Source organism: Streptomyces alfalfae (assembly GCF_004127445.1).
Lineage (GTDB): Bacteria > Actinomycetota > Actinomycetes > Streptomycetales > Streptomycetaceae > Streptomyces > Streptomyces alfalfae.
Genome location: NZ_QEXM01000048.1, coordinates 55,263 through 110,424, shown reverse-complemented (window position 1 = coordinate 110,424; position 55,162 = coordinate 55,263). Strand labels below are relative to the sequence as shown.

Genomic DNA, 55,162 nt, shown 5'->3' with positions numbered 1-55,162 from the left:
GAGGAGTTGCCGTCGGCCGCGACGACCAGCGGGGCGTGGAAGGTGACCGCGGTCTTCTCCTCGCCGAGCTTGGCGTGCACGCCGGTGATGCGGCCGGTGCGGTCGTCGATGACGGGGGCGCCGACGTTGCAGCGTTCGTAGAGCCTGGCGCCCGCCTTCTGCGCCTGCCGGGCGAGCTGCTCGTCGAAGTCGTCGCGCTTCCGTACGAGGCCGTAGTCGGGGTAGGACGCCAGCTCGGGCCAGTCGAGCTGGAGCCGCACGCCGCCGCCGATGATGCGGAGGCCCTTGTTCCGCAGCCAGCCGGCCTCTTCGGAGATGTCGATCCCCATGGAGACGAGCTGCTTGGTGGCGCGGGGGGTGAGGCCGTCACCGCAGACCTTCTCCCGCGGGAACGCGGTCTTCTCCAGGAGGAGGACGTCGAGCCCTGCCTTCGCCAGGTAGTAGGCCGTCGTCGAACCGGCGGGCCCGGCTCCGACGACGATGACGTCCGCGGTGTGTTCGGAGAGGGGCTCGGTCACGGCGGGTTCTCCCCAAGGATCGAAAACTGTGTGCCGGCCGGCACGGGATATGGGCAGTCTATGAGGCGGTACCGACCTACCAGCCGAAGGGCCACACGTGACCGAGCAGACCGAGACCCTGCCCGCAGCACCCCTCCCCGACGTGCGGCTCCGCGTCCCCACCCACGAGGACGCCTTCACCTGGCACCGCCTCTTCGACGACCCCGAGGTCATGGAGTTCCACGGCGGCGCGCCCGCGGAGCTCTCCGTGTACGAGGAGCTGACGGCCAGGCAGCGCAGACACGACGCCGAACGGGGCTACTGCCTCTGGACCTTGCTGGACGACGCGGGCGCACCCGTCGGCTTCACCGGCGCCCAGCCCTGGAGCCGCCCCTGGGGGCCCGCCGGTGAGATCGAGATCGGCTGGCGGCTCGGCCGCGCCTCCTGGGGCAAGGGGTATGCGACGGCCGCCGCGAGCGCCACGATCGAACGCCTGCGGGCGGCGGGCGTGCCGAGCGTGGTGGCGATGGTCGACGCCGGCAACGAACGCTCCATCGCGGTGACCCGGCGGCTCGGCATGGTGCTCGGCGAGACGTTCACCACGCCGGAACCGCCGGGCGGCGACGGCTCCCGGCGGGTGGCGTACTGCTTCCGGCTCACCCTGTAGCCGCTGCCAGGCGCCTGGCGGCGTCAGCCGGTGAGCCGCCAGGTGTCCAGCGCCGTCCGGTGCGTCCGCTCGCCCTTGGCCGTGGACCAGGCGCTCTCCCGCCAGGAGAGCTGGATCGCGTACTCCGTGCCGTCGTCGGCGATGTAGCTCTGGTTCAGGGCGTGGATTCCCCGGCCCGACTTGTCCGTGAAGGTGTACTCCCAGAGCGCCCCTTCCCGCCCCTCGAAGGTGTTCGCCTCCATCCGGACACGCCGGTAGTCGGACTTGTCCGGCGCCTTCTTCGTGTGCTCCTCGATGTTGAGGAAGTTCTCGTACGAGGTGTAGGGCGCGGCGGTGACCACGCCGACCAGGAACTCCTCGCGCCCCGGGCCCGCGTACGTGATCTGCCCCGGCCGCTCGGGGTCCACCGCCTGCCGGGTCCAGCCCTCGGGGACCGCGAAGGAGAACCCCTCGGCGTCCGTCACCCGCTCCGTCCCCGCGGGGACGCCGTCCTCGGCGGCCGCTCCCGGCCCTTCGCTCCCGTCCGCTTCCGGGGTCTCGGTCGCGGGCCGCTCCGATACCTGGCGGTCCGGCTCCTCGCCCGGCTCCTCGGAGGACTTCGCGGCGGGCTTGTCGTCCTTGGCCGTCAGCGCCGGCTTGTCGTCGTCGCCGTTCTGCCAGACCAGGATTGCGGCCGTCGCGCCGCCCCCGACGAGGAACGCCCCGGCGATCGTCGCCACCCAGATCCGGGCCCGGCCACGCGGCTTCGCCGTGGGCTGCCGCCCGATCCGTACGGCGTGCGGATCGTGCGCGGTGACGGTCTGCTCGTACGGGAACGGGGACTGGGACGGCGACGGGGGCGGCCCCTGGCCGAAGGCGGGCGCGGGAGCGCCGGGCGCCGGGGGCGTGCCGGGTCCGTACGCGGGCGCGGCCGGGCCTCCGCCCTGTCCCGTCATCCGCAGCAGGTAGGGCGCGATGAGCACGGCGGCGAAGATCCAGAGCAGGCCGAAGAGCAGCATCTCGGGGACGCTGAGCCCGACGTCCACGCTGCCGTCGCGCTCTGCCCCGCGGAGTCCGGCGCCGCCGGTGGCGGCGCCGGACGCCTCGACGCGGAGGCCGCCGACACCGGCGAGCAGCAGGACGAGGCCGAAGAAGACGCCGCCCGCGAGCAGTTGCTCGCCCCTGCCCACGCAGCGCCGCGCGGCCAGGAGACCGATGGTCAGCGCGCAGACCAGGCCGAGGGCGAGCGCGCCCACGACGGCCCAGTCGTTGGTGACGTCGCCCAGCTCGGAGAGACCGAAGGTCTCGCTCTTGGTGCCGCCGCCGTACAGCGAGTTGCCGCCGCGCACGGCGACCTCCGACGCGGCGCCCCAGCCGAGGCCGAGCGCGGCGATCGCGAGGTTCGGCAGGATGAGCAGGGCGATCAGGAGCGGCGAGACGTCGGTGTCGTCCAGGTCGGTGGCCCGGTCCAGGTCGTCGAGCTGCGCCAGGCTGATGAAGGCGACCACCGAGCAGAGCGCGACGACCACGGCGAGGGCGCGCACGGCGGTCCCGGTGGCACGCAGGAAGGCCTGCACGCCGGGGCGCGGGGCGGTGCCCGCGCCCCAGTTCACGCCGTCACGGCGCAGCACCGCGCAGGCGACGAGGAGCGCGAGGACCAGTGAGCCGAGCAGGGAGAACACCGGGGAGGAGGACAGCTCGATGCCCTCGATCTCCGGCTGCGCGAAGAGCGCGAGGCCGAGCGTGCTGACGGCGACCAGGAGCGCGACGCGGACAGCGGCCTCCCCACCGGCCGTGCCGCCGGCCTGACCGTACTGCCGCGCGACGAGGCGGCCGCGCAGAACGCGTACGCCGATGAAGAGCGCCACCAGCCACAGCACGGTCACCGTGAGCGGGACGAAGTGCAGGGAGGCGGCTCCCTCCATGGCGGTCACCGAGTCGGAGCCCGAGCCGAAGCCGCCGGAATCCCCGAAGCCGCCCGAGTCGCCGAAGCCGCCCGAGTCCCCGAAGCCGCCCGAGTCCCCGAAGCCGTCCGAGTCGCCGAAGCCGCCGTCGCCGTCGGTGCCGGGCCGCGTCTCACGTCCCGACAGCTCGAAGCCGCCGCCCACCGACTGGAGCAGCAGCGCGAGGCCGACCCGCAGCCGGTCCGTGAAGCCGACCACCGTGTCGTCGCCCTGGCCGTACGACGGGATGGCGAGCCCGAGGCCGGCGAGGAGCAGCAGCGCGAAGGGCCAGAGCGCGGCCTGGGCGGACCCGGCCCAGTCCCCGCGGAACGTCCGCCCGAGGAAGGCGCCGACCGGTGAAGGGGCCGCGGGGGCCATGGGTGCCGCGGGGGCAGCCGGGGCCGCCGGGGTGAAGGCGGGCGGGGGCGGCGCGCCCGGCGTGGGCGGGGCCGCAGGGACCGGGGTCGGCGGGGCGGCGGGGGCCGGCGGGGGCGAGGCCGCCGGGGCCGGGGGCACGCCCGGCGCGGGCGGCGGCGCGGCGGCCCCGGGGTCCGGAAGGCGTTCCTTGCCGCACTTCATGCAGAAGCGGGCCTCATCGGGGGCAGCGGCCCCGCAGTGTGGGCAGTACGACGCCATCAGAACGCTCCGTCACAGTCCAGGCGATCTCCCGCGAGCGGGAAAGGACCGACCCCATAAGAGCCGCATAAGTTTTGGCGGGGTCGTATCAACGGACACATCTTGCCCGCTGACCGGTTCCCCGCCGGTCCCAGATCCCTGTTCTCAACTCAAGTGTTATGCGGCGGGGTTCGGCATGCCCCGCCCGAAGCGGCGCCGGGTCAGCCCTGCTTGAAGCCGCGGTGCAGCGCCACGACGCCGCCCGTGAGGTTCCGCCAGGCCACCTTCGACCAGCCCGCGTCCTTCAGCAGCCCGGCGAGCGCGGGCTGGTCGGGCCAGGAGCGGATGGACTCGGCGAGGTAGACGTAGGCGTCGGGGTTGGAGGACACGGCACGCGCGACCGGCGGCAGCGCGCGCATCAGGTACTCCTCGTAGACCGTGCGGAACGGCGCCCAGGTCGCGTGCGAGAACTCGCAGATCACGACGCGGCCGCCGGGCCTCGTCACGCGGTACAGCTCGCGCAGGGCCGCGCCGGTGTCCTGGATGTTGCGCAGCCCGAAGGAGATCGTGACGGCGTCGAAGGTGTCGTCCTTGAAGGGCAGCTTCGTGCCGTCGCCCGCGGTGAACGGCATCCACGGGTGGCGTCCCTTGCCGACCCGCAGCATGCCGAGCGAGAAGTCGCAGGGCACGACGTACGCGCCGGCCCGCGCGAAGGGCTGCGAGGACGTGGCGGTGCCGGCGGCCAGGTCGAGGACCTTCTGCGCCGGGCGCGCGTCCACCGCCTTCGCGACCTCCTTGCGCCAGAGGCGGGCCTGGCCGAGGGAGAGCACGTCGTTGGTGAGGTCGTATCGTTCCGCGACGTCGTCGAACATCGTGGCGACTTCGTGGGGCTGCTTGTCCAAGGAGGCTCTGGTCACCCGGCCCATTGTGTCAGCCGGGGCTTCTCTCTCTGCTGGGGGTTGCTTGCGCGGGCGGGTTCTTTCTCCTGCGCGGGCTCCCTCGCCGGAGCGTCTGCCGTGCTCCGTTCCTGGGCGGGTGCGGGTTCTTTGTGGTCGTTCGCGCAGTTCCCCGCGCCCCTTCAGGGCACCTCCCGGCACCCCCTGGCATTGCCCGCGCTCCGCGGTCGTGTGTCAGCGGGCCCTGTAGACCAGCTTTCCGTTGATCACTGTCGCCACGCACGTTCCCGCGCCTCTGGTGACCAGGGCTCCCCGGTCCGTCACGTCGAAGATCGCGAAGCGGGCCGGGGCGCCCGGGGCCAGGGGTGGGAGCAGGATCAGGGGAGTCGGGGAGAGGGACGGCGGGCCCGGGAGGGTCGGGGGGCGGTGGCCCACCGCCAGGCCCGCGCGGCGCACCGCGTCCACCACCGGGCGGGCCCGCAGCTCCCCCGCCACCGCCACCGTGCCGTGGGCCAGGAGCCGCTGCACGCCGCGCCGGGCGCTCGCGCCGAGCCGGGAGGGGTCGGCGCGGAAGAGCGCGCGGGCCCGTTCGCCGCCGATGGGCGCGGTGCCGAGCCGGTCGGCCTCACGGGGGTCGGGGTGGTAGGTGGCCTCGAGGAGTTCGGGGCCGTAGGGGTTGAGCAGGCCGGGCGTGAGGATGCCGGGCCAGCGCCGGACGCGGGCGGCGGGATGCGCCGCGGCCAGCTCCTCGTACGGGCCGACGGCGGCGATCGACGCGCCGTCGGCCAGCACCGCCGTCCCGGGCGAGCGCTCGGCGACGTGAAGGGTCAGCAACGCGGGCTCAGTTGGCGCTGAGGAGCTTCAGCTCCGGGTGCGCCGTGCCGCCCTCGATCGCGACGGACGAGATGTGCGAGGCGACGCGGTCGTCGACCGGGTCGTTCGCCGGGTCGTCGTGCACGACCAGGTGCTCGTACGTCGTGGCGCGCTGGGCCGGGACGCGCTCGGCCGTGCGGATCATGTCGATCATCTCGCGGAGGTTCGAGCGGTGCTTGGCGCCGGCGGAGGAGACGACGTTCTCCTCCAGCATCACCGAGCCGAGGTCGTCCGCGCCGTAGTGCAGGGTGAGCTGGCCGGCCTCCTTGCCGGTGGTCAGCCAGGAACCCTGGATGTGCGCCACGTTGTCGAGGAAGATCCGCGCGATGGCGATCATGCGGATGTACTCGAAGATCGTCGCCTGGGTGCGGCCCTTGAGGTGGTTGTTCTCGGGCTGGTACGTGTACGGGATGAAGGCCCGGAAGCCGCCGGTCCTGTCCTGCACGTCGCGGATCATCCGCAGGTGCTCGATGCGCTCGGCGTTGGTCTCGCCGGTGCCCATGAGCATGGTGGACGTGGACTCGACGCCGAGGTTGTGGGAGATCTCCATGATCTCCAGCCAGCGCTCGCCGGACTCCTTCAGGGGCGCGATGGCCTTGCGCGGGCGGGCGGGGAGCAGTTCGGCGCCCGCCCCGGCGAACGAGTCGAGCCCGGCCGCGTTGATGCGCTGGATCGCCTCCTCCACCGACACCTTCGAGATGCGGGCCATGTGCTCGACCTCGGAGGCGCCGAGGGAGTGGATGACCAGCTGCGGGAACTCCCGCTTGATCGCGGAGAAGTGCTTCTCGTAGTACTCGACGCCGAAGTCCGGGTGGTGTCCGCCCTGGAACATGATCTGCGTCCCGCCGAGCTCGACCGTCTCCGCGCAGCGGCGCAGGATGTCGTCGAGGTCCCGCGTCCAGCCCTTCTTGGTGTCCTTCGGGGCGGCGTAGAAGGCGCAGAACTTGCACGCCGTCACACAGACGTTCGTGTAGTTGATGTTCCGCTCGATGATGTACGTCGCGATGTGCTCCGTGCCGGCGTAGCGACGGCGGCGCACCGCGTCGGCGGCGGCGCCGAGCGCGTGCAGCGGGGCGTCGCGGTAGAGGACGAGCGCCTCCTCCGGAGTGATCCGCCCACCTGCGGCGGCGCGGTCGAGGACGGACTGAAGCGCGGCCTTCTCGGTCACCGGGGCGTCCCTTTCGTAAGGGTTGGGGGCGGACCCAGCCAGCGTACGCCAGAGCCACCCGCGGCCTTCCGGTAGCCCGGCGTCAGGCGGAGAACGCCCCGAGCAGGACGCCCACGAAAGCGCCGCTGATCAGGAAGGGCCCGAAGGGGATCGCCGTCCTGCGGCCCGCGCGGCGGGCGACGACGAGCGCCACCCCGTACAGCGAGGCCAGCAGGAACCCGGCGAAGGCCCCGAGCAGCAGCACGCCCCAGCCGTACCAGCCGAGCACCGCCCCCAGGCAGAGCGCGAGCTTGACGTCGCCGAAGCCCATGCCGTCGGGGCTGATGAGGAACAGCACGAAGTACGCCCCGGCCAGCGCGAACGCCCCGTACAGCGCCCCGGTCCACGAGCCGCCGTGCTCGGGCAGCAGCGCGGCGACGGCGAGCAGGACGAGCGCGGCCCCGCCGAGCGGCAGCGTCAGCACGTCGGGCAGCCGGTGCACGGTGAAGTCGACGACGGCGAGCAGCACCCCGAAGGGCGCGAGGACCAGCCAGACGGCTAGCTCGGGCCGGGGCCCGGTGGTGGCGGCGAGGGCCGCGCAGACGAGCGCGGCGGCGGGCGCGACCACCCAGGTGCGGGGCCCGAACCAGGCCCCGCCGGCCCGCGCGAGCCCCACCCAGCTCCGCAGGGGCGCCCCCTCCGGGCTCTCGGTGCGCCAGCTCTCCTCGGGCGGCACGGAGAGCCGGTAGGCGGCGCGGGGCACGAGGAGCCCGGCGAGAGCCCCCCAGAGGGCTCCGGTGAGGGCGAGGAGGGGAGTCATGAGGGCACCTGCCTGCGGGGTGAACGGGTGGGTGGAAGACATCCGCCGCGCAGCGGCGGTACGGTCCGGTCACCCCGCGGCGGAGAGCCCCTCCCGCCACGCGGGCAGCAACTCGTCCAGCAGGGCCTCGGTCCGCGGCGGCAGCCCCCTGGCCCCGCTCCGGGCCAGCAGGTCCGCGGCGACCCGCTGGAGCCGCGCGGAGTCGTCCAGCGCGTGCGTCGCCCTCAGCAGCTCGTTCCAGAGCCGCTCGTCGCGCGGCGCGGAGCCGAGCGCCGCGTTGAGCGCCTCGATCGCCTTCTCGGCCCGCCCCTTCTCCAGGTGGAACTCCGACAGGGCGAGCCCGATGTCGGCGACGAGGAGCGGCAGCTGCGCGTCGATGATCTCGTGCGTGAGCCACGCGTAGCGGCCCCGCGGCCGGTCGGCGAGCAGCGGCCCCCGTACGAGGACCAGCGCGTCGGTGAGCATCCGGCCGCGCACGGCGCGGTTGCCGGCGCCGCGGCCCTGCGTCGCCTCGTGGTAGAGCGAGCGCAGCACGTCCAGGTCGGAGACGACGGACGTGGCGAGGGTGAGCCGCCCGTTCTGGTCGGCCCGCAGCCGCGGCGACCCGTCGGGGTCGGTGCCGAGCCACTCGCGCAACCGGTCGACGAGCGCGTCCCGTACGTCCTCGGTGACGCCGCGCGGCCAGAGCGCCGAGGCCAGCACCCGGGGGTGCACGCCCTCGCGGTGCAGGAGCAGCAGGGCGAGCGCCTCGTGCATCAGCGGACTGCGCTCGCCGTCGGGCGTGTCGAGGCCGATGATCTCGTAGGCGCCGACGAGGCGGGCGTAGACCGCGGGCCGGCCCTGCTCGGTGACGTCCACGAGGAACGGGGGCGCCGCGCCCGCGGGGCCGTCGTCGGGGCCGGGGCCGCCCTCGTCCTCCGGGTCGGCGTCGGTGAAGAGGCGGACCACGGCACGCCGCTGCGCTTCGGGCAGCGTCTGGGCCGTCAGTTCGAGGCCGAGCAGCGGGGCGAGCAGCTTGCCCTCGGGGGTGATCTCCATCTCCCAGGCGGCGCCGGGCAGCTCCCCGGAGTCCGTGCCGACGAGGTAGCCGATGCCGAGGCGTCCGGCGTCGGAGGCCAGCTCGGCGAGCTTGACGGCGTCGTCGCCGGTCGGCTGCTCGGCGAGCAGCACCAGGTGCGGGGCCCAGCGGGTGTGCTGGGCCGGTCCGGTGCGGCCGGTGAGCACGGAGTCGTGCCCCGCGGCGCCGAGCGCGCCGCGCCGCTGCCGGGTCTCGGCCTCCATGGTCTCCAGGAGGGCGTCCACGTCCTCCAGGTGCCGCAGCCGGTTGGGCGCGAGCGGGGTGAGGTCCTCGCCGAAGCCGACGAGGGTGATGGTCATGCGGTCCGACCAGCCGTTGGTGGCCAGTTCGGCGGCGACCGACGCGAAGACGGCGGCGCGGTCGGCCGCGCCGCCGCTCAGCGACACGATGCCCGGCACCGACTCCAGGTTGAGCAGGAGCCGCGAGTCGTCCAGGGTGCCGAGGCTGACGAGGCCCGGGTAGGGCGCGGCGCTGTCCACGTCCTCGTACCGCTCGGCGTCGGCGCGGGCGATGACCCAGAACGTCTCGTCCTGTCCGGGCTGCCAGGGCGCGGGCGGCCGTCCGGCGGGCGTGGCGAGCTGGAGGTGCAGGTCGCCGTTGCTCAGCCAGGCCGCGTACACGGTCGGCAGCGGGCGGCTCTCCTCGGCCAGCGAGGCGGCGAGGCCGCGCAGCGCGAGGCCGAGCAGGCGTACGCCCTCGGGGTCGGCGCCCACGAGGAGCGCGTCGTGCACGTCGGCGGCGTCGCCGGTCGGCGTCGGGAGCTGCATGCCGCCGCGCCCGGTGACCGCGCCCATGGCCGACTGCCACAGGGCCTGCCTGCGGCGCCGGCCCAGCGCGCCGAGCAGGCCGGCGGCCAGCAGGGGCGCGCCGATGAGCGCTTCGGGCAGCCCGAAGCCGGAGCCGTCGGCGGCATCGCCCGCGGTGGCCGCGGGCGCCTCGGGGGCGGCGGGCGCGGCGGGGCGCTGTTCGGGCAGGGCGATGTGGGCGGTGTCGCGGTCGACGGATCCGCCGCCGCCCTGCTCGCCGCCGCCCTGCCGGTGGTCGCCGGTCTCGGCGTAGTCGGAGATCTGCTCCTTGACGTCCTTCGAGACCTCGGGCGCCTCGTCGGGCATCTCGACCAGCTCGCCGCCGTGCGCGTCGCCCGGCATCTCCATGATCCAGCCGGGCCTGATGAGGCTCGCCTCGGAGAGCTTGGAGCCGTCGGGCTGCTCGCGGTCCTTGTTGAGCCGGTAGATCTCCTTGTACCTGCGCCCGTCGCCCAGGTGCCGCTCGGCGATCTCCCACAGCGAGTCGTGGTGGCGCCCCTCCGGGGGCTGGATGCGGTAGTACTTCGTGTCCCCCTCCTCGCCGCTGCCCGCGTGCGCGGCGGCCCGGTCGGCCTGCGCGGCGAGGGCGTCGGCGGCAGCGGCCGCCTGCCGGCCCTCCTGCCCGAACAGGCCGGGCGCCTGCTGCGCGCTCGCGGCGGACGCGGGCTTCTGGTTGCCTTCGAGGGACTGCCCGAACTGCGACAGGCCCGGCGCGAAGCTCGCCGCGGTGGCGCCCACCAGGAGCAGCGCGGCGACGAGCTGACGGGCGAGCAGCTGGCTGCCGCCCGCGCCGGGCACACGGCCCGGGATGCCGACGCCGGACAGCGCGGCCTTCATCTCGACGAGCACACAGGCGGTGAACTGGGCCCAGGCGAACCAGACGACGACGGTCAGCACGTTGATGAACGTGCCGACGGTGATCTCCTGCTGCAGCCAGCTCAGCGACGGCGCGCCCCCCGGCAGCGGCCACCCCACCAAGACGACGAGCGCGGCGGGCACGCCGACCAGGAGCACGGCCAGCGCGACGAAGGCGAGGAAGGCCTTGACGAAGTCTCCGAAGGTACGCCGGCGGCCCGGCAGCGCCTGCGGCGTACGGTTCCGCGGCGGCTGCGGGTTCGGCGGGCTCGTCGAGCGTGAGGTGGTGCGCGCCATGGCGGGTGTCCTGGTGTCCTGTGGGAAGGAGTGGGTGGGCGGGGTCGTCGCGGCTCCGGCGAGGTGCTCCCGAGCCTACTGAGCTGATGGTACGGATGGTGCCGATGGGCAGACAGGGGCCGCGTCCCGGCGGCCCGCCGCGGCCCTCAGCCGACCTGGTTCTCCGCGACGGCGCTGCCCTTCACCGTGACGTCGCCGCCGTAGAACATGCCGGTGAAGACGGGGCTGTAGGTCATCTGGACCTCCACCTCCACCTGTTGGGCGTTCGCCGTCACGCAGCGCGTCGCCGCGGCGTCCGCGCCGGTCAAACCCGCCTCGCGGACGAAGGCCCGGGCCCGGGCCCCGCAGTTCTCGTAGTTGATGGGCGCGCCCTCGACGCCTTCGTAGATGCCCTCGGTGTCGAGGTCCTGCGCCGCGTACCGCGCGGCCTGTTCCGCGATGTCGGCGGCGCGCTCCCGCTTGGAGATGGAGAGCCCGCCGTCGATGACGAACGCCGAGAGCGCGAGGAAGACGAGGGCGAAGATGATGACCGCGCCGGCGCCCGAGCCCCGGTCGTCCAGGTGCGCGCGGCGGGACGCGAGCCACGCGCGGACCGTCGGGTGACGCCTCACGCCGACCTCCGGTACGGGTCGAGCGGCGAGCTGAAGCTGGCCTTCAGCGTCGTCGGGACGTCCAGGCCGAGCATCGCCAACCCCTTCACCTGACAGCTGACTTCGACGGTGAAGAACGGGTCGACGTCCTCGTCGAAGCCGGTGCTCTTCTGGACCACGGACACCGGGCCCGAGCAGACGTCGGCGAGGTCGGCCCTCGCCGCCTTCTCCGCCTCGGCGAGCGCCGTGCCGTGCTCCTTCTGGATCGACCCGGCGCGGGCCGCGTCCCGCGCCGCCCCGTCGATGGCCCCGCGGCCGTCGACGAGCTGGCCGAAGGCCACCAGGACCAGGATGAACAGGATCATCACCGGGGCGAGGATCACGACCTCGACGGTCGAGAGCCCGCGGTCGCCGCACCGGGCGCGGAAGGCGCGTGTGCGACGCCACGCGCCGGCCACCGCGTCACGCATCACTCGTTCTCCTCGACGAACCGCTCGACGGGCCCCGACGACTGCGCGTGCACGGTGAAGTTCAGCCCGGGGAAGACCATCGGCACCTTGGCGGTGATCTCCACGCCGACGGTGGTCGCCTCGGGCTGGATGGTGCGCACGTCCGGGTCGATCACGAGCTGGGGGCCGAGCTGGCGGATGTAGGCGTCGGCCACGTCACGTGCCTCTCCGCGCCAGCCGCCCGCGTTCTCGTCGGCCGTGGCGCGGGCCTTGCGCGCGCCCGCCTGGGCCGCCGCCTGGGCCACGTGGTCCGCGAAGAAGTACAGGGCGAACTGCACCGTCGCGAAGATCATGAAGAACAGCACCGGCGTGAGCAGCACGAACTCGATGGCGGTCATGCCGGATTCGCCGCGGGTGGAGGCGGCCTCCACCCGGCGGCGCACGAATCCCCGCATCCCGCGCGTCCCCCCTCGCACCCGGCCCCCGTCCCCCTTCACACCGCTCGCACGGTTCACACCGCTCACGCCGCCGAAACCCCGCGGGTCAGCAGGTCTTGCCCGCGTCGGCGCCCTCGATGCACTTGCCGACCTTGTCCGCGCCGCCCTTCAGCGCGGCGTTGATGATCGCGGCTACGACGCCCACGATCGCCACGACGACCGCCGAGATGATGACCCACTCGACCGCCGAGGCGCCGCGGTCCAGTTCTCCGGAGCGAGCGCGCTGGACGCGGCCCTGAAGGAAGGTGATGACGAAGTCCAGGCCCGGGTTCCCGGTGCTGAAGTCCCGCCCGTTCAGGCTGTTGAGGCCGTTCGGTCCGTTCATGATGGTTGTCCTCTCAGGAGTGGTGGGGGGATGCCGGGTCCCGTATGTCCGGCACCGTCGTCGCTGTCGTCTCTGCCGGCTCGCCGTCTCTGCCGTCTCTGCCGTCCGGGGACGCGGCCGCTAGACCTGGAACACGCGCATCGCCGCCGGGAAGATGAGGAAGACCAGGAAACCCGCGCAGAGCAGGAGCTGCGCGACCAGCATCGACTGCGATTTCTCGCCCGCACTGCCCTCGATCTCGGCGAGCTCGCGGTGCCGCATCGTCTCGGCGCGGGAGGCGAGGGACTCGCGCACCTTCGCGCCGTCGTCCGCCACCAGCGCCAGGGACGCCGACAAATCCTTCAGCTCCTCGACGCCCAGCTCCTCGCCGAGCGCGCCGAGCGCCTGCCACTGGCTGACACCGGTGATACGGGCGTCCGCGAGCGCGCTGCGGATGCGCTGCGTCGCCCAGCCGTCGGAGACCTCCGCCGCCGCCATGAGCGCCTCGGGAAGGCCGCGCCCGCCCGCGAGGCTCATCGACACCAGGTCCAGATAGGCGCCGATGACGCGGCGCAGATCGCGCCGCTTCTCCGCGGCGTCCCTGCGCACCTCCACGTCCGGCAGGAAGAAGAAGAGCACACCGAACATCAGCGCGAGCCAGACCGGGATGATCGGGCTGCGGCCGACGCCGAGCGTCCAGATGATCGCGAAGAGGAACGGGCCGAAGAACACACCCGCCCCGGCCAGCAGCACCTTCGTCGCCAGGAACTTCTCCCAGCTCCGGTCGAGCACCGCCAGGTCCGCGCGGAGCGAGCGCAGCTCCCAGCCCTGCTGGAGGTAGAAGTCGGCGACGCGCATGCCCACGCGGGTCCGCAGGTCACCGATGCGGCCGGGCTTCTCGGTGTCGGCGGACGCCCGCTGCGACGCGTACGCCGCGCCGCGTGCGCGCATCGCGTCGATCCGCGCGACCGTGGCGATGGCGCTGCGTTTGGACGGCATCAGGGCGCGTACGAGGGCGAAGACGCCGAGGCCCAGGATCGCGCCGATCACTATCGGCATCGTCAGGTTCATCGGCGTGCCCCCTCGGTCGGGCCCGCGTACCCGGGCAGGCCCTGCTGGGCCTGGTGCGGCGCCTGGTGCGGTGTCTGGGCGGGGGCCGCCGGGCCGCGCGGGCGCACGAACTGCACGCCCGGGTCGTCCTTGACCAGGAAGCGGTCCGGCGTCTCCACCGTCGACAGCTTCCGCAGCCACCAGAAGCCCAGCGCGAACAGGGCGCAGACCATGGCGAGCACCAGCTGGCCGACCGGCGTGCCATACGGCTCGACGAACTCGCGGTTGAAGAGGGACAGCCCGAGCACGAAGGCGATCGAGACGGCCACCACGATCTGCACCGAGCGGCGGGTGGAGGCACGCTGCGACATGACGCGCTGGCGCATGTCGACCTCCTCGCGCGCGGACTTCGCGAGCGCCCCGAGCACCTGCCGCAGGCCGGGGCCGCGCAGCCTGGCGTTGAGGATGAGCGCGGCGACGATGATGTCCGCCGAGGCGTCGTCGATCTCGTCGGCCAGGATCTGCAGGGCCTCCGGGAGCGGGGTGCGGGCGCGCAGCCGGTCCACCAGGGCGTCCAGGTGCGGGCGCAGGACCGGGGCGGCGGCCCGCGCCGAGGCGGGGATGGCCTGTTCGAGGCCGACGGCGCCCGCGATGGTGTCGCGCAGCGACTCCGTCCAGGCGGCCAGGGCCTCGACGCGCTTCATCTGCGCGCGCTCCTCGGCGGCCCCGCCGAAGAGCTTGTCCCAGAAGAAGACCAGGACGCCGGCGGCGATACCCGCCACCGCCCAGCGGGTCAGGAGCAGGACGACGAGCCCGACGCCCGCGGCGAGCGAACCGCGCTGCCCGGCGAACCGGAGCAGTTCGGCGGCCCGCTCGCTCGCCCGGTGCTTCTCGTGCGCGGGCTTGGCGGGCAGTCCGCGGAGCGCGATGACGAGGAGCGCGAGACCGCCGCCCGCGGCGATGCCGCAGGCGAGCGCGTACAGGACGGGCATCGAGAACAGCCCGCCCATCGTGCCGAGGGAGCCCGCGGCGAGCGAGGCCGTGTCGGACGAGGCGATGTCGTACGAGGCCACGGGGGCCGCCATCGCGGGTGTGTTCATGTCGTGCTCACCCCCACTGCCCGGCGGGGCGGTAGCCGAACGCGGCCAGGTCGTCCATGCAGGCGATCGGCGCGTGCGCGACGACCCGCCCGTCGGGGGCCTCCGCGAAGACCTCGCTGGACAGGACGCGGCCGTCGACGCCGTTGACCTCGCGGACCGAGGTCACCATGCGCTGGAGCTTGCCGCCGGACTGGTAGTTGTTGCGCCGCTGGATGAAGACGACGAAGTTGACCGCGCCCGCGACCAGCATCTGGCTCGCCTCGATGGGGAGCCGCTCGGACGCCTGCAACGCGTACGTGGAGATACGGTTGAACACCTCGCTGGAGCTGTTGGCGTGGATCGTGGAGAGCGAGCCGTCGTTGCCCTGCGACATCGCGTTCAGCATCGTCACGATCTCGTCGCCGAGCACCTCGCCGACGATGACGCGGGAGGGGTTCATGCGCAGCGAGCGGCGGACCAGCTCGGCCATCGAGATCTCGCCCTGGCCCTCGGAGTTGGGCAGGCGCTCCTCGAAGGCGACGACGTTCGGGTGCAGGTCGGCGAACTGGTCGAGGCCGAGTTCGAGGGCCCGCTCGACGGTCACCAGGCGCTCGTGCGGCGGGATCTCGTTGGCGAGGGCGCGCAGGAGCGTGGTCTTTCCCGCGTTGGTCGCGCCCGCGATCATGATGTTCTTGCGGGCCCGGACCGCGCAGGCCAGGAAGTGGCCGATCTCCGGCGTCAGCGTGCCGTTGCCCACGAGGTCCGACATGAAGACCTTGCCCATGCGGGCGCGGCGGATGGAGAGCGCGGGGCGGCGTGTGACGTCCATGACCGCCGACAGGCGCGAGCCGTCGGGCAGCCGCAGGTCGAGCTGCGGATTGGCGGAGTCGAAGGGACGCGACGACAGACCGGAGTAGGCGCCGAGCACCTGGATGAGTTCGACGAGCTCCTCGTCGGTCTCGGCGACCGGGTCGGCCTTGGTCTCGCGGCCGTCGGCGTATCCGACGAAGACCTGGTCGCAACCGTTGATGTCGATGTTCTCGACCTCGGGATCGTCGAGCAGCGGCTGGAGCCGTCCGACGCCGAAGAGCGCGGCGTGCACGGCGGCGGCGTACTGCTCCTCGGTCTCCGCGTCGAGGGGGGTGCGCCCGGCGTTGATCTCCGCGCGCGCGTACTCCTCCAGGATCTGGGCGATGACGGCGCGGGCGTAGTGCCGCTCGTCCTCGCCCGACATCGGGGTGACGCCGGAGAGCTGGTCGAGGCGGCGCTGCTCGGCGATGCGGTCGCCGGCGTCCTGCCGGAACCGCTTCACCAGCTGGTGGTCGACGGGAGAGCTCATCGGCCCGCCCCGGGGTGCTGTGCGACGGGGCCGGCCCAGGCGGCGCCGTACTGCTGGTACAGGTCGACGGTCACCTTGCGCGCGGACCGGATGAGCAGCGACTTGTCGAGCCGTCCGCGCCTGCGGCCGGCCAACTGCTCGGCGCCCGCGGGGTCGTCGGCGAGGGTGCCCACGACGCGGGCGCCGGTCTGCGCGGCCACCAGCATGTCGTTGACCTGGTGGACAAGTTTGGCCGACGTCGAGGGGTCGGTGATGAGCAGGACGCCGATGAGCGGCGTCGCGAGCGAGGCGGCGCCCCGCGAGCCGCCGTGCAGCTTGGCGGCGAGGGCGGCGGCGCGGTCGCGCACGCGGGCGAGGGACTCCGGCTCAGTGCGCGAGACGAGCAGGACGAGGGCGGCCTGCGGGAACAGCTCGACGGCCGGGGTGTCGCCGCTGACCCGGCCGCAGTCCGCTATGACGTCGGCGGGCGCGTGCGGTGAGTCGGCGAGCCGGGAGAAGGCGCGGCCGAGGGTCGGCCAGAGCCCGGCGAGCCCGGCGGCCTGCTCGGCGACACCTAGTCCGACGAGCACTTCGAGGCCGCCGCTCAACGGCTGGGTGTGGTCCCAGAGTTGGTCGGGCACGAGGCCTCGCCGCGCGGTGGCGGCGATGGAGAGCATGCCGGTGTTGGGGTTGAGCGGGCCGCCGTGCGCGGCGGCGCTGCGGTAGACCAGGTCGCCGCCCGCGGGGTCGGTCTCCGCGACGAGGACGCGGCGCGGCCAGACGGCGGCCAGCGCGACGGCGGCGGTGGTGACGCCGGGCGACCCTTTGTCGGCGGCGAGAGCGATGAGCGCCATGTCTGGTGTTCTCGCCTCTAGTTGCCGTCGGACGGGACGCGGACGATGACGACCTTGCCCTCGGATGCGGCGCTGGCCAGGGCCGCGACCTCGTCCTGCGGGACGAGGAGGGTGACGTTCTGGTTGCCGGTGCTGACGGTGGCGTCGCTGGTGTCGGCGACGCTGCTCACCTTGGCCGTGGCGACGAGCGGCGTACCGCTGGTGGAGCCGGAACCGCTGCCGTTGGTGCCCTTGCCGGAGGAGGCGCCCGAGACGACGGGGTAGGCGGCGACGGTGTCGCCGGACTTCACGTCGGAGGGGTACTGGCCCTCCTTGAGGGAGAGCCCGACCGAGGCCTTGCCCGCGGGGAGCGACGCCTTGGCGCCGAACATCTCGCCGACGACGACCGTGCCCGGGTAGATGGTGCTCTTGGCCTTGAGGGTCTTGAGCTGGCCGAGCTGGTCCTTCTCGATGAAGTGGGCGGAGCTGTCGTCGTTGACCATCACCGTCGTGTAGTTGCCTTCGGCCACGGCCTCCCCGGCGGGGATCTCCTTCGTCACCTTGACGACCTCGATGCGGTCGCCCGCGCGCAGCACGAGCACGGTGGCGCCGAGGGCGCCCACCAGGATCAGCAGGACGGCCAGAGCGGCCAGTGCCGGTTTGCGCTCGCGAGGCGGCGAGGGAAGGCGCTCACCGACGCCTGGCTGAGCCGGCGCGGCGGAACGGCTGCCGCCCGCCCCCATACGCTCCTGGATCTTCACGCAACTGCTCCCCGCACACCCAAGAAGATTCGGTCAGTTCTCATCGTTCGCGACACTCGCGACACTCGTGGCTCTCTCGCCCCGCCCGTTTCCGGCTCATCGCCGACAGCGCTCCGGCTCATCAGCCAGGGGCCCGGTGTCAAGCCATCGCACCGTATCAGCAGCACATAAGCCCCTCAAGGCGCGTTATGGAGAGCGAAGCGCAGCCGTCCCATGGGCGCTCACGCGCACCCCCATCCCCCAATTCATCGGCGGTTCCGGCCTTTTCCCGGTGGCGAGATCCGACATTCGTGTGCGTAAGCGAACACATTGCCCGCCTACGCGAACACGCCGGCGTCCCGCGGCAGGCGATGCGTGGACCGACGACGGGAACTCACGCTACTCCCCGCCTCAGCCGTGCCGTGATCCGTCGGCGCCAAGGACGACGCGGCGGGAGGGGTGGCCGGTTCCCGCCCGCCGCGCCTCCCTCACGCGCCGGCCGGCAGCGGCGCCGGCAGGGTTACGTGACCCACCACCGGCTCCCCCACCGAACGCCCCCGCTCCTCTCCACGATCCACGCGACTCCGGCCCTCGGCCCCGGCCGACGCGTCCTCGTGCGGTCACTCCTCGTGCGATCACTCCTCGTGCGATCACTCCCCCGTGGCGCCGTCGATCCGCTCCCTGAGCAGGTCGGCGTGGCCGTTGTGGCGGGCGTACTCCTCGATCATGTGCGTGAGGACGTACCGGAGCGAGTACGCGTCGCCGCGGAAGTCCACGGTGTGGTCGAGGGAGTCCAGGCCGTCCACGACGGCCCGGGAGCGGGCGCACTCGGCGTGCCAGACGGCGAACGCCTCGTCGGGATCGGCGTCGGCCACGTCGAAGTCGGCGCGTTCACCCGGCACGCGTCCCGTCCGGTCGGCTCGGGCGGCCTCCTGGTTCAGCACGTTCCCGAACCAGCTCCGCTCGACCTCGGCGAGGTGCCGCACCAGCCCGAGCAACGACATGTCGGAGGGCGGCACGGCCCGCTCCTTGAGCTGCCCGGCGGTCAGCCCGGCGCACTTCATCGCGAGGGTCTCGCGCTGGTACTGCAGAAACGCGGTGAGCGAGGCACGCTCGCCGGCGCCGGCGTGCGGGGGTTCCGTCCTGGCGGGCGGGGGCTCCGACCTGGCGGGCAAGGGTTCCATCCCGGCGGGCGGGGGCGACTTGGGGGTGTGGGTGGGCTGTGGCTGGGGGGTTTCGGGCATGGGGGCATCATGCCGAGGGGGGTGCGGGTGGCGCTCGGATTTCTCACCCACTCCCCCGCCGCTTCGCCGCTCGCCGGTGACGACCCTGGCGAACGCAACACGCACTTCAGTACCTTCAGATGGCTTGAGGAACTGTCGTCCCACCGGGAGTCACACGTGAACCGCAGGTACATCCGGCCCGTAGCCGTCGCGCTCACGGCCGCCGCCGCCCTCTTGCTCACGGCGTGCGGAGGTGACGAGGGCGGCTCGGACAAGGACAAGATCGCGGGCGCCGACGAGGCGGGCGCGAAGGAGAGCGCGTCGCCGGCGGCCGGGAAGAGCAAGGCCCCAGACGGCGTCGACCGCCCCCAGATGACGTTCCCCTCGGACGTCGACCTCGTCTTCGCCGACACCCATGTGTCCGACCCGGAGCAGGCCGCGGCCCTGGGGGACGCGCAGAACTTCGTACGGGCCATCCGGTACGGGATCGTCGAGCAGGACGTGAACGACGCGGCGTACAAGTTCTACTCGGAGTTCGAGAGCCAGGCCCAGGTGTACGCGAAGGACCAGATCCGGCAGCGTGTCGACAAGGGCCTGACGATCAGCGGAAAGATGCGGTTCTCGCGGACCAAGGTGACACCCGCGGAGAACAAGGAGTCGGCCGTCGTCTCCTTCTGTGCCGACAGCACGAAGCTCTACAGCAAGGAAGTGAAGACCAAGAAGGTCCATCACACGGAACCGAGCCTGAGCGACTTCTACTCCTGGCAAGTACTGATGAAGCCCTCCAAGAACGCCGAGGGGCTCTGGCGGGCCCAGAAGGTCCAGGTGAAGGAGAAAGCGCGGGAATGCCGGTGACCACACGCACAACGGGGAAGGCCCGCAGGACGTACGTCATGCTGGGCGTCGGCACGGCTCTGCTGTTCGCCTCCACGGGCCCTGCCTCGGCCGGTGAGGACCCCGGGATCAGCGACAGCAGCACATCGGCCACGAAGAAGGCCGACACCATCGGCGCAGTGGCGCGCATCAGCTACACGTCGACGGGAAAGGGCGGCGCGGGTACCGGCACCGTCACGTCGGTCGACCCCAACTGGAAGCCGCCGCCGTGCTGGTATGCGCCGGAGTGGAAGGCCAAGGAGTTCCGCGACTTCCGCAATCGGCTCTATTTCACGGCCCGGCACGACCCCGACGCCCCGGGCGACGCCCTGAAGGACATGTCGGACGAGAACCGGGGTTATGCCGAAGACGACTACAACATAGACAAGGAGAAGGACGGGATGTGGTGGGGCGCGCAATTCAGCCCCGACGCCACGCTCGAGGAACAGCAGGAGTGCAACAAGCCCCCCTTCTGGGTCGAGAACGGCGAAACCCCCGACGTCCCGAACGTCATCAGCCCCGAGATCCTCGCGGGCCTCGCCTACAAGCAGATCACCGTCCCCGGCACCAAGGTCAGCCTCGCCCCCGGCGGCGCCTCCAAGGTGAACCTCCCCACCTGGGCCTGGCTCGACAAGGGGGAGTTCAAGCCCGTGTCCGTCACGGCCGAGCTGGACGCCGGGCCGCTTCACATCGAGGCGACCACGACGGCGAAGCCCGTATCGCTCACGATCAAGCCGGGCACCGACGACGCCGAACTGCTGCCCGCTTCCGGCACCTGCGAGATCAACGACGACGGCTCGATCGGCGAACCGTACGCGAAGGGCAAGGCGGATCGGACACCGCCGTGCGGCGTCGTCTACGAGCGCTCGTCGGGCCGGGGGACGTACGACCTCCAGGCCACCGCGACCTGGGAGATCACCTGGGAGGGCACGGGCGGCGCGCAGGGCACGCTGCCGAACGGCGAGTACGGCAACGACCAGCCGGTGAAGGTGGAGGAGATCCAGTCCGTCAACCGGTGAGCGCGAGGCCACCTGGCGCGCCGCACGACGCGGTGCCATACGGTTGCTGCGGCGCTGCCTCTGCCGGTCCCGCGGCCGAGCAGGGCGGTGCCGCCGCGCGGCGCCGAAAGGGGACCGCCGCCGCGCCGCCGGCGGAGGTCCGGCGGCCCGTCGCCACGAAAGACTGAGGTAGTCACCTTCCATGCCTTCCTACGACAGCTCACGGGCACGGTTCCGGCTGGCCGATCGCCACATCGCGGTGTTCGCCCATCTCCTGGACGGCGAGAACCCGCCCGACGAGCTCTGGCCTTCGCTGGGCGAGCTCATGCAGATCGGCCTGGTCGGTGAGGAGGGCGAGCTCGCGCCGATCCTCAAGGACCTCCTCGGCGCTCTGGCGTCCCCGCTGCTCCTCGTGACCGTGGAGGTCACCGGTGAGCACGGCGCGCTCCACCACGGGGTCATCGTCGGCCGGGACGCCGTGATCGCGCATTCGGCCTGGCCGGGCGAGGAGGAGTCGGAGTACACCCCGATCGCCCCGCACAGCCTGGTCTGGGAGCTGGCACGGACCGTCAACCTCCAGGCCGACGACCAGGCCCATTCGGAGGTCACCCGGATCGGGACGACGATGGGCGCGCTCGACGCGGCTTTCGCCGCACTCGAACAGGGCGAGGGCGACGAGACCGCGACCAGGGGCCTCATCCGCGCGGCTCTGACCGCGGCGGGCACGCCCGCGGAGCCGGAGCAGACCGAACTGACCGAGCTCGTCTTGGCCATGAACGCGATGTGGCGCATCACCACCGCCTGGGACGGCACACACGAGGGCGAGCGGGCCGCCATGGTCCGGGCCCTTGCCGTCTGGGACTGCGGGCCGCGTGGCTACTGGGTCAGGGAGAAGCCCGAAGAGCCCATCGTAAAGGGCCAGGTCGGGCCCGAGAGCGAACTCGTCCTGGTCCGCACGAGGAACGGGAAGATCTGGGAGCGGATCACGGATCTGATCCCGGACAAGGAAGACGTGGTCGATTACTGAGGCTCCCGACCGGCGTCCCCGGGCGCCGGCGGAACGACCGGACTCGTGAGGCCATGCGCGAGCCGATGGGGGAAACACGCATGCGCAACGTCAACCCGGACGACCTCGACCGGCTCGCCGACCTCATGGACGGCAGGGGCGGCGTCCTTGACAAGCTCACCGAGGCATTCACCCGCGCGTCGGCCCTGGGTGTGACCGGCAAGCTGGCCGCTCTGAAGCCGATGCGGACCTGGGTCGCGGAGACCCCCAAGGACATGCGCGCACGCGCGACGCTGGTGCGCGGTGAACAACTCCTCGTCCGTGGCGACCGGGAGACCTACAGCGACTGGCTGGCCCGGATCGAGGCCCACTACCTGGCCAAGGTCCCCGGCTTCAAGGAAATCGGCGAGAAGGAGATCGAGAAGTTCCTGAACGATCTCAGCGATGTCACCACCGCCGTCAAGATCGGCGGCATCACCTCGGCGGCGGCTTACGGCCTGGGGAACGTCACCTACAAGAACTCCTGGTACAACGGCGCGCTGCGCAACGCCGTCGACGCGAACTGGTGGGACCGCGGCGGTGTCGCCCGGTCCCGGGCGGGCACGGCACTGCGCCGCGTGCCCGCGGGTGAGCTGCGGTCCCTTGCCGCCCCGGGCAGCTGGCTCCCCGGCCAGTTGGGCAGGGCGTTCGCCAACAACGCGCTGTACCGGCGTGCCAGCAGGGTCCCTTTCACCACGAGCCTGCGGGCGACCTGGCTGGGGCACGGCTGGGACGGGCTGCGCGCGTTGCCGGGGATGCGCTCCCCGTTCGTGACGCGGGGCATCAACGCCGCGGTCGGTTCCGACGCGCTGGCCATGCGCTACGGCGGCACGACCAGCTCCGGGGCGCTGGTCAACCGTGCCGGGCAGGCGAGCCTCATCAAGGTCGCACGCTCGGCCTCGTACTTCCAGAAGCTGAACAACGCCCGTCCCGCCGTCATCGCGGCGGGCAAGACCGCTTCCCCCTTCATGAAGGGGTTGGGAGTGGCGGCCAAGACGGGCGGATTCTTCCGCGTCGCCGGTGTCGGCGCGAGCGCGCTGGCCACGGGCGTCAGCACCGCCAATGTCTGGGCGCAGGGCAATCCTGTCGAGGCCTTCAAGAAGAAGGGCGCCGGATACGTCGCGGATGTGGCGGAGGTCGGGTTCAACGCCTCCCTGACGGCCGCTATGGTCGCGCCGACCCCGGTGACGATCGGACTGACCGTCGGCACCGGCCTGGTCTACGGCGGAGCGAAGGTCGTCGAGCACTGGCCGGAGATCAAGAAGGGCGGCCGCGCGGCCGCCCACTGGGTCGGGAACAAGGCCAGGGACGCCGGAAAGGGCCTCGCGAACGGCGCGAAAAGCCTCGCCAGGAAAGCCAACCCCACCAACTGGTTCTGACGAACCGCACTGCCCCGCAGAGAGAGTCATGACGGAATTCGAGTTCGAGCTCACCCCCTTCTTCCACAAGGCGCGGCGTGGACGCCAGGGGGTCGTGGGCGCCTTCGGTGACGTCACCGTCGAGGCCGAGTACAGGAAGCGGTCCATCAAGACGGCGAGCCGGCAGCTGGACGTGCGGATGCAGGGCGAGCGGTTGCCGGGGGCCATCTACCGGACCATTGGGCCGGGCCGCCCCACCCTGCGGAACGCCACCCTCGCCGTTGACGGCCAAGCGGTACGACTCGACTTCAACGCCCGAGGAATCCGCAACGCCGCGCGGGCCCTGCGGCTCACGTATCAGGACCGGTCCTACGAGTACGCCGTGACGGGGTTCGACAAGGGCGCCGTCCTCCGCGGCCCCGGCACCGTCGTCTCCCTCACCCGCAGGAAGAGCGGCACCGGACCGGGCATGAGCACGGTCGGTGCCGTCACGGGGGAGGCGGACCCCATCGGCATCGCGCTGGCCATCCTGTTCGAGGAAGTGGACACGATCGAGCTGACGACGTCCGGGGCGGCGTCCCACGCCTTGAACAGGATCCTCAACCCCCGTGCGAACGAGACCCCCTCGGAGTGACCCGTGGGCGGGTGGGCCTGGAACGGGGTGACCCGGGGTGGGGCTTGTGACGCGACTGACGTCCCTCAGTACGCTCATGTCTCCAGCAGTGGACTGCGCCCCCACGAGGCGGATCCGGGCCGCAGGCGCCCCGTTCGCACCTCCGGGGTGTCGCGCAGTACCGACGAGACGGAGGGAATCGGACGTGGCCGACCCCGAGCTGCAAGAGCTCAGCAAGAGGGCTACCCAACTGCGGAGCCTCGCGGACCACATCGACGGCCTCGCGGACTCCCCCCACAAGTACGCCACCACCACGATGAAGAAGTGGGCGGGCCCGCACGCGGACCACACGCGCGGCGAGCTGAAGAAGTGGCAGACGAAATGCCACGACGTGGCGGAGGAACTCCGCAAAGAAGCTCGTGAATGCGACAAGACGGTCAAGGAAGCCAAGAAGCCCTGACCGCACAGGTTTCCCGCTTCCTGGCACTCCGGCGCTCCCGGCAAAGGCGACACCGCGTCGCACCTCCGTCCCGGTTCGTCGATCTATCCGAGCAAATGCCCAGTTCGAAGGGCCACTTCGCACTGGCGAACCAAGAGCCCCGTCGATAGCGTCAGTCCTCTGTAGTAACCCTCGCCCCTCGGGAGCCGACCGTGATGCGCCACACCCGGCAGCCGCCGCCATGTCACCCATGGGCGCGGCGCGTCACGCCGTAACCGCCTGGGCACAGCAATACATCAAGCGTCTACAACGGGGGAATTGCATGGCAGACGAATTTCGAGGAATGAAAAAGGAGGAGGCGCGCAAACTCGCTGCCGCGCTGGACGTCGCGGGTGGCGCGCTCTCCATCCAGGGCCCTCTCATTTCCGGCCTCCTCGCCAAGTGGGACGGCGACCAGGGAGACCTCGGCAAATTCCCGGCGGAGTCCACCTGGTCCCAGGACCAGGCGAAGGACATCCGGCGGCGCATCGGCATCCTGGACTCCGACCCCAAGGCCGAGCTCATGCTCATCGGGCTCACCGGCGTCCTGGACACCTGGCAGAAGGTGAAGGACCGCAAGGGCGAGATCGGCGGGTACGTCGAAGAGTTCCAGGAGCTGAAGAAGAACGTCACCGCCCCTCTCCGCCTCACCAAGATCGCCTCCGGCATCGAGGCCTCGCTCCAGCTGTACCAGCGCTGGAAGCAGGGCGGGAACGTCAAGGCAGCCAAGGCGGTTCTGGACCTGAACAAGTACTTCGGGGTCACCGGCGACCGCCTCAAGGCGAAGAACATCGCGTACATCCAGGAGATTCTCAAGCTCAAGAGAATCGAGATGCTCTATGAGCAGCCGTGGAAGTGGCAGCAGGTAGCCCGTACGTTCATCACGACGAAGCTCAGGATTCCCCTCCCGGCGAAGCTCCTCAACCAGGCGCCCGGACTCAGCATCCTGGACCGCATCTCACTCCCGCTGGCCGCGGTGCACGGCCTCAAGCAGATCGTCCTACCCGATCACAAGGGTGTTCTCGGCGGGTTCGACCGGGGCATGGGCGCCGTTGAGCTGGGCGGAGCCGCGGCCGTCATGGGAGGCGCCTCCGCGGCCACCTTCCTCGGCGCCAGCGCGGGCGTCGCCGCAGCGGTGCCCGTTGTCGGCTGGGTGGCGCTCGGTGTCGCGGGAGCGTATTTCCTCGGCACCTGGGCCTACGACAACAGAGAAGCGATCGCGAGATACACCAAAAAGGCTTGGAAAGCAACAACGAAATGGGCCGGAGACACTGTGGACAAGGGCAAGGAGATCGTGAACGGAGCCAAAAGCGCTGTCACGAATCTCGTGCCTGACACGGTGAAGAAATACGGGTTCTGGTAACCGGAAGCAAGGAGAGTCACATGCCGCACCCAGAACTGGGTATCGAGCTGGACAAGTTTCGCGAATTCATCGGGGAAGCCCTGGCGGAGGGGGGCACTCAGCCGCTCATCCAGCTCACGGACGAGGAGCTGGCCGTCCTCGACCCCACCGCTCTGGAAGAAGTCATAGCGCCTACGCCTCACTTGGCGACCCTGACGTCCGAGCAACGTGAATGGGTGCTCGCCACCGCCATCCGTTCACTCGTCTCCCGGGGTGCGATCGAGATCGCCAACATTCCCGATCTCGACGCCCTGATGCGTTCCGAGGGGAAGTTCGAGCACGGGGGCACGACGGATGTCGACATGAAGATGACCCCCGACGTCGACCTCGCGCTGATCCTCCGGCGTACCGCCGCCCGCGCGCTCGCGGTCGAGCAGCAGACGTCGCGGGGCAGCGTCCACGGGTTCGTCTACGTCCACTCCCCGGAACTCATGCTCGTCGAGCAGGTCACCGGTGGCGGGATGCACATCTTCACCCTGGCCAGTTCCGCGGCCGACGCGGCCAAGATGATGCAGGTCCTGGTGGACCCCTTCGGCGTCGCGGACGAGGACGGCAGGACACAGCGACTCGACGTCACGGCCCTGACGAGCGACCAGGTCGAGGGTCCGCTGGCCGAAGCGGTCAACAACGCGCTCGTGGTCACGCAGTTGATCGTCCTCGCGGACGAGCCCGGCCCCCTGGTGACCGCGTACGCGACGGAGGACGCCGTGTGGACCGTCAGCGTCGACAAGCCGCAGGCGCCCACCGGCATCCAGGCCCGGAAGGTCGGCGAGCGCTCACTCACGTCGGAGATCATCCGCCTGATCACGACGCCGGTCCCGTAGCGAACAGTCGAGGAGTGACAGATGAGTGAACGTGTCGAGGAATGCAGAAGAGACCTCGCGAATCTCAAGCGCTTCGCCGATGAGATAGACCGGACGCTGGACGCGGTCGACGCGACTTCCGGGCACAACGTGTGGAAGGGGCCGGCCGCCGACAACTTCCGGGAGGAGTGGGGGCGCAAGCGCAAGAAGCTGCACGACACTCTGGAGGCCGCGCGCGGGCAGCGCGCGAAAATCCTGCGACGGGTTCAGGAGGAAGAGGAAAAGAAGAAGGGAGAGCCCAAGTAGTCGCTCGGCAGGCTTTCACACCACCACTTTCGCAGCGGAGACCCGATGAACACCGACCATGACCACGCCGTCTACGAAGCACACTTCATGCGCACTCCACTGCAACTTCTCGTGGGCGCGGGATGGAAGCGGCTGGTGGCGTTCCGGGTGGACAGTGCCGGCGTGCTGCTCGGAGGCTCCCTGGCCCAGTACGAGAAGCAAACGGCCTTCGTGCCCTGGGAGGACATCACCTCCCTGGTCGTCTGGCAGCAGCGTACGGCCGGGCAGGGGCTCAACCACATCGGTGTGCACCGTCGGCCCGGCTCACCCCGCCTCGCCGGGCCCAACAGCAGGATGACACCGGAGCAGGCCGCGCGGACCGCTCCGCACGTGGAGTACGAACTCCTCCTGGCGAGCCGCCCCATCAGCTGGTGGCGCCTCGCACCCGAGCGGCTCAAGGTGGCGACGGACACGTTCGCGCCCGGTATTCCCGTCCTCGCCTATGACCGGCTCTCCCCGTGAGCCGGCACAGCGAACGGCGCCCAAAGACTCACCATTGCCCCTGTGCGGGTCGGAAGGAAGACATCGATGCGAGTCCTGGTGACAGTCGTGCGGGAGGGCATAGCCCCGCAGGACGTCATGGTCACCCTGGAGGATGAGGCGACGGTCGGTGATGTGGCCGCCTGCCTGGGCGGCGCGGACCTGGCCTCGTCGCCTCACCTCGCGGTCGGGCGTCTCCCTTCCGCGATCCGGGCCGCCGCAGCCGGAGCGGGATTCGCCGCTTCGAAGTCCCCCTTCCATCAGTCCGCCACCGCTCCCTCCCTCTGGGTCGACGGCCGACACTGCGACCCCTCGGACGCCGCCTCCTCCGTCCTGCGTGACGGCGTCCGCGTCACCACCGACGAGGCCATCGGACCGTTCATGCGTGCCGGGGAACCCACGGGCCGGTTCGAGCTGCGGGTCTGTGGCGGGCCCGACGCCGGGCGGATCGCTCGTGTGCAGGTCGGCGTGGCGACCCTCGGGTCCGGTCCGGCCTGTTCCCTCTCCGTCGCCGACACCACCCTCGCCCCGCTCGCCGCCAAGCTCTCCGTCAACGTCGACGGCGGCGTGACGATCCACCCGCAGCCCGGGGCGTCCCTGACGCTGGACGACGAGCCGGTCGAAGCGGACCGGGCCTGGCCCCTCGATTCCCTCGTCAAGGCCGGCGACTCCCTCATCGTCCTTCGCGAAGCGGAAGAACCCGACGCCCACCTCGCGGCCACGGACGATGGTGGCTACGCGTACAACCGGCCGCCGCGGCTGTCACCGCTGCGGCAGCGGCCCCGCGTGGTCCTGCCCGCCGAGCCGGTCAAGGGGGAAGGCCCTCGCCTCCAGCTCTTCGCCTCCTTCATTCCGGCCGTGTTCGGCCTGGTCATGTACTTCATGACCAAGCAGATCTACACCCTGCTCTTCTGCGCCATGAGCCCACTGATGATGATCGGCTACTGGGTGGGCGAGGCACGGCACGAGCGCAAGCGGCACAAGAAGGCCGTCAAGGAGTACAAGAAGGCGCTCGTCGAGTACGACGTGAAGCTGGGCGAGCTGGCCGAGGCCGACCAGCGGGCCCGGCGCGAGTCGCATCCCGACCCCGCGCAGGTGCTCCTCTTCGCCACCGGGCCGCGCCGCCGCCTGTGGGAGCGCAGGCTCGTGGATCCGGATGTGCTCCAGCTGCGGGTCGGCATGGCCGACCTGCCCGTCGACGTCGAGATGCGTGCCGTCAAGACCGGCGCCTTCGACGATCCGCCGGAGCCCCCCGTGGTTACCCATGTCCCGGCCGTGGTCCCGCTGGCGGAGCTGGGCGTCATCGGTGTGGCCGGCGACCGCCGGCTGAGCCTGACCATGGCCCGCTGGCTGGTCGCCCAGGCCACGGTGCTGCACAGTCCGCGGGACCTCTCGCTGGTCGTCCTGTCATCCGCCGGTGACGCCCGGGCAGCCTGGGAGTGGGCCCACTGGCTCCCGCACACGGTCCCGCAGCTCGGCCAGGACTGCATCTCGTTGATCGGCTCCGAACCGGAGGTCGTGGGCCGCCGCGTCCACGAACTCCTCGCCGAGCTGGAACGCAGGAAGGCCGGCGCCCGTGACTTCGGGGCGTCCAAGTCGCTGCGCCCCGACCCGTTCACCTTGGTCGTCCTGGACGGCGCCCGGCTGCTGCGCCGGATGCCCGGCGTCCCGCAACTGCTCCAGGAGGGCCCCGGCCACGGCATCTTCGCCCTCTGCGTCGACGAGGACGAGCGGCTCCTGCCCGAGGAGTGCAAGGCGGCGATCAGCGGGCTGCCCGACCGGCCGAACCACGTCGGCATCGGTGGCGGCGGGCTCGAATCGGTCGGAGACGTCCTCGCCGATCAGGTGTCGCCCGCCTGGTGCGAACTGGTGGCCCGTTCCCTGGCTCCCGTACGCGACGTGAGCCTGGACGACGCCGACGCCGCGCTGCCCACGTCCGCGCGGCTGCTGTCCCTCCTCGGCCTGCCGGACCCCACGGGTGCGGATGTCGCCGGCATCTGGCAGCGGGGCGGCTCCACCACAGAGGTGCCGATCGGCATCGCCGGTGACGGGCCCTTCCTGCTGGACATCCGCAGGGACGGCCCGCACGCGCTGGTCGCCGGTACGACCGGCGCCGGTAAGTCCGAGCTGCTCCAGACCATCATCACCTCGCTCGCGCTGGCCAACCGACCGGACGCCCTCAACTTCGTCCTCATCGACTACAAGGGCGGCAGCGCGTTCCTGGACTGCGCCCGACTCCCGCACACCGTCGGCATGGTCAGCGACCTCGACGCCCACCTCACGGAGCGCGCGCTCGCCTCGCTCGCCGCCGAGCTCAAGCGGCGGGAGGAGATCCTCTTCGACACGGCCGCGAAGGACATCGAGGACTACAACGACACGAGGAAGGTACGGCCCGAGCTGGAGCCCATGCCCCGCCTCGTGCTGGTCATCGACGAGTTCGCCTCCCTGGTGGCGGAACTCCCGGACTTCATCGCGGGCCTCGTGGACATCGCGCGGCGTGGCCGCTCGCTGGGGGTCCACCTCATCCTCGCCACCCAGCGCCCCGCCGGTGTGGTGAGCGCGGACATCCGGGCCAACACCAACCTGCGTATCGCCCTCCGCGTCACCGACGGCGCCGAGTCCTCGGACGTCATCGACGCGCCGGACGCCGGGTCCATCGCGAAGTCGACCCCCGGGCGCGCCTACGTCCGTTCCGGGGCGCAGTCGCTCGTCGCCGTGCAGTCGGCCCGTATCGGTGGACGCCGGCCGAGCGTCGGTTCCCACCGTCCCCGGGCCGTCGCGGCTCTCGTCTCCTGGGCGTCGTTCGGCCGTCCGGTCCCCCGCGTCGTCGAGGACGGTGACGACGGGACCCTGGTCACCGACCTCAGCGTCCTCGTCGGCGCCATCCGCGACGGGGCGGAACTGATGCGGTTCGGACCGCAGCGAAGCCCTTGGCTCGAACCGCTGACCGATGTGCTGTCGCTCGCCGACCTGCCGGAGGCCGTCCCGCCGACGACCGACGAGGTAGCACCGATCCACATCGGCCTCACGGACCTTCCCGCCCAGCAGAGCCGGGCGCCCCTGGCACTCGACCTGGTGCACGGCGACCACATCATGCTGGCGGGCGGCCCCCGCTCAGGCCGTTCGACCGCCTTGCGGACCCTCGCCGGCGCGCTCGCGAGCACTACGTCGCCCGCCGACGTGCATCTGTACGGCATCGACTGCGGCGCGAACGCCCTGCTGCCGCTGACGAACCTCCCGCACTGCGGAGCCGTGGTCACCCGCGACCAGCCCGGCCGGGTGCGCCGCCTCCTCGACCGGCTGGCGGCCGAGGTCTCGCGCCGCCAGCAACTGCTCGCCATGGAGGGCCTGTCCAGCGCCACGGAGCAGCGCGCCACGGCCGCGCCGGAGGACCGGCTGCCGTGGATGGTGCTTCTTCTCGACGGCTGGGAGGGCTACACATCGGCCCTCGAAGGCATCGACTACGGCCGTCTCGTCGAGATGATCGTCAAGATCTTCAGGGAAGGCGCCGCTGTCGGCCTGAAGGTCGTCATGACGGCTGACCGCAGCGGGTTCAGCGGCCAGGTCTCGCCGTCCTTCGCCGACAAGCTGATCCTGCGCCTGACCGACGCCAACGAGTACTCCCTCGCGGGCCTTTCCGCCCGCGACGTGCCGAAGTCGATGCCTCCCGGGCGTGCTCTGCGCATCACGGACGCGGGCGCCCAGGAGAGCCAGATCGCGCTGCTCGACCCCGACCCCTCCGGCCAGGCCCAGGTGGCCGCGCTGCGCGCGATCGCGGAGGAGGCGCGCCGGCGTCACCCGGTGCTGCCGCGCGACCGCAGGCCGCTCCGGGTGGACGAACTGCCGATGCGGGTCACCGCGAGCCAGGCCCGTGCTCTCGACCCCTCCTTCACCCCGCCGTCCCCGCTGTGGACGCTGCTCTGCGTCGGTGGCGACGAACTCACGCCGATCGGGGTCGACCTGGACGAGTCGGGGCCCGGTTTCGTCATCGCCGGGCCGCCCAAGTCCGGTCGTTCGACGGCCCTGGTGGTCGCGGCGCGGAGCCTGCTGGCCAGCCAGGTGCCGCTGGTCCTCGTCACCCCCCGGCGCTCGCCCCTGCGCGACCTGGAGAACGAGCCCGGTGTCCTCGGCGTGCTCACCGCGGACAGCTCCGAGCGTGAGCTCACCGCCCTGATCGAGGGCGCGGGGGGCGGGAAGTACGCCGTCGTGGCCGACGACGCCGACATGCTCTACGACACGTCGCTGGACCGTGCTCTCGAGGAAGTCGCGCAGAACGGAAGGGACGGCGGCATCGGCATCGTCGTGGCCGGCGCCACGGACACGCTGAACTCCCAGTACCGGGGGTTCGTCGTGGAGGCCAGGCGCTCGCGCCAGGGCATGATCCTGGCCCCGCAGAGCGCCTCGGACGGGGAGCTGTTCAACGTACGCCTGTCGATCGACGGCGGCGGGCCCGTGGGGCGCGGACTCCTCATCCAGAGCGGGCAGATGACGCCGGTCCAGGCGATTCTCGACGACTGACCCGGCACAAAAAAGCAGCCGGTGCGACCGATCAACGGTCGCACCGGCTTACACACACGCACGAATCAGACGTTCGTGGCCTGCTCGATCCTGTCGTGGCTGTTCTTGGCCGACTTGTACGCGTCGTGGAGCGAGTCAGCCAGCTTGTTGACCTGCGGCTTGAAGTCACGCCACTCGTCGCGGAACCGGTTGGCGCCGGGGCCCGCCCAGAAGCCATGGCTGTCGTTGGCCTGACCGTCCAGGAGCGAGATCAGGTCACGGACCTCGGTCTCCTTCTTCTGGAAGGCTTCGTAGAGCTTCTGAAGCTTCTCAAGTTTTGCACCGCGGTCGATGTCCGACATCTGGCTTCCTCCCCGTGTCACTAACGCAAACGAACTCGAGTGTCACACGGGACGCTACCGCACCAGCTCCGGCCGCGAAAAGTGGTCCCTTTGTCGCACCCTTGCAACGAAGCGGGCCGCACGGGGCCCTGCTCACAGGTGACTTGAAAGCTTCCGTCCCGCGGTTCACCCCGCCCGCGAAAGCCGGGCCCGGGGGTTGCCCGCTTTCGGGTCCTTCGATGTGTAGGTGAGGTGCTTGGCCTCGGGGGTCAGGTAGATCGTGTGGGGGGTCTGGGCGCACTGGGCGCCGTTCGTGGGGGCGCCCTCGGCCGTGGCCACGAGACGGGTGGGGGTGGCCGACTTGAGGGTGAGTACGTCGGTGCAGGTCTGGCCGACCAGGTCGTGCTGGACGACCTTGCCGAGGCGGGAGCCCGGCTGCGCCTGATGGAGGGTCACCTCGAAGGTGCCCAGGGGGATCGTGCCGCCGTTCGCTTCCGCCCTGCCGCTCCACTTGCCGAGGTAGGGCTCGGGGACGCCGTCGGCGCCCGCCGCGTCGGAGGGCCGGGGGGCGCTCGTCGCCGCGGGGGGCTGTCCGTCGCTTCCCGCCCTCTCGTCGCCGTTCCCCGGCAGCAGGTCGAGCACGGACACCGAGCCGACCGTCACGGCCGCCAGCGCTCCCGCCACGGCCAGGGCGACCGTGCAGCTCACCCTGCGGCCGCGGCCGTTCGGGCCCTCGGGCGCGGAGGCCGCGGCCACCGAGAGCGAGAGTCTGCCGGGCGGGCGGGTGGTCCGCTCAGGGGTCGCGGGGGCGTTCGCGGGCGGGATGGGGGCGTTCTCCGGCGGGGATGCGCACGACGGGCCCGGCGACGCCGCGTACGACGGGTCCGGTGGGCCGAACGTGCCCGCCGCCGGGTCGAGGGACGGGTGAACGGCACGGGGCCCGACGGCGCGTCGGCGGCTGCCGTGCCCGGCCCCGTGTCGAGGTCCAGGAGCCGTACCGCGCTGCGGCTCACCCGTTCCACCACCGGGCCCGGCAGCCAGCCCGCCGCCACCGGCGCCGCCGCGCCCCCGGGGGCCAGGCGGCGGGCCACCTCCCCCGGGGCCGGCCGCTCCGCCGGGTTCTTCGCGAGGCACGCCGCCGCGAGGTCCCGCAGATCACCGGCGAGCGCCCCCAGTTCGGGCTCCTCGTGGACGACCTTGTAGAGCAGCGCGGCCGATGAGTCGCCGGGGAAGGGTGACTCCCCCGTCGCCGCGTGGACGAGGACCGCCCCCAGCGAGAAGACGTCCGCCGCTCCGGCGACGGCCTTGCCGAGGACCTGTTCCGGCGCCATGTAGCCGGGCGAGCCGATGGAGACGCCCGTGGACGTCAGCGAGGCCGTGCCGTCCGTGGCGCGCGCGATGCCGAAGTCGATGAGGCGCGGCCCGTCCAGGGTGAGCAGGACGTTCGACGGCTTCACGTCGCGGTGGACCAGGCCGAGTCCGTGGACGTGCGCCAGCGCCTCGGCGAGGCCCGCGCCCAGTACGCGTACGGAGTGGGCGGGCAGCGGGCCGCTCTCCCGCACCGCCTCGGTGAGCGAGGGCCCGGCCGCGTACCCCGTGGCGACCCACGGCACGACCGCTTCCGGGTCCGCCGCGAGCACGGGCGCCGTCCAGTCGCCGCCGACCCGCCGCGCGGCGTCCACCTCGCGGCGGAAGCGGGCGCGGAACTCCTCGTCGAGCGCGAAGTGCGGATGCACGACCTTCACCGCGACCGTGCGGCCGCCCTCGCTGCGGCCGAGGTAGACCCGGCCCATGCCGCCCGCGCCGAGCAGGCCGAGCAGGCGGTAGGGGCCGATCGTGGTGGGTTCCTCGGCTTCGAGCGGACGCATGGCCTTGTCCTCCCCCGGACGCGCCGCGGGTCACCCGGCGCGTCGTACCCCTGTGGACCCGCGCGCCGCCCACGCGGACCGCGCTTCCTGTCCGTCCCTGCGGATCAGCGTAGTGCCGGGCGGGTGCGCGGGCGGGGCCCGCGCCGCTCGCCCGGCGCAGGGGGCCTCTCCGTCGTCCGTCGGCTTCCAGGTGGGGGCAATACCGGGCCGATATGCGCTATATCGCCTTGCCCGTCGCCGTACCCATTGCCCAGCCCATGGTCCGGCCCGCGGCCGGGGCGCAATTCCCCTCGGCTGCCCGCCGGGGCGCTCGTCCGGCGGAAGTCGGGTGAGGGGCGCCGTTCACCGGGATGACGTTCGTGCGCAATACGGACGCCGAGAACTATTACGCCCGAAGGGATATCGCGATATCCGCCGGGCCGCCGCCGCAATTCGGCGAGAACCGCGGCCCGGCGTAACGGAACAGTGGGTTCCGGGAGTGGGCCGTGAATGCGTCCCGCTTCCGGAAACGACCGTCCCGCGAGGGCTCAGGAGCCCAGCAGTTCCACGTGCACGTCCGCGGGGAACCCGGTCGTCGGCCCCACCCTGCGGGCGAACTCCGTGACGCCCTCCAGCTGTGCGGCGCCGAAGCGGAAGTCGAGCGTCGTGAAGTACTGCTCCAGGATCGCCGCGTCGAAGGACTCCCAGCGCGCGGCCTGCTCGGCCACCTTCGTGACCTCCTCCAGCGAGAGGTCGCGGGACGCGAGGAACGCGCGGTGCACCTGGCGCACCACCTCCGGCTCACGCGCCGCGTAGTCGCGCCGCGCGGCCCAGACCGCGAAGACGAACGGCAGGCCCGTCCACTCCTTCCACATCTCGCCCAGGTCGTAGACGTCCAGGCCGAGGCGCGGGCCCTCGATGAGGTTCGCGCGCAGCGCCGCGTCGCCGATCAGGACGGCCGCGTCCGCCTCGCGCATCATCAGGCCCAGGTCAGGCGGGCAGGTGTAGTAGTCGGGCCGTACGCCGATCCGCTCCGCGAGCAGGAGCTGGGCGAGCCTGACCGAGGTGCGCGAGGTCGAGCCGAGCGCGACGCGGGCGCCGTCGAGCCGGTCGAGAGGGACCTTCGAGACGATCACGCACGACATGACGGGGCCGTCGCAGCCGACCGCCAGATCGGGGAAGGCGACCAGGTCGTCGGCGGCCTTCAGGAACTCGACCAGGGTGACGGGAGCGATGTCGAGCTCGCCGCGCACCAGCTGTTCGCTGAGCTTCTCCGGGGTGTCCTTCGTCAGCTCGAAGTCGAGGAGGGTTCCGGTCCGTGCGAGGCCCCAGTAGAGGGGCATGCAGTTCAGGAACTGGATGTGGCCGACGCGCGGCCGGGGGGTGCGAGGGGAGTCGGGCAGTTGTTCGGCGCCTGCCCCCGCAAAGGCGTCCAGGGGAGAATTGTCCACATCGGCGAGGCTAGCCCTCCTGCGGTGCGGGGTGGCCGTCGGGTCCCTCGCGGGTCTCGTCAACCCCACTGGGGGCCACGTCAAACATCCGGGTGACGTGATCTTGCCCCCTATTGCATTCCCCGGTCTGCGTGCTAAGCTCGCCGCAAGTTGCAGTTTGGTTTCCCTTGCAGTACAGAGCCTGCGGAGCATGTGACCCGCAGGCTCTCGTCGTTTTCAGACTTATGCAGTTGTTTAAACAATCGCTGGTTCTGGAGCAGGGCAACCCTTTGGCCCAAGGAGGGCTTATGGCTACCGGAACCGTGAAGTGGTTCAACGCTGAAAAGGGCTTTGGCTTCATCGCCCAGGAAGGCGGCGGCCCGGACGTCTTCGTCCACTACTCCGCGATCAACGCGAACGGCTTCCGCTCCCTTGAGGAGAACCAGGCCGTTTCCTTCGACGTGACGCAGGGCCCGAAGGGTCCGCAGGCGGAGAACGTCACCCCGATGTGATCGGACGCCCCACGTGAGTGGGGCGTGTGATTCCCTCCGGTGACTTGATCCGGACATGGATGCAGTACCCAAGGAGCCCTGCTCCCCCGTGTGAACGGGGGAAGCGGGGCTCCTGCCTTTTCTGGCCCCTGGGCCTTGAGCACACTTGGCCTGCGGCCCGCTTTGGCCTGCGGCCCGCATGACTGCCGCGCCTCGCTCGCCGCCCGGCTCAGCCTGCGGCCCGCTTTGGCCTGCGGCCCACCCGATCGCCTGGCCTCGCTCGTCGCCCGGCTCAGCCTGCGGCGCGCCTTCGACTGCGGCCGGTCGGTTCGGCCGGTGGGCCGCCTGACCCCCCGGTGCGGCGCACCGCCCGGCCCGGGCCACGGCCTGCGGCCCACCTGATCGCCTGGCCTGGCCCACCGCCCGGCCCGCGCGGCCCCGGCCTCCGGCCCGTCCAGGCCTGCGGCCCACCTCGGCCTCACACAGCCCCGGGCTGCGGCCCGCATGACTGCCGCGCCTCGCTCGTCGCCCGGCTCGGGCTGCGGCGCGCCTTGGACTGCAGCCTCCCAGCTCGGCCGGTGGGCCGCCTGACCAGCCGGTGCGGTCCGCGGTGTCCCATGGCCTGTGGCCCGCTGACTGCTGGGACCGGCTCACCGCCAGATCCGGCCTGCGGCGCACCCTGGCCTCCGGCCCACCCGATCGCCTGGCCTGGCTCGCCGTCAGGTCCACCCGGCCTACGCCGACCCAGCCCTCGCCGCCCTGACCGCCGGGCCCGGCTCGCCGTCCCGGCCTGCGGGGCATCCCGACCCGCAGGGCGCGGCCCGCCCAGGCCTGCGGCCCACCTGACCGCCCGGCCCGGAGCACCGCCCGACCCACCCAGGCCTACGCCCCCAGGCCTGCGGCCCGCCTGACCGCCCGACTCGGAGCACCGCCCGACTCGGAGCACCGCCCGCCTCAGAGCGCCGCCCGGCTCGCCCAGGCCTACGCCGCCCCGGCCTGCGGGGGCACCCTGACCCGCCGGGACCGGCTCACCGCCCGCCCCCGCCCGCAGCCGACACAAGCCCCCGCCCCCCGGCAGCTCTCACCCCGGCAACGCCGCCCGCGCCCGCACCGCGTCCGACGGGTTCCAGCCTTCCGTGGGGACCGAGGCCAGGAGGAGGCGGGTGTAGGGGTCTTCCGGGGCCGTCAGGACCCTCTGGGTCGGGCCGTGTTCCACCGCTTTGCCTCTGCGCATGACCAGGACCTCGTCCGTCACGTGCTGGACCACCGCCAGGTCGTGGCTGACGAAGACCAGGGCCACCGCCGTGTCCCTGCGGATCTCCTCCAGGAGTCGCAGGATCTGGGCCTGGATCGAGACGTCCAGCGCGGCCACCGCCTCGTCGAGGACGAGGATCTTGGGGTCCACCGCCAGGGAGCGCGCGATCGCCAGGCGCTGGCGCTGGCCGCCGGAGAGCTCCCTCGGGCGGGCCCGCGCCTCCCTCGTGCCGAGGCCCACCCGGTCCAGGAGCGCAGCGGCGGACTCGGCCTTGCCGTGCAGGCGCAGGGCCGTCGCCACGCACTGCTCCGCCGTGAGCCGGGGGTCCAGGGAGATGTAGGGGTCCTGGAAGACCATCTGGATCTGCCGCGCCCTGGCCAGCCGGGCGGCCTTCCCCCGGGAGGGGCGGGAGGGGCGGAGGCCGCCCTCGACGCGGATCTCGCCCTTGTCGGGCCGTACGAGCCCCACCAGCATCCGCGCCACCGTCGTCTTGCCCGAGCCGGACTCCCCGACGATGCCCAGGGCCCCGCCCGGGGGAACGGTGAACGTGATGTCCTCGGCGGCCGTGTGGCGGCCCCCGCCCGGCAGGGCGTACGTCTTGGTGAGGCCCGTCGCCTCCAGCAGGTGGTCGGTCACGTCCGGCTCGCTTCCACGGGGAGTACGCGGCACGACGTCGTGCCGCCGTCCGGCAGGGCTTTCGGCTCCGGCGGCCACGTCTCGCACGCGGTCTCCGCGACCGGGCAGCGGGCCACGAAGGGGCAGCCCGCGAAGGCGTCCGCGAGGGACGGCGGGCGGCCCGGGATCGGGGTCAGGGGGACAGGGGCGCCCACGGTGGACGTGCGCAGCGTCGGGGAACAGGACAGCAGGCCCCGGGTGTAGGGGTGGGCCGGGGTCGCGAAGAGGGCCTTGGCGGTGCGTTCCTCCACCACGCGGCCCGCGTACATCACGTACACCCGGTCGCAGTACGCGGCGGCGAGGTGCAGGTCGTGGGTGATGAGGAGCAGGCCCAGGTCGCGGGTGGCGCGCAGGTCGCGCAGCAGGGCGAGGATCTCGGCCTGGGTGGTGACGTCCAGGGCGCTGGTCGCCTCGTCGGCGAGGAGCAGGCGCGGTTCGGCGGCGAGCGCGCCCGCGATGACGACGCGCTGGAGCATGCCGCCGGAGAGTTCGTGCGGGCGCTGGCGCAGCCGGCGTTCCGGCTCGGACAGGCCGACCGCCGCGAGGAGTTCGGCCGCTCGGGCGCGCGTCGCCCCGCGTTCGGTGAGGAAGTCGCCGATGCGGCGCACCGGGTTGAGGGCGGCGCGGGGGTCCTGGTGGACCATGCCGACGGGGCCCGCGCGGTGGGCGCGGAGCCGTTCGCCGGTGAGGCCGAGGACGTCGGCGCCCGCGAAGCGGACCTGTCCCGTCGCGGTCGCGCCGGGCGGCAGCAGTCCGATGGCGGCCTTGGCCGTCGTCGACTTGCCCGAGCCCGACTCGCCGACCAGGCCGACGACTTCGCCGGGCCGGACGGTGAGGGTGACCGTGTCGAGGACCGGGCGCGCGGCGCCCGGGATGCGGACGGTGAGGTCCGCGATGTCGAGGAGCGTCATGGCTCACCTGCTCCCTAGCCGGTCGGCGGCCCAGACGCCGACCACGTTGAAGGACACGACGACGAGGGCGATGGCGGTGCCGGGCACCATGGCGGGGAGCAGGGCGCCCTGGACGACGGCGGCCTGGCCCTCCTGCACCATCAGGCCCCAGTCGGAGGACGGCGGCTGGGCGCCGAAGCCCAGGTAGGAAAGGGTCGCCAGGGACATCAGGGCCTCGCCGAAGAGGACCACGAGGTAGCCGAGGACGGCGCGGCCGAGGTTCGGCACGACGTGGAGTGCGCAGATGCGGGCACCACCCATGCCGAGCACCCGGTAGGCGTCGACGTACGGCTTGCGGGCCTCGGAGAGGGCGAGGGAGCGCGTGTACTTGGCGATCGTCGGGGTGAAGGCCAGGCCGAGGGCGAGGACGGAGGTGGTCATGCCCGCGCCGAACACCGCGATGATCAGGACGGTGAACAGCAGGCCCGGGAAGGCGTACATGACGTCCGTCAGCCGGGAGACCAGGGCGTCCACCCAGCCGCCGCGCCACGCGGCGAGCACCCCGAGCGAGATGCCGAGCACGGCGGCCACGGCGAGCAGCAGGACGGGGGCGATCAGGCTGGTGCGGGCCCCGTGCAGGGCGCGGGAGAGCAGGTCCTGGCCGGAGGAGTCGGTGCCGAGCAGGTGCTCGCCGCCGGTGCCGACGAGGGACGCGGAGAGGTCGATGGCGTCCGGGGCGTAGGGCGCGAGGAGCGGGGCGAAGACGGCCGCGAGGACGACCAGGGCGAGGAAGGCGCCGGCGACGGCGACGCCGAGGGGGCGTCTGCCGCGCAGGGGCGAGGGGGCCGGGGCGAGAGCGGTGGCCGTCATGTCGTGGCTCCCTTCACGCGGGGGTCGAGCAGGGGGTGGACGAGGTCGACCAGCGTGGTCACCGCGATGTAGCCGGTGACCATGAGCAGCAGGACCGCCTGGGCGACCGGGAAGTCGTGGGTGTTGATGGCGCCGACGAGGAGCGAGCCGATGCCGCTGATGCCGAAGGCCGTCTCGACGACGACGGTGCCCGCGAGCATGCCCGCCATGACGAGGCCGCACATGGTGACGATGGGGCCGAGCGCGTTGCGCAGCACGTGCCGCCGGATGATGTCCCGCTCGGGGACGCCGGAGGCGCGGGCCGCCTCCACGTGGTCGGAGGCGGCGGCGTCCGCCATGGCCTGGCGTGTCACGCGGCTGATGATGGCGAGCGCGCCGAGCGCCAGCGACAGGGCGGGCAGCGTGAGGTGGCGCAGGGTGCCGCCGAACCCCTCGCCGCTGCCGGTGACCGGGAACCAGCCGAGCTGCACGCCGAAGAGCGAGACCAGGGCGATGGCGGCGACGAAGGAGGGCACGGAGGCCGCCAGGGTCGTGCCGCCGACGACGAGGGAGTCGACCCAGGTGGACCGCTTGACCGCCGCGAGGACGCCCGCGCCGACGCCGAGGACGACGAAGAGGAGCGTGGCGTAGGCGACGAGCTGGAGGGTGGTGGGGAAGCGGGCCGCGACGAGGTCGGCGACCTGGTCGCTGTACTTGAAGGACCGCCCCAGGTCGAGGTGGACGCAGTCCCACAGCCACCGTCCGTACTGGACGACCAGCGGTTCGTCGAGGTGGTACTGGGCGCGGACGCTCGCGAGCCGTTCGGGGGTCAGCTTGTCGCGGCCGCCGGCGAGGAACACCGCCGGGTCGCCGGGGGCCGCGTACACGGCGGCGAAGATGACGAACGACGCGGCGAAGAGCGTGGCGAGCAGGCCCGCGAGGCGCCGGGCCGTCCGGGAGAGCAGGGTCATTGCCCGCACCTAGCCCTTCTTGGGGCCGAGCAGGGCGGCCCACGGGTAGTAGAGGTAGGACTGCGAGGCCGGGGGCCCGGTCAGGCGGTCGTCGAGGACGAGCGCGGTCGGCACCTGCCCGAGCGGTATCCACACGGCGGCGTCCACGAAGCGGCGCTGCACGTCGACGGCGAGTTCGGCGCGCCGGGTGTCGTCGAGGGCGCCGAGCGCCCGGTGGACGAGCTTGTCGTACGTGGCGTCCTTGAAGCCGACCCAGTTGTTGGAGGAGTCGGAGAGGCCGTTGTCGTAGAAGCCCATGGGGTCGGCCTTGGAGATGTACCAGTCGCCCACCAGGACGTCGATGTCGGCGCGGGCCCCGGGGTCGCTGTAGAACTCTTCGAACTGGGCGGTGGGCACGGTCTTGATCTGCCCCTTCAGCCCGATCCGCTGGAGCGCGGCGCGCGTGGCGTTGGCGACGACGGTGCGGCCCTGGCTGCTGTCGGTGCCGATGACGATCGGTTCCGTGGGCGCGCCCGCGGCCTTCACCAGGCGCTTGGCCTCGGCGAGCGTCTCGGCGGTGGGCGTGGCGGGGGCCAGCGCGGCCAGCTTCTTCTGGGCGGCGGCGAACCGCGGCTTCTCGTACCCCCACGCCCCCGAGCCGACGGGGGTGGCCCAGGGCTGGACGAGCCCGCCGTAGCCGGACCTGGCGATGCCGTCGCGGTCGATGGCGAGGGAGAGGGCGCGGCGGATCCGCGGGTCCTTCAGGCCGCCGCGGGCGGTCGGGATGAGGACGAGCGAGGCGGTGGAGGGGCCGTAGTGCTGGTCGATGCCCTGGGCGCCGCGCAGGGCGGAGGCGGTGTTCGGGGACTCGGCGTACGTCCCGTCGGCGGCGCCCGTCTTCAGGGCGTTGACCATGGCGCTGTCGGAGGCCCAGCGGAAGGTCACCCGGCGGGTCAGGGGCTGCTCGCCCCAGTAGTCCTCGTACGCCTCGATGGTGAGGGAGTCGCCGGACTTCCAGCCGGTCAGTTCGTACGGGCCCGAGCACGCGTCGCTCTGCCCGGGGGTGCCGAACTCCTTGCCGGAGGCGGTGACCTGCTCCTTGTTCCAGACGATGCCGGCGTCGCCGGCGAGCGCCTTGGTGAAGAGGGCGTCGGGGGCCTTGAAGCGGATGGTGATCTCGCGGTCGCCGGTCTTCCTCATCGAGTGGACGTTGCCGAACTCGTCGGCCTGCTCCATGTCGGGGTCGGCGTGCCGCCGCAGGCTCCACAGCACGTCGTCGGCGGTGAGCGCCGATCCGTCGTGGAAGGTGACGCCGTCCCTGACGGTCAGGACCAGCGTCTTGTCGTCGGGCGTGCGGGCCTTGGCGGCGAGGAACGGCTTGATGCTCATGTCGGGCTGGAGCTGGTAGAGCCGCTCGCACACGTTGGTGAGGACGACGCGTCCGGCGCTCGACCCCTGGGTGTCGAGGTCGAGCGAGTCGGGCTCGTCCTCCAGGAGCCAGTCGACCTGGTCGCGCTGCCCGTGGGCGGCGGGCGTGGTCGCGGTGAGCTTCAGCTCGGCGGCGTCGGCGGGCTCGCCGCCGAGCGCCGCCGTGTCGGCGCCGCTGCACGAGGCGGTGGCGAGCAGGGCGGTGGCGGCGAGTCCCGCCAGGGCCGCGCGTCGGCGCCCCGGCGCGGTCAGGGGGCTCATGAGGACTCTCCGTACGGGCCGTCGTAGAGGTTCCAGGGCATGTGCTGGTAGTCGCGGTCACAGGGGGTGCCCGCGGTCACGTGGTAGTCGCCGGTGGTCAGGTCCACACAGGAGGAGACGAGCGTGGCCCAGTGCTTGACGGCGGGCCTGCGCGGGTCGGGGTGGGTGCAGAGCGACTCGGGCAGGCCGAGGTGGTCGGACATCGCCTGCTTGATCAGCTTGCGGGACTCGTCGGGGCCCGTGGAGGCGCGCAGGGCCCGCAGTCCCTCCTCGGCGCGCGGGACGCGGACGAGCGAGTCGGACGACATGGGCCGGTAGCCGTCGGCGAGGGCGGCAGGGACGCCCGCCTGGTAGTGGTTGCCGTGCACGAGGAGGCCGTCGGCCGGGTACATCCAGCCGTGCCCGGCGGGCGTCGTCTCCAGGTCGATGGCGAAGCCCTCGCGGCAGGTGAGCAGGGCGTTGCTGGCGATGTGGGCGCGGGTGCGGCAGAGCACGTCGAGGGCGTCGGTGATGGTCGCCCGGTCGAGCACGCTGCGGCGCACGACGGTCTGCGGGAGGCCGATCGCGTCGTCGAAGCGTCCGCCGAGGCCGTTGGCGTTGAGCGCGATGCCCGCCGAGTTGGCGCCCTGGCGGCCGATCTGCCCCGCCTCGACCTGCATGATCAGGGTCGGTTTCGGCGGCTGCACGACCCGGATCATGACGACGGTGTCGGCGACGCCCGCGCGCCAGTCCCAGTTCTGCCCCGCGTAGACGTGCCCGTCGCCGCTGGCCGCCCCGTACGCGGCGAACGACGTGCAGCCCTCGGCGGGTTCCTCGTCGGCCGCCCCCGGTGACGCCTCGGCCGCCGCGGGCGATGCCTCGGCCATGTCGGCGAAGGAGCGGTCGTAGATGACCTCGCCGCGGGCGTTGAGCGCGAGCACGTCGAGCAGTGTGACGCCCGCGCCGTCGGCGATGCCCCGCATCTCCTCCACGAGGTGGGGCGCGTAGTCGCTGACCGGGTCGAGCCAGCGGGCGGCCCGCGCGGTGACGCGGTCCCAGGTCAGCCCGGCTGAGTGGCCGAAGGCCTCTTCGTAGTAGCCGATCGCGGCCCGTATCCGCGGACGGACGGATTCGCCGTACTGGCGGCCGCGTTCGGTGGGCGTGCCGGAGATCTCGATCACGGGGAGCGTGCGGGGTGCCATTGTTCTCCTACCGCGGAGAGGGTCCCGCGACGACGTCCTGTAACGTCGGTTACGAGATGCTCTCCTCTTGGAATGCGTTGCCCAGGAGAGTAACCGCCATCACACGAGAGTCAATAGCCGTAATGGGAATTTCAGAGAGTGCGGGGGCGGCGGACGCCGCCGGGGTGGACCGGCTCCGCGCGGCCGTGCGGGACCAGTGGGAGACGCTGTCCGCCTCCGAGCGCGCCGTCGCCCAGTACGTGGTGAGCGCGCCGCCCGAGTCCCTGCTCTTCGCCAGCGCCCAGGAGCTCGGCGCCGCCAGCGGCACCAGCAACGCCACGGTCGTGCGCGCGCTGCAACGCCTGGGGTATGCCGGACTGCCCGCCCTGAAGCGGGAGTTGGCGTCCGACTTCACCTCGGCGGTCGCCCCCGAGGTCCGCCTCAAGCGGCGCATCGCGCATGTCGGCAGGGACCTCGGCGACATCTGGGGCGACGTCTTCGACGAGGCCGCCGAGCGCATCGAGCACGCCCGCAGGCTCACCCCCGACGACGCCCTGCGCACGGCGGTCGAGGCCCTGGCGGAGGCCGCCGAGACCCATTGCTACGGAGTGGCGGCGTCCGAACTGGCCGCCCGCCACCTCGCCCTGGCGCTCGGCCGCATCGGCCACCGCTCGCGCCACGTCGGCGAGACCGGCTTCGCGCTCGCCGACGCGCTGCTCGGCATCCGCACGGGCGACGCCGTGGTGATCTTCCAGCCGGGCCGGGCGCTGCCCGAGCTGACGGTCCTGATCGAGCGGGCCCGCGCGGTCGGGGCGCGGGTCGTCCTCGTCACCGACGAACTCGCCGAGCTGTACGGCACGCGGGTCGACGCCGTCCTCACCGCCCCGCACACCCCGACGGGCATCACCACCGAGGCGCTGACCGCCCTGGTGGTCGCGGACGCGCTGCTGCTCGCGCTGACCGCGCTCGACGAGACGCGAGCGGTCGACACCTCGCACCAACTGACCGCACTGCGCGAGCAGTTGCTGTCCCCGAAACCGCGCAAGCAGTGACCGCCGCCGGAGCGCGGGCCGCTAGACGTGCTGCATGACCATCACGAACGTCGTGCCCGGCTCAAGGGCCTCGTAGGAGTGCGGCACGTCCCCCCGGTACGACATGTAGTCACCGGGGCCCAGCTCCACCGCCTCGCCCCGCGGGCCCGCGAGCAGCCGGCCGGTGCTGATGACCAGGTGTTCCATCGAGCCCGGGATGTGCGGGTCGGACTCGCGCGGGGCGCCCGGCTCCAGCGCCCCGTGGTAGATGTCGCGCCGCACCCCGGCCGGCCCCGCGGAGAGCAGGGTGCCCGCGTACGAGGAATTCTCCGCGTGCATGGTCGGGCCCTCGCCCGCCCTGATCACCGTCACCTCGGGCGCGGGCGACTCCACCAGGACGCTGAACGGCACCCCGAGCGCCACGGCCAGCGCCCAGATCGTCTCGATCCCGGGATTTCCGGTGGCCGCCTCCAGCTGCGACAGGGTGGACTTCGCGATCCCGGCGCGCTTGGCCAGCTCGGAGAGGGAGATCCCGGCCTTCGCACGCTCGCGGCGCAGCGCCGCGGCGACCCACTCGCGGGGCATGCGGGACGGCGGGGCGCCACCGGGGCCGGTGCCGTTGGTCATCGCTTTCGCTCCTGATCGAGGACGCTTCGCCCTCGCACGCCGTTCGCCGCACGAGGCCACTCCGTTCGCTGCACAAGGCCATTTCGTTCGCCTTGACGAACGCACCCCGCACTGCCCATCCTACGACGTATGCGTTCGCCACACCGAACAAACGATTCGCCAGACCGAACGGCCCATGCGCCCGGCCCCTCCCTCGTCCGCCTCTCCGACCTCCCGCCCGGCGTCCTGCGCGACATCGCCCTCGTCTGGCTCGCCGACGCCGTCGTCGGCGTCTCCTTCGGCGCGATCGCCGTCGCGGGCGGACTCCCCCTCTGGGTGCCCGTCCTCATGTCGCTGCTCGTGTACGCGGGCTCCGCCCAGTTCAGCGCGGTCGGACTGCTCACCGCGGGCGGCGGCCCCGTGGCCGCGGCGGCGACCGGGCTGCTCCTCAACTCCCGTACCGCCGCGTTCAGCCTGGCCCTCGCCGACGACCTCGGCCGCTCCTGGGCGGCACGGCTGATCGGCGCGCACCTCATCACCGACGAAACGGCCGCCTTCGTGCTCGCCCAGGACGAGGGCAAGGCGCGCAGGGCCGCGTTCTGGATATCGGGCATCGGCCTGTTCCTGGCGTGGAACGTCAGCGTCCTCACGGGCGCCCTCGCCGGCACGGCGCTCGGCGACACCGACCGGTTCGGGCTCGACGCGGCGTTCCCCGCGGTCCTGCTCGCCCTGGTCCTGCCCGCGCTGCGCGCCGACGGCGCGGCACGGCGGGCGTCGGCCGCCGGCGCGGTCATCGCGGTCGCCGCCGCCCCGCTGCTGCCCGCCGGGATGCCGGTGCTCCTCGCCCTGCTCGGCCTGCTCGCCGCCCGCCGCGGACCCCGCCGCCCCCGCACCACCGCCCCCGGGAGCGCCTCGTGAACGCCACGCTCGCCTGCGTCCTCGTCCTCGCCGCCGGCACGTACGCCTTCCGCCTGGCCGGACCCGTGCTGCACGGGCGCGTGCATCTGCCCGCCCGCGTCCAGGAGCTGCTGACCGTGGGGGCCACCGTGCTCCTCGTCGCCCTGCTCGCCACGGGCGCGCTGACCGAGGGCCAGGGCTTCGCGGGCTGGTCGCGCCCCGCGGGCGTCCTCCTCGGCGGCATCCTCGCCTGGCGCAGGGCCCCGTTCGCGCTGGTCGTCGTCGGCGCGGCCACGGCAACGGCGCTGCTGCGCCTGGCGGGAGTCCCCTAGGCGAGGCTCCCCGCCCTCCGCCAGGCCTGCCCCCCCCCCACGGGCTCCGCGTCGGCGGACTCCCTCTCGGCGGGCCCCGCGCCATCGGCCCGCCCCTCCCCCTCCAGCGTTCCGAGCCGCCGGCACGCCCGCCCGCCCCAGCACGATCAGCATGGTGATGAGGGACTGGGCGTCGCCGAGGTCCCGCAGCACCGTGGCGTACCACCCGGGGTCGCTCCCGCCGTCCAGCAGGTCCAGCACGGCACGGTGGGCGGTCACCGCCTCGGAGTACGCCTCGTCGGCCCCGGGGCCGCCCAGATCCCCGTACGCCAGGCCGAGGTCGTGCGGCGCGGCGGCGCGCGGCTGGGCCCCGCCGTTCCTCGGGACCTCCACGCCGAGCCGCTTCAGCACGTCCCGCGCCTCGCCCGTCTCGCGCAGGGCCACCAGGACGTTCGCCGGCGCCGCCGTGGAGGTGGTGAGGGCGCTCGGGTCGTCGGCCCGCACCTGGCACGCGACGGCCTGCCGGACCAGCTCGGCGTCCGGGCCGAGGTCGTCGGCGCTGCGGTGGGTCCCGGCCTCGTCGTGGACGATGACGCCGTAGACCCCCGGCGGGTCGTCGGGGTCGGTCAGCTCACAGTTCACGAGCCTCACGGAAACAGGCGAGCGCCTGCTCGAACCGAGCAGGACGCGGCCGCTCGGTCCCCTCCGGCATGGTGGTCCCCCGTTCGTCGCCGAGGCCGATGACGAACGTCACGCCGCCGCATCCACCCGAGTACCGGCGAGAACGAGCCGACAAGGCGGAAGGGACCGCCCGGCGGGGCGCCGACACGCACCTCGCACAAAAGAAGTGGGCGGTTCCGCCCCGCCCGCCTAAGATCGCAGGGACGCGGGCCCGGTACGCGAAGTCGCCGCACGGGCCCACCAGTTCGGAGAACCGGGGGGATTCTCACCATGATCGTCGCGCCCACGGCCCTGACCCTGGCCATGCTCGTCCTCTTCGCCCTGGCCCTGAAGGCCAGCGACACGGCACCGCACCCCCGCGCAGGGGACCCGGAACAGCCGAAACCCACCGGCACGGGAGCCGCCCAACGATGACCGCCTCCCTCGTCCCTCCCCCGGAAGACCCCTCCCACGCCGACCCGGCCCCGGGACCCGACTTCATCACGCCGGCCGGCGACCTCTTCGTGCGCGCGCACATGGGCATCCCTCGGCTGTCCGCCGACACCTGGACCCTGACGGTCGAGGGCCTGGTCGAACGCCCCCTGCGCCTCGACCTCCCCGCGGTCCTCGCGCACCCCGCCGGCCAACTCACCGCCGTGCACGAGTGCTTCGGCAGCCCGCTGCGCCCCGACGTCCCCACCCGCGCGGTGGCGAACGTCGAGTGGACCGGCTTCCCCCTCGCCGCCCTCCTGGACCGCGCCGCACCGCTGCCCACGGCCCGGCACGTCGTCCTCGAAGGGGCCGACACGGGCTCCTTCGCGGACGAGGACGGCGTCTCGTACGTGAAGGACCTGCCCCTGACCGTCGCCCGCCGCGACGTGTTCCTGGCCCACCACCTGAACGGCGAGCCCCTGCCGGCCCGCCACGGCCACCCCCTGCGGGCGGTGGTCCCCCGCATGTTCGGCACGAACTCCGTCAAGTGGCTGACCAGGATCGTCCTCACCGACGAGCGCCCCGAGCACATGTTCACCACCCGGTTCTACAACCGCGTGCTCCCGGGTCACGACACCCCGCAGCCGGTGCGCGAGGTCGACGTCAACAGCAGGCTGACCTCGCCCGAGCGGGACGCCGAGCTGCCCTACGGAACCATCACCGTCCGGGGCCGCGCCTGGAGCACCACGGAAGTCGTCCGCGTCGACCTCTCCGTGGACGGCGGCCCCTGGGAGCCCGCCCGCCTCAACACCCTCGGCGCGGACCCGGCCTGGCAGGGCTTCTCCCTGCGGCACTGGTTCACCCCCGGCCCCCACACGGTCCGCTCCCGGGCCACGGACGCCGCGGGCCGCGTGCAGCCGCCGCCGGGCTCCCGCAACTCGGTCCACGAAGTGGCGTTCACCGTCACGTAGCCGGTGGCCGGCCGCCGGTCCGCACCTCGGCCCAGACCGTCTTGCTGACCGCCCGCTCCGCCACGCCCCACCGCGTGGCCAGGGCTTCCACGAGCCGCAGCCCGTGCCCCGACTCCGCCTGGGGGTCCAGGGGCTTCGCCCTCGGCTCGGGCCCGCCGCGCGCGTCCGCCACCTCGACACGGAGCGTGTCCGGCTCCCGCCTGATGAGCCGCAGCTCGAAGTCCCGCCCCGGCACCCGGCCGTGCGTCACGGCGTTCGCCGCCAGCTCGGCGACGATGTGCGCCGCCGCCTCGGACACGTCGCTGCCGTGCGGGTATCCCCAGGCGTCGAGCTGGTACACCGCCAGCCGCCGGGCCAGCCTGGCACCTCGCGGCGTCGCACTGAGCAACTGCCGGAAGACCGTCAACGTCGTGGCAGGGGTGGAGATTTGCTGGTTCATGTGACTGAGCGTGGTCGATTGGCTCTACGCTGACCAGGTACGGCGCCTCGACGCCGGGCCTGTGTATGAGTGTGCCCGTCCGGCTGTATGAGGTGTCTCCCGTGACTCACGCGAGGGCGGTACGGCATGGCCAGCAGCGACCATGAGGAACGGCCCGAGCGGCCTTCCCAGACGGACGGCACGGCGCATCTCTTCAGCGCCCTGGGCAAACAGATCAAGGTGCTCCGCGAACACGCCGGCATGAGCCAGCGAGAGCTGGGCAAGGCGGCGCACTGCGGGGAAGCGCTGATCTCGGCCATAGAGCGCGGGGTGCGCACGCCGCAGCCGGATTTCCTGACTCGGGTCGACGCCCTCCTGGACGCCCGGGGCGTACTGGCCGCTGCCGCGGACGACGTACGGGAGGCCCAGGCCAGGGCTCGGACTCGGCATCCGGATTGGTTCCGGGACTACGCGCGGGCAGAGGCAGAAGCCGTCGCCCTGCACAACTATGGCGCCCAAGCGGTGCACGGGCTTCTCCAGACCGAGGCGTACGCCCGGGCCACTTTCATCCAGCGGCGCCCCTTGCTCGATGAGGCGACGATCGAGAAGCGGCTCGCCGACCGATTGGCTCGCCAGCAGGTCTTCGAGCGATGGCCCGCGCCGACCTTCAGTTATGTGCTGGAGGAGGCGGTGCTCCAACGCCCCACGGGGGGCGTGGCTGTCCAACAGCAACAGCTAAGGCGGTTGCTCACTGCGGGGCGTATGCGCAACGTCGAGATCCAGGTAATGCCGACGGATCGGCCGGAACACCCGGCCCTGGACGGCACGTTCACGTTGATGACGCCCCGGGGGCGGCAGCAGGTGGTCTACACGGAAAGTTATGGTCACCCACGGCTCATTACAGGGCCGGAAGAAGTCCGCATCTTCAGCGAGCGCTATGGGATTATCCGGGCGCAGGCTCTGACACCCCACGAATCGCTGACCCTGATCGAGAAGATGCTGGGAGAACCATGAACAACTCCGAACTCGACTGGTTCAAGAGCAGCTACAGCACCGGCGAGGGCGGCGAATGCCTCGAAGCCGCCTACACCTGGCGGAAGTCCAGCCACAGCGGCGGCGCCGGCGGCGAATGCCTCGAAGCCTCGTACCCCTGGACGAAGTCCAGCCACAGCGACGGCGAGGGGGGCAACTGCGTGGAGGTGGCCCGCGCACCGCACGCCATCCACATCCGCGACAGCAAACGCACCGCCGGGCCGACGCTCACGATCAGCCCCGCCCCCTGGTCCCACTTCCTCGCCCACGCGACGGCCTGACCCCTGGCTCGCGCCCGGGGTTGCACAAAAGTCCCGCCCATAAGCGCCCAAACCGGGTGCTTCGGCGGGACTTTCCTGCACCCACACCACCACCCCCCCCCAGCCCGCTCAATCCCTCGGCAGCAGCCACGCCGCCAGCGCCGTCGTCACGCAGAGCAGGAGGCCGACCGCCACCAGGGCCGCACGCATGCCCGGCAGTGAGAAGCCGGTGGCTGCGCCGCTCGCCAGGAGCGCGCCGAAGAGGGCGACGGACATCGCGCCGCCGGTCTGGCGGCACGCGGCGAGCAGGCCGGAGGCCGTGCCCGCGCGGGCGGCGGGAACCGCGTCCATCAGTTGGGCGGTCAGCGCGGGGACCGCGAACGCGCCGCCGAGGCCGGTCGGGACCAGGAGGAGCAGGACGAGCCAGAGCGGCGTCGTGGCCGTCAGCGGGACGAGGACGAAGAGGGCGAGGGCCAGGACCGCCTGGCCGATGACGATGACCCGGCGGCGGCCGAGGCGTTCGGCGGCGCGGGGGGAGACCAGGTTCGTGGCGGTGATCAGCGCGGCCAGCGGGATGAACATCAGGCCCGCCGTGACGCCCGACATGCCGCGAAGCTGCTGGTAGTAGAGGCCGAGGAGGAAGGTCAGGCCGTAGAAGCCGGCGTTCACGGCGAAGCCGACCGCCAGGGCGATGCCGACGCCCCGCCGGCGCAGCAGCCCGAGCGGGACCAGCGGCGCGGAGTGCCGCCGCTCGGCGGTGTAGAAGGCGATCCCCGCGGCGGCGGCCACGGCGGAGGAGAGCAGGACGGGCACGCTCGTCCAGCCCAGGTGGCCGCCTTCGATGACGGCGAAGGCCAGGCCGGTGAGGGTGAGGACGGCGGTCGCCTGGCCCACGAGGTCCAGCGGCGCGGGGCGGCGGGGCGAGGGGGCGGTGCGGGCGAGCAGGGCAAGGATCACCGCGCCCACGGGGAGGTTGAGGAGGAACACGGCCCGCCAGCCCGCGGCTTCGGTCAGCACGCCGCCGAGCACGGGGCCGACGGCGACGGCCACCGAGCCGCCCACCGTCCAGAGCGCGATGGCCCGTGCCCTGCGGCGCGGATCGTCGTAGGCCTGCCGGATCAGGGCGAGCGAGGCGGGCATCACGATGGCGGCTGCCCCGCCCTGCGCGACGCGGGCGGCGATCAGCGCCCCGATGCCGGGCGCGAGGGCGCAGGCCAGCGAGGCGGCGGTGAAGAGGCCGACACCCCAGGCGTAAGCGCGCCGCGCCCCCGCCCGGTCGGCGAGCGCCCCCGCGGAGAGCATCAGCGCGGCGAACATCAGCGTGTACGCGTCCACGACCCACTGGAGCCCGGCCATGCCGCCGCGCAGGGAGGCGCTGATGTCGGGCAGGGCGATGTTCACGGCGGTGACGTCGATCGTGATGACGCTGAAGCCGAGCAGCGCCGCCAGGAGCGCGACGGGGGAGGCGGGGGCCGGAGCGGGCGTGGGCGTGGGGGTGACGGACACCGGTACGGGCGCGGGTGCGGACACGGGTGCGGGCATGGGTACGGGTGCGGGCGTGGGCGCGGACACGGTTCTCCCAAGTGCTCGGGGGCGGGCAGTCGTTGGCGGGCGGCCCCGGATGGCCGGGCGCGGGCGGCAGCGATGGCGGCATTGGTGGTGGTGGGCACGCGCGGGCGGCGGGCCCCCGGTGGCCGCGGTCCGGTGACGGCGCACCCCCTGGGCCACGGCGGCCGGGCCGCCCGCGACACCTCTCACTGTGCGCCGGGGCGGCCCGCGGCGGCAGGGCGGGACGTTCCAGGCCCTGACACGGCCCCCCACGTGCGCGCGCCGAGGGGAACAATGGAGCGATGAAGGACAGCACGGCGACCACCGCGGCCCCGCCCACCGGCACGGAACTCGGCAGATACCTCCGCGCCCGCAGGGCCCGCGTCACCCCCGCCGAGGCGGGGCTGCCCGCGGGGACGGGGCTGCGCCGTACGCCGGGGCTGCGCCGCGAGGAGCTGGCCACCCTCGCCGGAGTGAGCGTCGACTACTACACCCGCCTGGAGCGGGGCCGCGAGACGAACCCCTCCCCCGCCGTCATCGACGCCCTGGCCCGCGCCCTGCGGCTGGGCGGCGACGCGCACGAACGCCTGCGTGAACTGGCCGAGTTGGCGTCAGGACGCCTCACGGAACCGCACCCCACCGCCGACGACACGGTCCGCGCCTCCACCCTGCGGATGCTCCAGGCGCTGGCGCCGCTGCCCGCGTACGTCGTGAGCAGGCACATGTACATGCTCGCCGCCAACGCCCCCGGCAAGGCGCTGCTCCCCGGCCTGTGGGACTGGCCCGCCGAGCGGCGCAACCTGACCCGCTACCTCTTCCTGCACCCCGTGGGCCGCGTGCTCTACCAGCCGTGGGAGGCGACGGTCGCCACCTCCGTGGCGCATCTGCGGGCGGTCGGCGGCACGGACCCCGACTCCCCGCGGCTGATGAGCCTCGTCGGCGAGCTGCTGCTCAAGTCACCGGAGTTCGGCCCGCTCTGGGAGCGGTACGACGTGTGCGAGCGCGGCGGCGGCACCAAGTCCTTCGACCACCCGAAGGTGGGCGCGATGACCCTCACGTACGAGGTGATGACGCTGGCGCGGACGGGCGGCCAGCGCATGGTGGTCTACCAGGCCGAGCCGGACACCCCCGACGAGAAGGCGATGCTCGGCCTGGCGCCCGCCGAGTAGACCGTCCCCCCTGCCCGCTCACTCCGCCTTGTCGGGCGGGCAGGAGCTGCCGTCGGGGGGCATCTCGCCGTACAGCAGGAAGCCGTCGACCTTGTCGCGCACGCACTCGGAGCCCAGGTAACCGGTGTGGCCGTCGCCCTTGTTGTCCAGGACGATCGCCTTGGGGCCGAGCCGCTCGGCGGTCTCCTCCGTCCAGCGGTACGGCGTCGCGGGGTCGCCGCGCGTGCCGACGAGCAGCAGCTCGGGGCTGTCGACGTCCCGTACCGACTCGCGGATGTAGTCGGTGCCGGGAGGGCGGCCGAAGCAGAGCAGGACGGGCATCAGCATCGACCGGCCGAAGACGGGCGAGGCCTCCTCGAACTCCTTCTTGAGCCGGCCGATCTCCTTCTCTATCCGCGCGGCGTCCGGCCGGTCCGGGTCGTCGGCGCAGTTGACGGCCATCAGCGCGGCGGTCGCGTTGTCCATCGGCACCGGTTCCCCGCGTGCCGTCGAGCCGCCGTCGCGCACCGCCCCGCCGAGTCCGCCGCTCATCCGCAGCAGCGCCCGGGGGTCACCGTCCGCGAGCAGCGCGCCGAGGGCCTGGGAGAGGGCGGGCCAGGCCTGCCTGCTGTACAGGGCCTGGCCCAGCACGCCGACGACGTCCTGGCCGCTGAACTGCCCGCCGTCCATGGCCTGGAGCGGCATCTCGTCCAGGTCCTCGATGATCTGCCGCATGTCCTGGCGCGCGGCCCGCGCGTCGGTGCCGAAGACGCAGCCGGGGTTCCCTGTGCACCAGGTCAGGAAGTTGTCGAGGGCGGTCTGGCGGCCCTCCGCCGTGGCGAGGGACTGCTCGGCGACCGGCTCGGTCAGCGTGTCCACGCCGTCCAGCACCATGCGGCCGACCTTGTCGGGGAACTGGGCGGCGAAGACGGCCCCGAGCCGCGTCCCGTACGAGAAGCCGAGGTAGTTGAGCTTCTTGTCGCCGAGGGCCTGCCGCATCACGTCGAGGTCGCGCGAGACGTTGACCGTGCCCATGTGCGGCAGGACGGGCCCCGACTTCTTCGCGCACTCGGCGGCGGCCTCGCGCAGCCTCTTGAGCACGGCCGCGGGGTCCTCGGCGCCGTCCGTGCCCCCGCTCTCCAGGACTTCGGTGCCCGCGTCGGCGTCACCGCAGGTCACGGGGGCGCTCTCGCCCACGCCCCGCGGGTCGAAGGAGACGACGTCGTACTCCTTGCTGAGGAAGGAGAAGTCCTTCTGCGATCCGGCGAGTGCGGAGACACCGGGCCCGCCGGGTCCGCCGAAGTTCAGCAGCAGGGAGCCTCTGGGCTTCCCCGCCGAACTGGACTTCATGCGGATCATCGCGACGTCGACGGTCCCGGCCGCCGGGTCGGCGTAGTCGATGGGCACCTTGACGTCCCCGCACCGGATGTCCTTGGCGTCACCGGTGGCGTCCGCCATGGCTTCGGTGTCGCCCTCGCAGGCGGCCCACTTGATCTTCTGCGTGTAGAACCGCGACAGGTCGGGCCGCCCGTCCCCGGCAGCGGCGGCCGAGGTCGGCCACGGAGCTCCCGCTCCCACCACGGCCAGTACGGTGACGCCGGCGAGTGCACAAGCTCCGCGCACGGCAACCTCCCTGGGTGTGCCCCTCACTCACCCTAAGCGCCCGCCGGGAAGCTCGCCCGCCCGGCGGTGACGGTGCGCACACGCCGACCACCCTCCGGCGCGGCCGGCTGCGGTCTCAGCCGGGGACGTGGGCCGCCCAGCGGCGTCCCTCCATGAGCGACCCGAGGCCCGCCCACGCGAAGTTCATGAGTGTCGCCGCAGCCTCCCGCGCCGACACCGACGTATCCGTGTTGGCCCACCCCGCCAGGGACTCCGCCGCGCCCACGAGGGCCTGCGCGAGCCCCGCCACCTCGCGGGCCGGCAGCGAGGGGTCCCCGTGGGCCTCCCGCGCCGCCTCGGCGATCAGCGCCGTCACGTAGGCGAGGACCTCCTCCCGCATCGCGGCGACCTCGGCGGCGAACGGCTCCCCCTGGGTGCGCGCCTGGCTGTGCAGCACCGCCCACCCGTCGGGCCGCTCGGCGGTGTGCGTGAAGAACGCCCGCAGCCCCGACCAGAGCTGCCGGTCGGCGCTCTCCCCCGCGGCGGCCTCCACCCCGTTCCGCACGGCCTCGACGAGCGCGGCGGCCTCCCGCCGGATGCAGGCGGTGAACAGGTCGTCCTTGGAGTGCAGATAGAGGTACACCAGCGGCTTTGACACCCCGGCCAGCTCCGCGATCTCGTCCATGGACGCGGCCCGGAACCCCCGCTGCCCGAAGATCCGCACCGCCGCGTCCAGCATCTGCTGCTCGCGCACGGCCCGCGGCATCCGTTTCTGCCGCTGCTTCTCGCCCACCCGCCCCGCCTTCCCACGCTGTCCGTCCGGGATCAGCGTACGGTCAACGGAGGCCACCCCTCGATCACCCTCGGCAATGCTCTGGCCAGAACTAGCCCGGGGCGAGCCCCACGACGAAGCCCCGCCCCGGAAGCCTCGGTGGGCTTTCCGGAGCGGGGCCGAGGGGCGGGGGTCGTTACACGCCCGCGGGCACCGGGCGCGACGCCTGGGCGTCACGCGGCTGCGGCGCCGGAGCCGGCTCGTCGAAGTCGTCCAGCGGCGACGCCGACGCGTGCTCGTAGGCCTCGCGGTCGAGGATCTTCTCGCGGGCGGCGACGATCACGGGAACCAGCGCCTGGCCGGCCACGTTCGTGGCGGTGCGCATCATGTCCAGGACCGGGTCGATGGCGAGCAGCAGGCCGACGCCCTCCATGGGCAGGCCCAGCGTG

General features: G+C 72.5%; 54 protein-coding genes and 1 pseudogene (2 of these 55 only partly in view). 22 read left to right on the top strand and 33 right to left on the bottom strand.

What is annotated here, in order from left to right; translation table 11 throughout:
• Positions 1 to 518: the 5' end (the start) of a geranylgeranyl reductase family protein gene (locus DCW30_RS30085; protein WP_076685014.1), read on the bottom strand. Its footprint begins 766 nt before the window's first position; the window shows 518 of its 1,284 coding nt (coding positions 1-518); the start codon lies at positions 516 to 518; its stop codon lies off the left edge, out of view.
• Positions 519 to 615: 97 nt separating this feature from the next.
• Here DCW30_RS30085 and DCW30_RS30080 point away from each other — a divergent pair, with 97 nt between their 5' ends.
• A complete protein-coding gene (locus DCW30_RS30080; protein ID WP_076685015.1) occupies positions 616 to 1,164 on the top strand; it encodes a GNAT family N-acetyltransferase in 549 nt (182 codons plus the stop codon).
• 23 nt (positions 1,165 to 1,187) lie between these two features.
• Here DCW30_RS30080 and DCW30_RS37095 read toward each other — a convergent pair whose 3' ends face one another.
• The 16 genes from DCW30_RS37095 to DCW30_RS30000 all read right to left on the bottom strand — a co-directional run bounded on the left by DCW30_RS37095 (position 1,188) and on the right by DCW30_RS30000 (position 18,577).
• Positions 1,188 to 3,722, bottom strand: a complete 2,535-nt coding sequence (locus tag DCW30_RS37095; RefSeq protein WP_076685016.1) for a zinc ribbon domain-containing protein — start codon at positions 3,720 to 3,722, stop codon at positions 1,188 to 1,190.
• Positions 3,723 to 3,922: 200 nt separating this feature from the next.
• Positions 3,923 to 4,618, bottom strand: coding sequence for a demethylmenaquinone methyltransferase (locus DCW30_RS30070; protein ID WP_062775106.1), 696 nt, complete (start codon positions 4,616 to 4,618; stop codon positions 3,923 to 3,925).
• A gap of 213 nt (positions 4,619 to 4,831) precedes the next feature.
• Positions 4,832 to 5,431 carry an imidazolonepropionase-like domain-containing protein gene (locus tag DCW30_RS30065; protein WP_076685017.1) on the bottom strand — a complete coding sequence of 200 codons (600 nt, stop codon included), beginning with the start codon at positions 5,429 to 5,431 and terminating at the stop codon, positions 4,832 to 4,834.
• 7 nt (positions 5,432 to 5,438) lie between these two features.
• Complete coding sequence (mqnC, locus tag DCW30_RS30060; RefSeq protein ID WP_076685018.1) at positions 5,439 to 6,638, bottom strand: cyclic dehypoxanthinyl futalosine synthase; 1,200 nt, start codon at positions 6,636 to 6,638, stop codon at positions 5,439 to 5,441.
• A gap of 82 nt (positions 6,639 to 6,720) precedes the next feature.
• On the bottom strand, positions 6,721 to 7,437 hold the full coding sequence (locus DCW30_RS30055; RefSeq protein WP_076685019.1) for a prepilin peptidase: 717 nt from the start codon (positions 7,435 to 7,437) through the stop codon (positions 6,721 to 6,723).
• A gap of 69 nt (positions 7,438 to 7,506) precedes the next feature.
• Positions 7,507 to 10,473, bottom strand: a complete 2,967-nt coding sequence (locus DCW30_RS30050; RefSeq protein WP_076685020.1) for an AfsR/SARP family transcriptional regulator — start codon at positions 10,471 to 10,473, stop codon at positions 7,507 to 7,509.
• 146 nt (positions 10,474 to 10,619) lie between these two features.
• Positions 10,620 to 11,084: a TadE/TadG family type IV pilus assembly protein gene (locus tag DCW30_RS30045; protein ID WP_076685021.1), complete on the bottom strand. Its 465-nt coding sequence runs from the start codon at positions 11,082 to 11,084 to the stop codon at positions 10,620 to 10,622.
• Positions 11,081 to 11,533: a TadE/TadG family type IV pilus assembly protein gene (locus DCW30_RS30040; protein WP_062775062.1), complete on the bottom strand. Its 453-nt coding sequence runs from the start codon at positions 11,531 to 11,533 to the stop codon at positions 11,081 to 11,083. Before DCW30_RS30040 ends, DCW30_RS30045 begins: the two co-directional genes overlap by 4 nt.
• A complete protein-coding gene (locus DCW30_RS30035; protein WP_079107317.1) occupies positions 11,533 to 11,967 on the bottom strand; it encodes a TadE/TadG family type IV pilus assembly protein in 435 nt (144 codons plus the stop codon). The genes DCW30_RS30040 and DCW30_RS30035 overlap by 1 nt, the downstream gene beginning before the upstream one ends.
• Before the next feature lie 88 nt (positions 11,968 to 12,055).
• Positions 12,056 to 12,307 carry a hypothetical protein gene (locus tag DCW30_RS30030; protein ID WP_062775104.1) on the bottom strand — a complete coding sequence of 84 codons (252 nt, stop codon included), beginning with the start codon at positions 12,305 to 12,307 and terminating at the stop codon, positions 12,056 to 12,058.
• A gap of 147 nt (positions 12,308 to 12,454) precedes the next feature.
• Positions 12,455 to 13,384, bottom strand: a complete 930-nt coding sequence (locus tag DCW30_RS30025) for a type II secretion system F family protein (RefSeq protein WP_062775056.1) — start codon at positions 13,382 to 13,384, stop codon at positions 12,455 to 12,457.
• Entirely contained in the window at positions 13,381 to 14,373 is a 993-nt protein-coding gene (locus tag DCW30_RS30020) for a type II secretion system F family protein (RefSeq protein WP_198505104.1), read from the bottom strand. Before DCW30_RS30020 ends, DCW30_RS30025 begins: the two co-directional genes overlap by 4 nt.
• Positions 14,374 to 14,470: 97 nt before the next feature.
• Positions 14,471 to 15,781, bottom strand: a complete 1,311-nt coding sequence (locus DCW30_RS30015) for a TadA family conjugal transfer-associated ATPase (RefSeq protein WP_062775054.1) — start codon at positions 15,779 to 15,781, stop codon at positions 14,471 to 14,473.
• Entirely contained in the window at positions 15,778 to 16,614 is an 837-nt protein-coding gene (locus DCW30_RS30010; protein WP_076685024.1) for a hypothetical protein, read from the bottom strand. The genes DCW30_RS30015 and DCW30_RS30010 overlap by 4 nt, the downstream gene beginning before the upstream one ends.
• A 17-nt stretch (positions 16,615 to 16,631) precedes the next feature.
• The gene (locus tag DCW30_RS30005; protein ID WP_076685025.1) at positions 16,632 to 17,354 is read right to left on the bottom strand and encodes a hypothetical protein; all 723 of its coding nucleotides are present in this window, start codon (positions 17,352 to 17,354) and stop codon (positions 16,632 to 16,634) included.
• A gap of 629 nt (positions 17,355 to 17,983) precedes the next feature.
• Positions 17,984 to 18,577 carry a DinB family protein gene (locus tag DCW30_RS30000; RefSeq protein WP_237283392.1) on the bottom strand — a complete coding sequence of 198 codons (594 nt, stop codon included), beginning with the start codon at positions 18,575 to 18,577 and terminating at the stop codon, positions 17,984 to 17,986.
• Between the two features lie 156 nt (positions 18,578 to 18,733).
• Between DCW30_RS30000 and DCW30_RS29995 the strand changes: the two genes are divergently transcribed.
• From DCW30_RS29995 to DCW30_RS29945, 11 genes are all read left to right on the top strand, one after another.
• The gene (locus tag DCW30_RS29995; protein WP_076685026.1) at positions 18,734 to 19,411 is read left to right on the top strand and encodes a hypothetical protein; all 678 of its coding nucleotides are present in this window, start codon (positions 18,734 to 18,736) and stop codon (positions 19,409 to 19,411) included.
• On the top strand, positions 19,402 to 20,448 hold the full coding sequence (locus tag DCW30_RS29990) for a hypothetical protein (protein WP_416069343.1): 1,047 nt from the start codon (positions 19,402 to 19,404) through the stop codon (positions 20,446 to 20,448). The genes DCW30_RS29995 and DCW30_RS29990 overlap by 10 nt, the downstream gene beginning before the upstream one ends.
• A gap of 181 nt (positions 20,449 to 20,629) precedes the next feature.
• Positions 20,630 to 21,454 (top strand): hypothetical protein, encoded by an 825-nt coding sequence (locus DCW30_RS29985; RefSeq protein WP_076685027.1) that lies wholly within the window; start codon positions 20,630 to 20,632, stop codon positions 21,452 to 21,454.
• A gap of 80 nt (positions 21,455 to 21,534) precedes the next feature.
• Positions 21,535 to 22,851: a hypothetical protein gene (locus DCW30_RS29980; protein WP_076685028.1), complete on the top strand. Its 1,317-nt coding sequence runs from the start codon at positions 21,535 to 21,537 to the stop codon at positions 22,849 to 22,851.
• Between the two features lie 28 nt (positions 22,852 to 22,879).
• Positions 22,880 to 23,464 (top strand): hypothetical protein, encoded by a 585-nt coding sequence (locus DCW30_RS29975; protein WP_076685029.1) that lies wholly within the window; start codon positions 22,880 to 22,882, stop codon positions 23,462 to 23,464.
• Positions 23,465 to 23,648: 184 nt separating this feature from the next.
• A complete protein-coding gene (locus DCW30_RS29970) occupies positions 23,649 to 23,903 on the top strand; it encodes a hypothetical protein (RefSeq protein WP_076685030.1) in 255 nt (84 codons plus the stop codon).
• 301 nt (positions 23,904 to 24,204) lie between these two features.
• On the top strand, positions 24,205 to 25,284 hold the full coding sequence (locus tag DCW30_RS29965; RefSeq protein ID WP_076685031.1) for a hypothetical protein: 1,080 nt from the start codon (positions 24,205 to 24,207) through the stop codon (positions 25,282 to 25,284).
• 20 nt (positions 25,285 to 25,304) lie between these two features.
• Entirely contained in the window at positions 25,305 to 26,147 is an 843-nt protein-coding gene (locus DCW30_RS29960; protein ID WP_076685032.1) for a hypothetical protein, read from the top strand.
• A gap of 21 nt (positions 26,148 to 26,168) precedes the next feature.
• Entirely contained in the window at positions 26,169 to 26,432 is a 264-nt protein-coding gene (locus DCW30_RS29955; protein ID WP_076685033.1) for a hypothetical protein, read from the top strand.
• 45 nt (positions 26,433 to 26,477) lie between these two features.
• Complete coding sequence (locus tag DCW30_RS29950) at positions 26,478 to 26,933, top strand: hypothetical protein (RefSeq protein ID WP_076685034.1); 456 nt, start codon at positions 26,478 to 26,480, stop codon at positions 26,931 to 26,933.
• A 66-nt stretch (positions 26,934 to 26,999) separates the two neighbouring features.
• Positions 27,000 to 31,469: an FtsK/SpoIIIE domain-containing protein gene (locus DCW30_RS29945; protein ID WP_076685035.1), complete on the top strand. Its 4,470-nt coding sequence runs from the start codon at positions 27,000 to 27,002 to the stop codon at positions 31,467 to 31,469.
• Positions 31,470 to 31,534: 65 nt separating this feature from the next.
• Here DCW30_RS29945 and DCW30_RS29940 read toward each other — a convergent pair whose 3' ends face one another.
• From DCW30_RS29940 to DCW30_RS29930, 3 genes and pseudogenes are all read right to left on the bottom strand, one after another.
• Positions 31,535 to 31,810 carry a WXG100 family type VII secretion target gene (locus tag DCW30_RS29940; protein WP_079250035.1) on the bottom strand — a complete coding sequence of 92 codons (276 nt, stop codon included), beginning with the start codon at positions 31,808 to 31,810 and terminating at the stop codon, positions 31,535 to 31,537.
• Positions 31,811 to 31,975: 165 nt separating this feature from the next.
• Positions 31,976 to 33,657: pseudogene (locus DCW30_RS29935) on the bottom strand (serine/threonine-protein kinase).
• 527 nt (positions 33,658 to 34,184) lie between these two features.
• Positions 34,185 to 35,039 (bottom strand): menaquinone biosynthetic enzyme MqnA/MqnD family protein, encoded by an 855-nt coding sequence (locus DCW30_RS29930; RefSeq protein WP_257788628.1) that lies wholly within the window; start codon positions 35,037 to 35,039, stop codon positions 34,185 to 34,187.
• Between the two features lie 335 nt (positions 35,040 to 35,374).
• Here DCW30_RS29930 and DCW30_RS29925 point away from each other — a divergent pair, with 335 nt between their 5' ends.
• A complete protein-coding gene (locus tag DCW30_RS29925) occupies positions 35,375 to 35,578 on the top strand; it encodes a cold-shock protein (protein WP_006138897.1) in 204 nt (67 codons plus the stop codon).
• Between the two features lie 1,060 nt (positions 35,579 to 36,638).
• Here DCW30_RS29925 and DCW30_RS29920 read toward each other — a convergent pair.
• Genes DCW30_RS29920 through DCW30_RS29895 form a run of 6 tightly spaced genes read right to left on the bottom strand, consistent with a single transcriptional unit; the run spans position 36,639 to position 43,046 of the window.
• Positions 36,639 to 37,448 (bottom strand): ABC transporter ATP-binding protein, encoded by an 810-nt coding sequence (locus DCW30_RS29920; protein WP_076685037.1) that lies wholly within the window; start codon positions 37,446 to 37,448, stop codon positions 36,639 to 36,641.
• Complete coding sequence (locus DCW30_RS29915; protein ID WP_076685038.1) at positions 37,445 to 38,398, bottom strand: ABC transporter ATP-binding protein; 954 nt, start codon at positions 38,396 to 38,398, stop codon at positions 37,445 to 37,447. Before DCW30_RS29915 ends, DCW30_RS29920 begins: the two co-directional genes overlap by 4 nt.
• A gap of 3 nt (positions 38,399 to 38,401) precedes the next feature.
• On the bottom strand, positions 38,402 to 39,247 hold the full coding sequence (locus tag DCW30_RS29910; protein WP_076685039.1) for an ABC transporter permease: 846 nt from the start codon (positions 39,245 to 39,247) through the stop codon (positions 38,402 to 38,404).
• Entirely contained in the window at positions 39,244 to 40,197 is a 954-nt protein-coding gene (locus DCW30_RS29905) for an ABC transporter permease (protein ID WP_416069404.1), read from the bottom strand. The genes DCW30_RS29910 and DCW30_RS29905 overlap by 4 nt, the downstream gene beginning before the upstream one ends.
• Positions 40,198 to 40,206: 9 nt before the next feature.
• A complete protein-coding gene (locus tag DCW30_RS29900; RefSeq protein WP_076685040.1) occupies positions 40,207 to 41,865 on the bottom strand; it encodes an ABC transporter substrate-binding protein in 1,659 nt (552 codons plus the stop codon).
• The gene (locus tag DCW30_RS29895; RefSeq protein ID WP_076685041.1) at positions 41,862 to 43,046 is read right to left on the bottom strand and encodes a C45 family autoproteolytic acyltransferase/hydrolase; all 1,185 of its coding nucleotides are present in this window, start codon (positions 43,044 to 43,046) and stop codon (positions 41,862 to 41,864) included. The genes DCW30_RS29900 and DCW30_RS29895 overlap by 4 nt, the downstream gene beginning before the upstream one ends.
• A 122-nt stretch (positions 43,047 to 43,168) precedes the next feature.
• On the opposite strand from DCW30_RS29895, the gene DCW30_RS29890 reads away from it, so the two are divergent.
• Positions 43,169 to 44,077, top strand: coding sequence for a MurR/RpiR family transcriptional regulator (locus tag DCW30_RS29890; protein ID WP_076685042.1), 909 nt, complete (start codon positions 43,169 to 43,171; stop codon positions 44,075 to 44,077).
• Between the two features lie 21 nt (positions 44,078 to 44,098).
• Here the strand turns inward: DCW30_RS29890 and DCW30_RS29885 are convergent, their stop codons facing one another.
• Positions 44,099 to 44,683: a helix-turn-helix domain-containing protein gene (locus DCW30_RS29885; RefSeq protein WP_076685043.1), complete on the bottom strand. Its 585-nt coding sequence runs from the start codon at positions 44,681 to 44,683 to the stop codon at positions 44,099 to 44,101.
• Positions 44,684 to 44,812: 129 nt separating this feature from the next.
• Here DCW30_RS29885 and DCW30_RS29880 point away from each other — a divergent pair, with 129 nt between their 5' ends.
• From DCW30_RS29880 to DCW30_RS36915, 3 genes are all read left to right on the top strand, one after another.
• Positions 44,813 to 45,580 (top strand): AzlC family ABC transporter permease, encoded by a 768-nt coding sequence (locus DCW30_RS29880; protein ID WP_237283393.1) that lies wholly within the window; start codon positions 44,813 to 44,815, stop codon positions 45,578 to 45,580.
• Entirely contained in the window at positions 45,577 to 45,891 is a 315-nt protein-coding gene (locus tag DCW30_RS29875; protein WP_076685044.1) for an AzlD domain-containing protein, read from the top strand. The genes DCW30_RS29880 and DCW30_RS29875 overlap by 4 nt, the downstream gene beginning before the upstream one ends.
• A gap of 151 nt (positions 45,892 to 46,042) precedes the next feature.
• Positions 46,043 to 46,471 carry a hypothetical protein gene (locus DCW30_RS36915; RefSeq protein WP_076685045.1) on the top strand — a complete coding sequence of 143 codons (429 nt, stop codon included), beginning with the start codon at positions 46,043 to 46,045 and terminating at the stop codon, positions 46,469 to 46,471.
• Positions 46,472 to 46,501: 30 nt separating this feature from the next.
• Here the strand turns inward: DCW30_RS36915 and DCW30_RS37985 are convergent, their stop codons facing one another.
• On the bottom strand, positions 46,502 to 46,624 hold the full coding sequence (locus DCW30_RS37985; protein WP_257788581.1) for a hypothetical protein: 123 nt from the start codon (positions 46,622 to 46,624) through the stop codon (positions 46,502 to 46,504).
• A gap of 197 nt (positions 46,625 to 46,821) precedes the next feature.
• On the opposite strand from DCW30_RS37985, the gene DCW30_RS36910 reads away from it, so the two are divergent.
• Positions 46,822 to 46,965 (top strand): hypothetical protein, encoded by a 144-nt coding sequence (locus DCW30_RS36910; RefSeq protein ID WP_162933567.1) that lies wholly within the window; start codon positions 46,822 to 46,824, stop codon positions 46,963 to 46,965.
• Positions 46,962 to 47,933 (top strand): molybdopterin-dependent oxidoreductase, encoded by a 972-nt coding sequence (locus DCW30_RS29865; protein ID WP_076685046.1) that lies wholly within the window; start codon positions 46,962 to 46,964, stop codon positions 47,931 to 47,933. The genes DCW30_RS36910 and DCW30_RS29865 overlap by 4 nt, the downstream gene beginning before the upstream one ends.
• Here the strand turns inward: DCW30_RS29865 and DCW30_RS29860 are convergent.
• Positions 47,926 to 48,372, bottom strand: a complete 447-nt coding sequence (locus DCW30_RS29860; RefSeq protein ID WP_076685047.1) for an ATP-binding protein — start codon at positions 48,370 to 48,372, stop codon at positions 47,926 to 47,928. The two genes, DCW30_RS29865 and DCW30_RS29860, sit on opposite strands and share 8 nt — an antisense overlap.
• Positions 48,373 to 48,498: 126 nt before the next feature.
• Here DCW30_RS29860 and DCW30_RS29855 point away from each other — a divergent pair, with 126 nt between their 5' ends.
• Both DCW30_RS29855 and DCW30_RS29850 read left to right on the top strand, forming a co-directional pair.
• Positions 48,499 to 49,365, top strand: coding sequence for a helix-turn-helix domain-containing protein (locus DCW30_RS29855; protein ID WP_076685048.1), 867 nt, complete (start codon positions 48,499 to 48,501; stop codon positions 49,363 to 49,365).
• A complete protein-coding gene (locus DCW30_RS29850) occupies positions 49,362 to 49,664 on the top strand; it encodes a DUF397 domain-containing protein (RefSeq protein ID WP_076685049.1) in 303 nt (100 codons plus the stop codon). Before DCW30_RS29855 ends, DCW30_RS29850 begins: the two co-directional genes overlap by 4 nt.
• 108 nt (positions 49,665 to 49,772) lie before the next feature.
• On the opposite strand, the gene DCW30_RS29845 is transcribed toward DCW30_RS29850, so the two are convergent.
• The gene (locus DCW30_RS29845; RefSeq protein ID WP_079250037.1) at positions 49,773 to 51,185 is read right to left on the bottom strand and encodes an MFS transporter; all 1,413 of its coding nucleotides are present in this window, start codon (positions 51,183 to 51,185) and stop codon (positions 49,773 to 49,775) included.
• Between the two features lie 308 nt (positions 51,186 to 51,493).
• Between DCW30_RS29845 and DCW30_RS29840 the strand changes: the two genes are divergently transcribed.
• Positions 51,494 to 52,360, top strand: coding sequence for a helix-turn-helix transcriptional regulator (locus tag DCW30_RS29840; protein ID WP_076685050.1), 867 nt, complete (start codon positions 51,494 to 51,496; stop codon positions 52,358 to 52,360).
• Between the two features lie 18 nt (positions 52,361 to 52,378).
• On the opposite strand, the gene DCW30_RS29835 is transcribed toward DCW30_RS29840, so the two are convergent.
• The 3 genes from DCW30_RS29835 to DCW30_RS29825 all read right to left on the bottom strand — a co-directional run.
• Positions 52,379 to 53,962: an alpha/beta hydrolase gene (locus DCW30_RS29835; RefSeq protein ID WP_237283394.1), complete on the bottom strand. Its 1,584-nt coding sequence runs from the start codon at positions 53,960 to 53,962 to the stop codon at positions 52,379 to 52,381.
• A gap of 115 nt (positions 53,963 to 54,077) precedes the next feature.
• Positions 54,078 to 54,707 (bottom strand): TetR/AcrR family transcriptional regulator, encoded by a 630-nt coding sequence (locus DCW30_RS29830; protein ID WP_076688991.1) that lies wholly within the window; start codon positions 54,705 to 54,707, stop codon positions 54,078 to 54,080.
• Positions 54,708 to 54,909: 202 nt separating this feature from the next.
• Positions 54,910 to 55,162, bottom strand: partial view of a dicarboxylate/amino acid:cation symporter gene (locus DCW30_RS29825; protein WP_062774975.1) — the 3' end only. The gene runs 1,139 nt beyond the window's last position; the window shows 253 of its 1,392 coding nt (coding positions 1,140-1,392); its start codon lies beyond the right edge, outside the window — the gene reads right to left on this strand; the stop codon is at positions 54,910 to 54,912.

What these genes read in the sequence shown, in the direction of transcription:
- DCW30_RS30055 (WP_076685019.1), bottom strand. Translation starts at nt 7,437, where the DNA reads ATGACTCCCCTCCTCGCCCTCACCGGAGCCCTCTGGGGGGCTCTCGCC.
- DCW30_RS29940 (WP_079250035.1), bottom strand. Translation starts at nt 31,810, where the DNA reads ATGTCGGACATCGACCGCGGTGCAAAACTTGAGAAGCTTCAGAAGCTC.
- DCW30_RS30000 (WP_237283392.1), bottom strand. Translation starts at nt 18,577, where the DNA reads ATGCCCGAAACCCCCCAGCCACAGCCCACCCACACCCCCAAGTCGCCC.
- DCW30_RS36915 (WP_076685045.1), top strand. Translation starts at nt 46,043, where the DNA reads ATGGTGATGAGGGACTGGGCGTCGCCGAGGTCCCGCAGCACCGTGGCG.
- DCW30_RS29910 (WP_076685039.1), bottom strand. Translation starts at nt 39,247, where the DNA reads ATGACGGCCACCGCTCTCGCCCCGGCCCCCTCGCCCCTGCGCGGCAGA.
- DCW30_RS30040 (WP_062775062.1), bottom strand. Translation starts at nt 11,533, where the DNA reads ATGCGTGACGCGGTGGCCGGCGCGTGGCGTCGCACACGCGCCTTCCGC.
- DCW30_RS29855 (WP_076685048.1), top strand. Translation starts at nt 48,499, where the DNA reads ATGGCCAGCAGCGACCATGAGGAACGGCCCGAGCGGCCTTCCCAGACG.
- DCW30_RS29860 (WP_076685047.1), bottom strand. Translation starts at nt 48,372, where the DNA reads ATGAACCAGCAAATCTCCACCCCTGCCACGACGTTGACGGTCTTCCGG.
- DCW30_RS29955 (WP_076685033.1), top strand. Translation starts at nt 26,169, where the DNA reads ATGAGTGAACGTGTCGAGGAATGCAGAAGAGACCTCGCGAATCTCAAG.
- DCW30_RS29965 (WP_076685031.1), top strand. Translation starts at nt 24,205, where the DNA reads ATGGCAGACGAATTTCGAGGAATGAAAAAGGAGGAGGCGCGCAAACTC.
- DCW30_RS29960 (WP_076685032.1), top strand. Translation starts at nt 25,305, where the DNA reads ATGCCGCACCCAGAACTGGGTATCGAGCTGGACAAGTTTCGCGAATTC.
- DCW30_RS29865 (WP_076685046.1), top strand. Translation starts at nt 46,962, where the DNA reads ATGACCGCCTCCCTCGTCCCTCCCCCGGAAGACCCCTCCCACGCCGAC.
- DCW30_RS29850 (WP_076685049.1), top strand. Translation starts at nt 49,362, where the DNA reads ATGAACAACTCCGAACTCGACTGGTTCAAGAGCAGCTACAGCACCGGC.
- DCW30_RS29845 (WP_079250037.1), bottom strand. Translation starts at nt 51,185, where the DNA reads ATGCCCGCACCCGTGTCCGCACCCGCGCCCGTACCGGTGTCCGTCACC.
- DCW30_RS29900 (WP_076685040.1), bottom strand. Translation starts at nt 41,865, where the DNA reads ATGAGCCCCCTGACCGCGCCGGGGCGCCGACGCGCGGCCCTGGCGGGA.
- DCW30_RS36910 (WP_162933567.1), top strand. Translation starts at nt 46,822, where the DNA reads ATGATCGTCGCGCCCACGGCCCTGACCCTGGCCATGCTCGTCCTCTTC.
- DCW30_RS29840 (WP_076685050.1), top strand. Translation starts at nt 51,494, where the DNA reads ATGAAGGACAGCACGGCGACCACCGCGGCCCCGCCCACCGGCACGGAA.
- DCW30_RS29830 (WP_076688991.1), bottom strand. Translation starts at nt 54,707, where the DNA reads ATGCCGCGGGCCGTGCGCGAGCAGCAGATGCTGGACGCGGCGGTGCGG.
- DCW30_RS29980 (WP_076685028.1), top strand. Translation starts at nt 21,535, where the DNA reads ATGCGCAACGTCAACCCGGACGACCTCGACCGGCTCGCCGACCTCATG.
- DCW30_RS29895 (WP_076685041.1), bottom strand. Translation starts at nt 43,046, where the DNA reads ATGGCACCCCGCACGCTCCCCGTGATCGAGATCTCCGGCACGCCCACC.
- DCW30_RS29990 (WP_416069343.1), top strand. Translation starts at nt 19,402, where the DNA reads ATGCCGGTGACCACACGCACAACGGGGAAGGCCCGCAGGACGTACGTC.
- DCW30_RS29905 (WP_416069404.1), bottom strand. Translation starts at nt 40,197, where the DNA reads ATGACCCTGCTCTCCCGGACGGCCCGGCGCCTCGCGGGCCTGCTCGCC.
- DCW30_RS29890 (WP_076685042.1), top strand. Translation starts at nt 43,169, where the DNA reads ATGGGAATTTCAGAGAGTGCGGGGGCGGCGGACGCCGCCGGGGTGGAC.
- DCW30_RS29945 (WP_076685035.1), top strand. Translation starts at nt 27,000, where the DNA reads ATGCGAGTCCTGGTGACAGTCGTGCGGGAGGGCATAGCCCCGCAGGAC.
- DCW30_RS29950 (WP_076685034.1), top strand. Translation starts at nt 26,478, where the DNA reads ATGAACACCGACCATGACCACGCCGTCTACGAAGCACACTTCATGCGC.
- DCW30_RS29915 (WP_076685038.1), bottom strand. Translation starts at nt 38,398, where the DNA reads ATGACGCTCCTCGACATCGCGGACCTCACCGTCCGCATCCCGGGCGCC.
- DCW30_RS30025 (WP_062775056.1), bottom strand. Translation starts at nt 13,384, where the DNA reads ATGAACCTGACGATGCCGATAGTGATCGGCGCGATCCTGGGCCTCGGC.
- DCW30_RS29925 (WP_006138897.1), top strand. Translation starts at nt 35,375, where the DNA reads ATGGCTACCGGAACCGTGAAGTGGTTCAACGCTGAAAAGGGCTTTGGC.
- DCW30_RS30015 (WP_062775054.1), bottom strand. Translation starts at nt 15,781, where the DNA reads ATGAGCTCTCCCGTCGACCACCAGCTGGTGAAGCGGTTCCGGCAGGAC.
- DCW30_RS29885 (WP_076685043.1), bottom strand. Translation starts at nt 44,683, where the DNA reads ATGACCAACGGCACCGGCCCCGGTGGCGCCCCGCCGTCCCGCATGCCC.
- DCW30_RS30010 (WP_076685024.1), bottom strand. Translation starts at nt 16,614, where the DNA reads ATGGCGCTCATCGCTCTCGCCGCCGACAAAGGGTCGCCCGGCGTCACC.
- DCW30_RS30050 (WP_076685020.1), bottom strand. Translation starts at nt 10,473, where the DNA reads ATGGCGCGCACCACCTCACGCTCGACGAGCCCGCCGAACCCGCAGCCG.
- DCW30_RS29985 (WP_076685027.1), top strand. Translation starts at nt 20,630, where the DNA reads ATGCCTTCCTACGACAGCTCACGGGCACGGTTCCGGCTGGCCGATCGC.
- DCW30_RS29975 (WP_076685029.1), top strand. Translation starts at nt 22,880, where the DNA reads ATGACGGAATTCGAGTTCGAGCTCACCCCCTTCTTCCACAAGGCGCGG.
- DCW30_RS29880 (WP_237283393.1), top strand. Translation starts at nt 44,813, where the DNA reads ATGCGTTCGCCACACCGAACAAACGATTCGCCAGACCGAACGGCCCAT.
- DCW30_RS37095 (WP_076685016.1), bottom strand. Translation starts at nt 3,722, where the DNA reads ATGGCGTCGTACTGCCCACACTGCGGGGCCGCTGCCCCCGATGAGGCC.
- DCW30_RS30020 (WP_198505104.1), bottom strand. Translation starts at nt 14,373, where the DNA reads ATGGGCGGGCTGTTCTCGATGCCCGTCCTGTACGCGCTCGCCTGCGGC.
- DCW30_RS30035 (WP_079107317.1), bottom strand. Translation starts at nt 11,967, where the DNA reads ATGCGGGGATTCGTGCGCCGCCGGGTGGAGGCCGCCTCCACCCGCGGC.